The organism is Actinomyces radicidentis (assembly GCF_001553565.1).
Taxonomy (GTDB): domain Bacteria; phylum Actinomycetota; class Actinomycetes; order Actinomycetales; family Actinomycetaceae; genus Actinomyces; species Actinomyces radicidentis.
The window spans coordinates 1,493,497-1,551,167 of sequence record NZ_CP014228.1; the positions used below are offsets into that span (position 1 = coordinate 1,493,497).

45 protein-coding genes, 4 tRNA genes and 1 pseudogene (1 of these 50 running past the window's edge) are annotated in these 57,671 nt (G+C 73.1%); 36 read left to right on the forward strand and 14 right to left on the reverse strand.

Annotation, left to right across the window (positions count from 1 at the left end):
* The 15 genes from AXF14_RS06260 to purM all read left to right on the forward strand — a co-directional run.
* A protein-coding gene (locus tag AXF14_RS06260; RefSeq protein WP_084355403.1) for an NAD(P)-binding domain-containing protein crosses the window boundary here: on the forward strand, nucleotides 1–1,002 show its 3' portion. It extends 357 nt beyond the left edge of the window; only the last 1,002 of its 1,359 coding nucleotides appear in the window; its start codon lies beyond the left edge, outside the window; it ends in the stop codon at nucleotides 1,000–1,002.
* Nucleotides 1,003–1,246: 244 nt separating this feature from the next.
* Nucleotides 1,247–1,684, forward strand: a complete 438-nt coding sequence (locus tag AXF14_RS06265; protein ID WP_067941751.1) for a cupin domain-containing protein — start codon at nucleotides 1,247–1,249, stop codon at nucleotides 1,682–1,684.
* Nucleotides 1,685–2,013: 329 nt separating this feature from the next.
* Entirely contained in the window at nucleotides 2,014–3,351 is a 1,338-nt protein-coding gene (gdhA, locus tag AXF14_RS06270) for an NADP-specific glutamate dehydrogenase (RefSeq protein WP_067941754.1), read from the forward strand.
* A gap of 248 nt (nucleotides 3,352–3,599) precedes the next feature.
* The gene (locus AXF14_RS06275; RefSeq protein ID WP_067941756.1) at nucleotides 3,600–5,927 is read left to right on the forward strand and encodes a 5'-nucleotidase C-terminal domain-containing protein; all 2,328 of its coding nucleotides are present in this window, start codon (nucleotides 3,600–3,602) and stop codon (nucleotides 5,925–5,927) included.
* 147 nt (nucleotides 5,928–6,074) lie between these two features.
* Nucleotides 6,075–6,512 carry a sterol carrier family protein gene (locus AXF14_RS06280; RefSeq protein ID WP_067944136.1) on the forward strand — a complete coding sequence of 146 codons (438 nt, stop codon included), beginning with the start codon at nucleotides 6,075–6,077 and terminating at the stop codon, nucleotides 6,510–6,512.
* 189 nt (nucleotides 6,513–6,701) lie between these two features.
* The gene (locus tag AXF14_RS06285) at nucleotides 6,702–7,472 is read left to right on the forward strand and encodes a DeoR/GlpR family DNA-binding transcription regulator (protein ID WP_067941758.1); all 771 of its coding nucleotides are present in this window, start codon (nucleotides 6,702–6,704) and stop codon (nucleotides 7,470–7,472) included.
* A complete protein-coding gene (locus tag AXF14_RS06290; protein ID WP_067941760.1) occupies nucleotides 7,469–8,482 on the forward strand; it encodes a 1-phosphofructokinase family hexose kinase in 1,014 nt (337 codons plus the stop codon). Before AXF14_RS06285 ends, AXF14_RS06290 begins: the two co-directional genes overlap by 4 nt.
* 75 nt (nucleotides 8,483–8,557) lie before the next feature.
* Nucleotides 8,558–10,687, forward strand: a complete 2,130-nt coding sequence (locus AXF14_RS06295) for a PTS fructose transporter subunit IIABC (RefSeq protein WP_067941762.1) — start codon at nucleotides 8,558–8,560, stop codon at nucleotides 10,685–10,687.
* Nucleotides 10,688–10,839: 152 nt separating this feature from the next.
* The gene (locus tag AXF14_RS06300) at nucleotides 10,840–12,543 is read left to right on the forward strand and encodes an RNB domain-containing ribonuclease (RefSeq protein ID WP_067941764.1); all 1,704 of its coding nucleotides are present in this window, start codon (nucleotides 10,840–10,842) and stop codon (nucleotides 12,541–12,543) included.
* Between the two features lie 137 nt (nucleotides 12,544–12,680).
* Entirely contained in the window at nucleotides 12,681–13,364 is a 684-nt protein-coding gene (locus AXF14_RS06305) for a FadR/GntR family transcriptional regulator (protein ID WP_236756086.1), read from the forward strand.
* A 62-nt stretch (nucleotides 13,365–13,426) separates the two neighbouring features.
* Nucleotides 13,427–14,851, forward strand: coding sequence for a four-carbon acid sugar kinase family protein (locus AXF14_RS06310; RefSeq protein ID WP_067941768.1), 1,425 nt, complete (start codon nucleotides 13,427–13,429; stop codon nucleotides 14,849–14,851).
* Between the two features lie 76 nt (nucleotides 14,852–14,927).
* Nucleotides 14,928–15,815: an NAD(P)-dependent oxidoreductase gene (locus AXF14_RS06315; RefSeq protein WP_067941770.1), complete on the forward strand. Its 888-nt coding sequence runs from the start codon at nucleotides 14,928–14,930 to the stop codon at nucleotides 15,813–15,815.
* Between the two features lie 5 nt (nucleotides 15,816–15,820).
* Nucleotides 15,821–17,191 (forward strand): GntP family transporter, encoded by a 1,371-nt coding sequence (locus AXF14_RS06320; RefSeq protein ID WP_067941772.1) that lies wholly within the window; start codon nucleotides 15,821–15,823, stop codon nucleotides 17,189–17,191.
* A gap of 132 nt (nucleotides 17,192–17,323) precedes the next feature.
* Nucleotides 17,324–19,144 (forward strand): amidophosphoribosyltransferase, encoded by a 1,821-nt coding sequence (gene purF / locus AXF14_RS06325; protein WP_084355405.1) that lies wholly within the window; start codon nucleotides 17,324–17,326, stop codon nucleotides 19,142–19,144.
* Nucleotides 19,141–20,280: a phosphoribosylformylglycinamidine cyclo-ligase gene (purM, locus tag AXF14_RS06330; protein ID WP_067941774.1), complete on the forward strand. Its 1,140-nt coding sequence runs from the start codon at nucleotides 19,141–19,143 to the stop codon at nucleotides 20,278–20,280. Before purF ends, purM begins: the two co-directional genes overlap by 4 nt.
* Nucleotides 20,281–20,355: 75 nt before the next feature.
* On the opposite strand, the gene AXF14_RS06335 is transcribed toward purM, so the two are convergent.
* From AXF14_RS06335 to AXF14_RS06350, 4 genes are all read right to left on the reverse strand, one after another.
* A complete protein-coding gene (locus AXF14_RS06335; protein ID WP_067941776.1) occupies nucleotides 20,356–20,577 on the reverse strand; it encodes a DUF3073 domain-containing protein in 222 nt (73 codons plus the stop codon).
* A 225-nt stretch (nucleotides 20,578–20,802) separates the two neighbouring features.
* Nucleotides 20,803–21,207, reverse strand: coding sequence for a DUF3618 domain-containing protein (locus AXF14_RS06340; protein ID WP_067941778.1), 405 nt, complete (start codon nucleotides 21,205–21,207; stop codon nucleotides 20,803–20,805).
* A complete protein-coding gene (locus AXF14_RS06345) occupies nucleotides 21,204–21,932 on the reverse strand; it encodes a DUF3618 domain-containing protein (RefSeq protein ID WP_067941780.1) in 729 nt (242 codons plus the stop codon). Before AXF14_RS06345 ends, AXF14_RS06340 begins: the two co-directional genes overlap by 4 nt.
* Entirely contained in the window at nucleotides 21,929–22,462 is a 534-nt protein-coding gene (locus tag AXF14_RS06350) for a phage holin family protein (protein ID WP_067941782.1), read from the reverse strand. The genes AXF14_RS06345 and AXF14_RS06350 overlap by 4 nt, the downstream gene beginning before the upstream one ends.
* A gap of 537 nt (nucleotides 22,463–22,999) precedes the next feature.
* Here AXF14_RS06350 and AXF14_RS13225 point away from each other — a divergent pair.
* Nucleotides 23,000–24,216 (forward strand): annotated as a pseudogene (locus AXF14_RS13225) (IS110 family RNA-guided transposase).
* A 602-nt stretch (nucleotides 24,217–24,818) separates the two neighbouring features.
* On the opposite strand, the gene AXF14_RS14135 reads toward AXF14_RS13225, so the two are convergent.
* Complete coding sequence (locus AXF14_RS14135; protein WP_211260145.1) at nucleotides 24,819–25,118, reverse strand: hypothetical protein; 300 nt, start codon at nucleotides 25,116–25,118, stop codon at nucleotides 24,819–24,821.
* A 261-nt stretch (nucleotides 25,119–25,379) separates the two neighbouring features.
* On the opposite strand from AXF14_RS14135, the gene AXF14_RS14140 reads away from it, so the two are divergent.
* Nucleotides 25,380–27,209, forward strand: coding sequence for an ExeM/NucH family extracellular endonuclease (locus AXF14_RS14140; protein ID WP_211260146.1), 1,830 nt, complete (start codon nucleotides 25,380–25,382; stop codon nucleotides 27,207–27,209).
* On the opposite strand, the gene AXF14_RS06380 is transcribed toward AXF14_RS14140, so the two are convergent.
* The 3 genes from AXF14_RS06380 to AXF14_RS06390 form a co-directional block, all read right to left on the reverse strand.
* The gene (locus AXF14_RS06380) at nucleotides 27,155–28,240 is read right to left on the reverse strand and encodes a hypothetical protein (RefSeq protein ID WP_067941795.1); all 1,086 of its coding nucleotides are present in this window, start codon (nucleotides 28,238–28,240) and stop codon (nucleotides 27,155–27,157) included. The two genes, AXF14_RS14140 and AXF14_RS06380, sit on opposite strands and share 55 nt — an antisense overlap.
* Before the next feature lie 197 nt (nucleotides 28,241–28,437).
* Complete coding sequence (locus tag AXF14_RS06385) at nucleotides 28,438–30,174, reverse strand: ABC transporter ATP-binding protein (protein ID WP_067941798.1); 1,737 nt, start codon at nucleotides 30,172–30,174, stop codon at nucleotides 28,438–28,440.
* Entirely contained in the window at nucleotides 30,174–32,174 is a 2,001-nt protein-coding gene (locus tag AXF14_RS06390) for an ABC transporter transmembrane domain-containing protein (RefSeq protein ID WP_084355406.1), read from the reverse strand. Before AXF14_RS06390 ends, AXF14_RS06385 begins: the two co-directional genes overlap by 1 nt.
* Nucleotides 32,175–32,347: 173 nt before the next feature.
* Between AXF14_RS06390 and AXF14_RS06395 the strand changes: the two genes are divergently transcribed.
* Nucleotides 32,348–33,769, forward strand: a complete 1,422-nt coding sequence (locus AXF14_RS06395) for a variant leucine-rich repeat-containing protein (protein ID WP_067941800.1) — start codon at nucleotides 32,348–32,350, stop codon at nucleotides 33,767–33,769.
* 165 nt (nucleotides 33,770–33,934) lie between these two features.
* Here AXF14_RS06395 and AXF14_RS06400 read toward each other — a convergent pair whose 3' ends face one another.
* Complete coding sequence (locus AXF14_RS06400; RefSeq protein WP_084355407.1) at nucleotides 33,935–35,206, reverse strand: glycoside hydrolase family 3 N-terminal domain-containing protein; 1,272 nt, start codon at nucleotides 35,204–35,206, stop codon at nucleotides 33,935–33,937.
* Nucleotides 35,207–35,301: 95 nt separating this feature from the next.
* Nucleotides 35,302–35,691 carry a metallopeptidase family protein gene (locus AXF14_RS06405; RefSeq protein WP_067941802.1) on the reverse strand — a complete coding sequence of 130 codons (390 nt, stop codon included), beginning with the start codon at nucleotides 35,689–35,691 and terminating at the stop codon, nucleotides 35,302–35,304.
* 138 nt (nucleotides 35,692–35,829) lie between these two features.
* Here AXF14_RS06405 and AXF14_RS06410 point away from each other — a divergent pair.
* From AXF14_RS06410 to AXF14_RS06445, 8 genes are all read left to right on the forward strand, one after another.
* Nucleotides 35,830–35,902, forward strand: a tRNA-Glu gene (locus AXF14_RS06410).
* A 54-nt stretch (nucleotides 35,903–35,956) separates the two neighbouring features.
* Nucleotides 35,957–36,030, forward strand: a tRNA-Asp gene (locus AXF14_RS06415).
* 49 nt (nucleotides 36,031–36,079) lie between these two features.
* Nucleotides 36,080–36,152: transfer RNA gene (locus tag AXF14_RS06420), tRNA-Phe, on the forward strand.
* 326 nt (nucleotides 36,153–36,478) lie between these two features.
* Nucleotides 36,479–38,320 carry a mechanosensitive ion channel family protein gene (locus AXF14_RS06425; RefSeq protein ID WP_084355408.1) on the forward strand — a complete coding sequence of 614 codons (1,842 nt, stop codon included), beginning with the start codon at nucleotides 36,479–36,481 and terminating at the stop codon, nucleotides 38,318–38,320.
* 63 nt (nucleotides 38,321–38,383) lie between these two features.
* Complete coding sequence (msrB, locus tag AXF14_RS06430; RefSeq protein ID WP_084355409.1) at nucleotides 38,384–38,842, forward strand: peptide-methionine (R)-S-oxide reductase MsrB; 459 nt, start codon at nucleotides 38,384–38,386, stop codon at nucleotides 38,840–38,842.
* Between the two features lies 1 nt (nucleotide 38,843).
* Nucleotides 38,844–39,854 (forward strand): endonuclease/exonuclease/phosphatase family protein, encoded by a 1,011-nt coding sequence (locus AXF14_RS06435; protein WP_067941806.1) that lies wholly within the window; start codon nucleotides 38,844–38,846, stop codon nucleotides 39,852–39,854.
* 33 nt (nucleotides 39,855–39,887) lie between these two features.
* Complete coding sequence (locus AXF14_RS06440; protein WP_067941809.1) at nucleotides 39,888–40,976, forward strand: AEC family transporter; 1,089 nt, start codon at nucleotides 39,888–39,890, stop codon at nucleotides 40,974–40,976.
* Between the two features lie 62 nt (nucleotides 40,977–41,038).
* Nucleotides 41,039–41,905 carry an EamA family transporter gene (locus AXF14_RS06445; protein ID WP_067941811.1) on the forward strand — a complete coding sequence of 289 codons (867 nt, stop codon included), beginning with the start codon at nucleotides 41,039–41,041 and terminating at the stop codon, nucleotides 41,903–41,905.
* 78 nt (nucleotides 41,906–41,983) lie between these two features.
* Here AXF14_RS06445 and AXF14_RS06450 read toward each other — a convergent pair whose 3' ends face one another.
* Together AXF14_RS06450 and AXF14_RS06455 are read right to left on the reverse strand one after the other, a co-directional pair.
* Complete coding sequence (locus AXF14_RS06450) at nucleotides 41,984–43,381, reverse strand: GntP family permease (protein WP_067941813.1); 1,398 nt, start codon at nucleotides 43,379–43,381, stop codon at nucleotides 41,984–41,986.
* A gap of 32 nt (nucleotides 43,382–43,413) precedes the next feature.
* Entirely contained in the window at nucleotides 43,414–43,947 is a 534-nt protein-coding gene (locus tag AXF14_RS06455) for a gluconokinase (RefSeq protein ID WP_067941815.1), read from the reverse strand.
* 225 nt (nucleotides 43,948–44,172) lie between these two features.
* On the opposite strand from AXF14_RS06455, the gene AXF14_RS06460 reads away from it, so the two are divergent.
* The gene (locus AXF14_RS06460) at nucleotides 44,173–44,886 is read left to right on the forward strand and encodes a FadR/GntR family transcriptional regulator (protein ID WP_067941816.1); all 714 of its coding nucleotides are present in this window, start codon (nucleotides 44,173–44,175) and stop codon (nucleotides 44,884–44,886) included.
* 260 nt (nucleotides 44,887–45,146) lie between these two features.
* Nucleotides 45,147–46,592 carry a DEAD/DEAH box helicase gene (locus AXF14_RS06465; RefSeq protein ID WP_236755300.1) on the forward strand — a complete coding sequence of 482 codons (1,446 nt, stop codon included), beginning with the start codon at nucleotides 45,147–45,149 and terminating at the stop codon, nucleotides 46,590–46,592.
* A 190-nt stretch (nucleotides 46,593–46,782) separates the two neighbouring features.
* Here the strand turns inward: AXF14_RS06465 and AXF14_RS06470 are convergent, their stop codons facing one another.
* On the reverse strand, nucleotides 46,783–48,039 hold the full coding sequence (locus AXF14_RS06470) for an IS256 family transposase (RefSeq protein ID WP_067941821.1): 1,257 nt from the start codon (nucleotides 48,037–48,039) through the stop codon (nucleotides 46,783–46,785).
* Nucleotides 48,040–48,273: 234 nt separating this feature from the next.
* Here AXF14_RS06470 and AXF14_RS06475 point away from each other — a divergent pair, with 234 nt between their 5' ends.
* Entirely contained in the window at nucleotides 48,274–48,534 is a 261-nt protein-coding gene (locus tag AXF14_RS06475) for a GlsB/YeaQ/YmgE family stress response membrane protein (protein WP_211260064.1), read from the forward strand.
* Nucleotides 48,535–48,624: 90 nt separating this feature from the next.
* Here AXF14_RS06475 and AXF14_RS06480 read toward each other — a convergent pair.
* Nucleotides 48,625–48,698 (reverse strand) — tRNA-Lys (locus AXF14_RS06480).
* An 89-nt stretch (nucleotides 48,699–48,787) separates the two neighbouring features.
* On the opposite strand from AXF14_RS06480, the gene AXF14_RS06485 reads away from it, so the two are divergent.
* From AXF14_RS06485 to pstA, 7 genes are all read left to right on the forward strand, one after another.
* Entirely contained in the window at nucleotides 48,788–49,363 is a 576-nt protein-coding gene (locus tag AXF14_RS06485) for a P-loop NTPase family protein (protein ID WP_067941823.1), read from the forward strand.
* A 172-nt stretch (nucleotides 49,364–49,535) separates the two neighbouring features.
* Entirely contained in the window at nucleotides 49,536–50,213 is a 678-nt protein-coding gene (locus tag AXF14_RS06490) for a hypothetical protein (protein ID WP_067941825.1), read from the forward strand.
* A 150-nt stretch (nucleotides 50,214–50,363) separates the two neighbouring features.
* On the forward strand, nucleotides 50,364–52,904 hold the full coding sequence (locus tag AXF14_RS06495) for an RNA degradosome polyphosphate kinase (RefSeq protein ID WP_084355410.1): 2,541 nt from the start codon (nucleotides 50,364–50,366) through the stop codon (nucleotides 52,902–52,904).
* A 12-nt stretch (nucleotides 52,905–52,916) separates the two neighbouring features.
* Nucleotides 52,917–53,975, forward strand: a complete 1,059-nt coding sequence (locus AXF14_RS06500; protein WP_067941827.1) for an NUDIX hydrolase — start codon at nucleotides 52,917–52,919, stop codon at nucleotides 53,973–53,975.
* A gap of 323 nt (nucleotides 53,976–54,298) precedes the next feature.
* Entirely contained in the window at nucleotides 54,299–55,387 is a 1,089-nt protein-coding gene (gene pstS, locus AXF14_RS06505) for a phosphate ABC transporter substrate-binding protein PstS (protein WP_067941830.1), read from the forward strand.
* 198 nt (nucleotides 55,388–55,585) lie between these two features.
* A complete protein-coding gene (pstC, locus tag AXF14_RS06510; protein WP_084355411.1) occupies nucleotides 55,586–56,569 on the forward strand; it encodes a phosphate ABC transporter permease subunit PstC in 984 nt (327 codons plus the stop codon).
* 1 nt (nucleotide 56,570) lies between these two features.
* The gene (pstA, locus tag AXF14_RS06515) at nucleotides 56,571–57,671 is read left to right on the forward strand and encodes a phosphate ABC transporter permease PstA (protein ID WP_084355412.1); all 1,101 of its coding nucleotides are present in this window, start codon (nucleotides 56,571–56,573) and stop codon (nucleotides 57,669–57,671) included.

The window sequence follows — 57,671 nt, forward strand, 5'->3', positions numbered from 1 at the left end:
ACCGCCGTCCGCTCCACCGGCGTCCCCGCCGAGCGGCTGAGACTGGACGACGCCTCCCGCCGTCGGGACGCGACGGAGGAGGGAACCGGCGCCCCGGGCGTCCCCCGCGACACGCTCCTCCTCGTCGAGGCCGAGACCCCCGAGGGCCGCTGCGCCTGGTGGACCCGGATGGTCGTCTCCGCCGCCGGCACCTGGCGCCACCCCTACGTGCCGCACGTGCCGGGCATCGAGACCTTCGCCGGCCGGCAGCTCCACACCGCGACCTACCGCGACCCCGAGGACCTCGCCGGGCAACGCCTCCTCGTCGTCGGCGGCGGTCTCTCCGCGGTTCAGATGATCCTCGAGATCACCCCCGTCACCGCCTCCGTCGTCTGGGCCACCCGTCGGCCGCCGAACTTCACCTTCACCGCCTTCGACGAGATCTGGGGCGCCGAGGTCGAGGCCGCCGTCAACGCGCGAACCGCCGCCGGCGCCCGCCCGGTCAGCGTCGTGCGCACGACCGGCATTCCGATGCTCCCGGCCTACCTCGACGGCGTCGAGCGCGGTCTCCTCGTCAGCCGCGGCATGTTCGACCGGGTCCGGCCCGACGGCGTCCGCTTCTCCCCGTCCGTCACCAGCCAGGACCCCGCCGGCCTCGGCCCCTCCGCGCAGCGGGGGAGCGGACTCGTCGTCCCCGCCTCCTGGCGTCCCTACGAGCGGGAGACCTGGGTGGAGGCGGAGACGATCTTCTGGAACACGGGCTTCCGCGCCGCCCTCGAGCACCTCGCCCCGCTGCGACTGCGCGAGCGGGCCGACGACGCCGTTCCGGGCGGCGCGGCGCGCGACGGCCGGGGTGGCCGCGACTCGGGCATCCGCACGGACGGGCGCACCGGCGTCGTCAAGGACCCCCGCGTCCTCCTCGTCGGCTACGGCTCCTCCGCCTCGACCCTCGGGGCGACCCGCGCCGGAGCGGAGGCCGCGCGCCGCGCCGCCAAGCGCCTCGGGATCCTCAGGCGGCGCTGACCGGCTGCGCCGTGGTCGGTTCTCGCACTTTTCGGGCGCCCGCCGAGTGGCGGAGGCCCTCGACTGCCCGTCATCCCGCCGATCCCGGCCCGGCGTCGGGTGGTTCGCGCTCTGAGGGTGCGGGGACGGACCCCTCGCGGCGCGCCCGCACCTCGAGGGGAGCCCTCGCGGTGCCTGGCTGCCGCATCGCCGCCGCGCCTACGCTCGGTCCATCACCGGTTCGCCACCACGTGAGGAGCCACGCATGACCGCCACCACCGACGAGTCCGTCTTCGCCGCCGAGAACGTCTTCGGCAAGGGCGATCCGAACACCGCCTTCGCCCAGTACTTCATCGGCAACAGCTTCCTCAAGAACCTCGTCGAGGACGACCAGTGCGTCGTCGGCGTCCACAACGTCACCTTCGAGCCCGGCTGCCGCAACAACTGGCACATCCACCACGCCACCTCGGGCGGCGGACAGGTCCTCATCTGCACCGCCGGCTCGGGCTGGTACCAGGAGGACGGCAAGGAGGCCGTGAGTCTTGAGCCCGGAACCGTCGTCTACACCCGCGCCGGCGTCAAGCACTGGCACGGCGCCAAGGCCGACTCCTGGTTCAGCCACGTCGCGCTCGCGGTCCCCGGTGAGGACATCTCGAACGAGTGGCTCGAGCCCGTCGACGACGAGCACCACTCGGCGCTCTGACGCCGGAGGACGCAGGGCTCTGACGTCGGAGGACGCAGGGCTCTGACGTCGGAGGACGCAGGGCTCTGACGTCGGAGGACGCAGGGCTCTGACGCCGGAGGACGCAGGGCTCTGACGCCGGAGGACGCAGGGCTCTGAGCGTCCTCGGGCGCCGACGCCATCCAAGCGACCTCCGACGGCCGTCTCCCCGCACAGGGGAGGCGGCCGTCGGCATGCGCACGCCTCCCAAGGTCCGATCCTCGACCGCGAATCGTCCGAACCCTGGGATGACTGGCATGATGGTCCGTGCGGCGGGGCGCCCGGCTCCGCGCGGACCACGAAGGAGCCCCATGCAGGACGTCATCGAGAAGGTCTACGGGCAGGTCGTCGCCCGCAACCGCGGCGAGGAGGAGTTCCACCAGGCCGTGCGCGAGGTCCTCGACTCGCTGCGCCCCGTCCTCGACAAGCACCCCCACTATGCCGATGACGCCCTCCTCGAGCGGATCGTCGAGCCCGAGCGTCAGATCATGTTCCGCGTCCCGTGGATGGACGACGCCGGCGAGGTCCACGTCAACCGCGGCTTCCGCATCGAGTTCAACTCCGCCCTCGGCCCCTACAAGGGCGGTCTGCGCTTCCACCCCAGCGTCAACGCCGGCATCATCAAGTTCCTCGGCTTCGAGCAGATCTTCAAGAACGCCCTGACCAACCAGGCGATCGGCGGCGGCAAGGGCGGCTCCGACTTCGACCCCCACGGCCGCTCCGACGCCGAGGTCATGCGCTTCTGCCAGTCCTTCATGACCGAGCTCTCCCGCCACATCGGCCCGGACACGGACGTCCCCGCCGGTGACATCGGCGTCGGCGGCCGCGAGATCGGCTACATGTTCGGCCAGTACAAGCGCCTCACCAACCGTTACGACGCCGGCGTACTCACCGGGAAGGGCCTGGGATGGGGCGGCTCCCTCATCCGCACCGAAGCCACCGGCTACGGCACCGTCCTCTTCGCCCAGTCCATGCTCGCCACCAAGGGGAAGGACCTCGACGGCAAGCGCGTCGCCGTCTCCGGCTCCGGCAACGTCGCGATCTACGCGATCGAGAAGCTCCAGCAGCTCGGCGCCACGCCGATCACCGTCTCGGACTCCTCCGGCTGGGTCCTCGACGAGGACGGCATCGACCTCGAGCTCCTCAAGCAGGTCAAGGAGGTCGAGCGCGGACGCGTCTCCGACTACGTCTCGCGCAAGAAGGGCGCCGAGCTCCGCACGGAGGGGCGGCCCTGGTCCGTGCCCGTCGACGTCGCCCTGCCCTGCGCCACCCAGAACGAGCTCGGGGCCGACGACGCCCGCGACCTCCTGCGGAACGGTGCGAGCGTCGTCGCCGAGGGCGCCAACATGCCCTCGACCCCGGAGGCCATCGAGGCCTTCCAGGAGGCGAGCATCCTCTACGCGCCCGGCAAGGCCTCCAACGCGGGCGGCGTCGCCACCTCCGCCCTGGAGATGGAGCAGAACGCCGGCCGCACCCGCTGGGACGCCGAGACCGCCGAGGCCCGCCTCACCGAGATCATGGCGGACATCCACGACTCCTGCATCGAGGCCGCCGAGACCTACGGGCGCCCGGGCGACTACGTGCTCGGCGCGAACGCCGCCGGGTTCACGCGTGTCGCCGACGCGATGATCGCGCACGGCGTCGTCTGACAGCTCCCGGCTCCTCACGTCGTCGGCCGTCTCCCCGCGGGAGACGGCCGACGACGTCTCCGGACGGGGCGAGGCAGTGGCCCCGGGCTCAGGCGAGCGGCGTCGAGCGCGGCCGTGGAGGGGGCGGGCGGCGCCGTCGGACGACTCCGCAACGACGGTGCGGTGAACAGTTCGGAAAAGGTGTCGATCGTGTCACGGCCCGGGCCTACCCTGACGTCGTCCCACCCCAGACCCCCATGAGGATCCCCATGACCCCCTCCCGCCCCGGCAGGACCGTCGCCGCGCCCGCCGTCGCCGCCACCGGCGACACCACGACGATCAACCTCCTCGGCATCACCGACCTGCACGGCCACATCGACCGCGTCGAGTCGAACGGAAAGGTCTCCGAGCCCGGCGCCGTCACCCTCGCCTGCGAGGTCGCAGCGGCCCGCAACGCCGACGCCTCCACCCTCCTCGTGTCCAACGGGGACAACGTCGGCGGCTCCGCCTACACCTCCTCGATCCTCGACGACGAGCCCACAATCAGCATTCTCAACGCCATCGGCCTCGACGTCACGAGCACCGGCAACCACGAGTTCGACCAGGGCATCACCGACCTCGCCGGCCGCATCATCCCCGAGCTCGACGCCCCGGTCCTCTCCGCCAACGTCACCGGCAGCTCCGTCCTCGACTCCGAGGGCGACGGCAACGGCACGTGGGTCAAGACCGTCAACGGCGTCAAGGTCGGCTTCGTCGGCGTCGTCACCGACGAGCTCCCCAGCCTCGTGTCCAAGTCGGCTCTGTCCGGCCTCACCGTCTCCCCGTCGATCGCCACCGCGAACGCCCGCGCCACCGAGCTCAAGGAGTCCGGGAAGGCCGACGTCGTCGTCGTCCTCGCCCACGAGGACGCCGACATCTACGGCAAGGAGCTCAACGGGGACGTCGACGCCGTGTTCGGCGGTCACACCCACGTCCCCTACGCCCAGACGATCACGGGTGACGACGGCAACGAGATCGCCGTCGTCCAGGCCGACCACTACGGCCTCAAGCTCGGCGAGATCTCGCTGACCCTCACGGAGAACGCGGACGGCACGAAGGACGTCACGGCGCGTACCGCGGAGAACAAGGACCTCACCACCTCCGACTGCACCACCGACGCCTACGGCGTGGCCGCCCTCGTCTCCCAGGCCGACGCCGACGCCGCCACCGAGGGCTCCAAGACGATCGCCACCCTCGCCACCGACTTCAACCGCGGCACGAACACCGGCTCCACGGACTCCTCCGACGCCGGCTCGAACCGCTCCACCGAGTCCACCGCCTCCAACCTCATCGCCGACTCCTTCCAGTCCTGGCTCGCCGGCGACATCAAGCCGACGGCCGACCACTACGTCGGCCTCATGAACCCGGGCGGCGTCCGCGCCGACTACGCGGCCGGTGAGCTCACCTCCGGCGAGGCCTACCAGGTCCAGCCCTTCGGCAACGAGATGGCCTACGCCACCTACACCGGCGCCCGGCTCAAGACCGTCCTCGCCGAGCAGTGGCAGCCGACGACGACGCGCGCCGCCCTCATGCTCGGCGTGTCCGGCAACGTCAAGGTCGTCGTCGACCAGACGGCCGCCGACGAGCTCGAGGGCTACTTCACGCAGATCTCGAGCGGCGCCGCCACCGCGGGCTCCCTCGCCGACGCGATCGCGGCCGCCCGCGCGAAGGTCATCTCCTCCGTCACCATCGACGGCGCGACCCTCGCGGACACCGATTCCGTCGCCATCGCCTCCAACACCTTCCTGCTTGCCGGCGGCGACAGCTTCACCGCCCTCGGCGACTCGTCGATGACCGACACCGGCCAGCTCGACCGCGACGTCACCTCCGCCTACCTCAAGGCCGAGCAGCCCCTCTCCGCGTCCTACGCGAAGCGCCAGACCGGCCTCACCTCCTCCACGGCCGACGGCACGACGACGGTCCGCCTCACCGGGCTCTCCTTCACGCCGACCGCCGAGCAGACCGCCGACGGCGCCGCCAGGTCCGTGACCGCCACGGTCCCGACGACGGGCGGCTCCACGACGACGCTCGCCACCGTCGACATCGACCGCACCGTCACCTCCGGCCGTCCGGAGACCGGCCAGGCCTCGCTCTCCTTCGCCGTCCCCGCGGACGCGGCCACTCACGCCTGCCCGGGCAGCTCCTCGAGCTCGTCCAACATCGAGCCCTGCGCCACTGTGACTCTCACGGTGATGAGCAACGCGGGCGAGGCGACCGGCACGTACACGGTCGAGGTCCCGGCCTACGACGCGGCCACCACCGACCCGACGCCCGCTCCGACGGCGGAGCCGAGCGCGGAGCCCACGGCCGAGCCCACGACGGAGCCCAGCGCGGAGCCCACCGCCCAGCCGACCACGACGGCTTCCGCCTCCCCGAGCGCGGCCCCGACCGCGACGCCCAGGCACCCGTCCACGGGTCACCACAAGGCACCGCACAAGGGGCACGGCAGCACCCGACCGGGTCACGGGCACAAGACCCCGAGGAGCCACGGCCCCTCCAGCCGCCGCAGCCCCTGGTTCGGCCCCGTGTGGCCGGGTCTCGGCCTCGGCCGCCACTGAGCGGCGCTGCGCGCTGGCCCCAGCCTCGCTGAGGCGGCGCATCTCGGAGCCCCGGCCCGTCGCACGACGGACCGGGGCTCCGGCGCACCCCGTGCGGCGCGCCCGGTTCCAGCGCCCGGCCCCAGGGCTGGGCGTACCGTGTCCGGCATGCCAGCACGCCGACGCATCGAGACCGCCGCGGGCGTCCACGCCCTGCGCCAGTGGGCCGAGACCCAGGACGTCGGCGCCCCCTCCGACGCCTCCGGTGAGGCGGGCGAGGGCGCGGTCGAGCGCGGGAGCGCGCCGACCTCCCTGGACCGTCGCACACTCGCGACCGCCGTCCGCTTCACCCTCGAGGAGCTCACCGCCTGCGCGCCCGGCCGTGCCGTCGAGGTCCGGGTCCCGCCGCACGGCGTCACCCAGGCCGTCTCGGGCACCGTCCACCGCCGCGGGACCCCGCCGAGCGTCGTCGAGACCGACGCCGCCACCTGGCTGGCCCTCGCCACCGGCCGCCTCGGCTGGGCCGAGGCGCTCGGCTCCGGCGCCCTCCACGCCTCCGGTGAGCGCTGCGACCTCTCGCCCTACCTCCCGCTCGTGCGCGCCTGAGCCCCGGTTCCGGACGTCCTCGGGTCGCCATCACGCACTGCATGTCCGTTCGGGCATCTATGACGCCCGAACGGCATCTGAATTGCCCCAACCTCTTCCGTCCGGGCGAGATCGGGCCTACTCTGGTGACCGAACGGACATGAGGGTGGTGTGACGGACGCACCACCGCAGCACCGGTGAGGAGGCCGCGTGAACGCCCAGCAACGCCAACGAGCCATCGTCGCCGCCGTCGAGCGCGACGGCCGCGCCGCCGTCACCGAGCTCGCCCGCCACCACGGCGTCACCGTCGAGACCATCCGCCGCGACCTCGCCGCCCTCGACCGCGCCGGCGCCCTGCGCAAGGTCCACGGCGGCGCCGTCCCCGCCCCCGCCCTCGCCACCCCGGAGACCGGCGTCATCGAGCGCGAGGCCTCCCGCTCCGCCGCCAAGGACCGCATCGCCGCCCGCGCCGTCGCCGCCCTCGACCTGCGACCCGGCGCCACGCTCCTCCTCGACGCCGGCACCACCACCGGCGCCCTCGCCCGCCGCCTCCCCGAGGGCCTCGGCCTCACCGTCATCACCGACTCCGTCCTCATCGCCGCCGGCCTCGCCGCCCGCACGGACCTCACCGTCCGCGTCCTGGGCGGCGTCGTCCGCGGCATCACCCAGGCAGCCGTCGGCCCCGAGGCCCTCAGCCTCCTCACCCTTCTGCGCGTGGACCTCGCCGTCCTGGGCACCAACGGCCTCACCGCCGAGCACGGCCTGTCGACACCCGACCCGGAGGAGGCGGCCGTCAAGACCGCCATGGTCCGCGCCGCCCGCCGCGTCCTCCTCCTCGCCGACGCCACCAAGATCGGTCAGGAGCACCTCGTCTCCTTCGCCGACACCGACGACGTCGACCTGCTCGTCACCGACGCCGCCCTCCCAGTCCCCCTCGCCAACCACCTGACCGACACCGGAACCGAGGTCCTCGTCGCATGATCCTCACGCTCACCCCCAACCCCTCGCTCGACCGCACCGTCACGCTGCCGGGCGCCCTCGTCCGCGGCGGCGTCAACCGCCTCAGCGGCGTCACCGTCGAGCCCGGCGGCAAGGGCGTCAACGTCGCACGCGTCCTCACCTCCGCGGGCGAGGCCGCCACCGCCGTCCTCCCCGCCGCCGAGCACGACCCCCTCGTCCGAGCCCTCGAGGCGGTCAACGCCGAGCGGCTCACCGTCCTGCCCGTCGCCGTGGCCGGGGCCGCCCGCATCAACACGGCCGTCACCGAGCCCGATGGCACCACCACCAAGCTCAACGAGCCGGGCGCCGGGCTCAGCGAGGCCGAGGTCGCCGCCGTCGAGGACGCCCTCGTCGAGGCGGCCGCGGCGGCCATCGCCGGCAGCACCGACCCCGCCCACCACGACTGGGCCGTCCTGTCCGGCTCCCTCCCGCCGGGCGCCCCCGCCGACTGGTACGTCCGCCTCGTCACCCGCCTGCGCGCCGCCGTCCCCGGCCTGCGCCTCGCCGTCGACACCTCCGACGCGCCCCTCGCGTCCCTCGCCGCCCACCTGCCCGACGCCGCCCCCGACCTCATCAAGCCCAACGGCGAGGAGCTCGGCCAGCTCGCCGGCCTGCCCGCTGAGCGCGCCATGGCCCTCGAGGACGGCGCGGTGCGAGGCGAGCTCGGGCCCGTCGTCGAGGCGGCCCGCGTCCTCGTCGACCTCGGCATCGGCGCTGTCATGGCGACCCTCGGCCCCGCCGGAGCCGTCCTCGTCACCCGCGACGGCGCCTGGCACGCCACCGCGCCCGACGTCCCCGTCATCTCGACCGTCGGCGCGGGGGACTCCTCCGTCGCCGGCTACGTCCTCGCCGACGTCCGCGGCGGCGACGAGGAGAACCGCCTCGCCACCGCCATGGCCTACGGCTCCGCCGCCGCCGGCCTGCCCGGCACCACCCTGCCCACCACGGAGGACCTGCCCGCGCAGGCCTCCGTCGTCACCCGGCTCGCCTGAGCCCCCGCCGCCCCAGCGGCGGTCCTCCCCGAACCAGCAACGACGCACACCCCCACCGGACCGCAAGGAAGCACCATGTCCACACCAGCTGCGGCGAGCACGCCGCTCATCATCCCCGAGCTCGTCCGCCTCGACGCCGAGCCCGGCGTCGACAAGAAGGACGTCATCGAGTACCTCGCGCAGGTCGTCGCCGACGCCGGACGCGCCGACACCCCCGAGGGCCTCGCCAGCGACGCCCTCGCCCGCGAGGAGACCTCCCCGACCGGCATCCCCGGCGGCATCGCCATCCCGCACTGCCGCAGCCCCCACGTCCTGGAGGCCTCCCTCGGCTTCGCCCGACTCTCCCGGCCCGTCAGCTTCGGGGCGGCCGACGAGCGGGACGCCGACCTCGTCTTCATGATCGCCGCGCCCTCGGGCGCCGACGACCTCCACCTCCAGCTCCTCGCCAAGCTCGCTCGCGGCCTCATGCGCAGCGACTTCACCGACGCCCTGCGCCAGGCGGACAGCGCCGAGGAGGTGGTCCGCCTCGTCACGAGCCAGGTCCAGCCCGAGCTCCTCGACGACGGCGACACCGCCGACACCGCACCCGCCGCCGCGGCCGGCTCCGTTGCCGCCCCTGCCGCCGCGGCGACCACCGCCGCTCCGAGCGGCTCGGCCGGCAGTGACCGCCTCATCGTCGCCGTCACCTCCTGCCCCACTGGCATCGCCCACACCTTCATGGCCGCCGAGGCCCTCGAGCAGGCCGGCAAGGAGCGCGGCGTCGAGGTCCACGCCGAGGGCCAGGGCTCCGGGCGGATCGACTGGCTCGACCCCGCCCTCATCGAGCGCGCCGACGCCGTCATCTTCGCCCACGACCTTCCCGTCAAGGACCGCTACCGCTTCGCCGGGAAGAAGATCGTCGACGTCGGCGTCAAGGCCGCCGTCAACGACGCCGGCTCCCTCGTCGACCGCGCCCTCGCCCTCGTCGACGACCCGAGCGCCCCCACCGTCCAGGCCGCCGCGGGCGCCTCCGAGGACGAGTCGGAGAAGAAGGACGAGCACTGGGCCCGCAGGCTCCAGCGCGCCGTCATGACCGGTGTCTCCTACATGATCCCCTTCGTCGCCGCGGGCGGCCTCCTCATCGCCCTCGGCTTCCTCTTCGGCGGCTACGACATCACCAAGACCGCCTCCACGATGGTCGTCGGGGACAGCGCCAACGGCGTCGCCGCCGCCTCCCTCTGGCACCTGCCGGACCTGTCCGACGCCGCCTACGCCGCGCCCAACGCCCTGCTGCACTCCTCCTTCTGCGCCTACCTCGGCGCCGTCCTCTACCTGCTCGGCTCCACCGGCATGGGCCTGCTCGTCCCGGCGCTCGCCGGCTACGTCGCCTTCGGGCTCGCCGGCCGGCCCGGCATCGCCCCCGGATTCATCATGGGCCTCGTGAGCGTCGCCGTCGGCGCCGGCTTCATCGGCGGCCTCATCGGCGGCATCCTCGCCGGCTACCTCGCCGCCTGGCTCGCCGGGCTCAACGCCCCCAGGTGGCTGCGCGGCCTCATGCCCGTCGTCATCATCCCGCTCGTCACGACCCTCGTCGTCGGCGCCCTCATGTACATGTTCCTCGGCAAGCCGCTCGCCGCCCTCATGGACGGCCTCAACAACGGCCTGACCTCTATGGCGGACAACGGTGCCGGGGTCCTCCTCGGCATCGTCCTCGGCCTCATGATGTGCTTCGACCTCGGCGGCCCCGTCAACAAGGCGGCCTACCTCTTCGCCACCGCCGGCCTCGCCTCCGCGACCACCGCCTCCTACGAGATCATGGCCGCCGGCATGGTCCCGCCGCTCGCCCTCGCGCTCGCCACGACGCTGCGCCCGGAGCTCTTCACCGCGGCGGAGAAGGAGAACGGGCGCGCCTCCTGGCTGCTCGGCGCCTCCTTCATCTCCGAGGGCGCCATCCCCTTCGCGGCCGCGGACCCGGCCCGCATCATCCCGCCCGCCATGGTCGGCGGCGCCGTCACCGGTGCCCTCACGATGGCGATGCACGTGGGCTCCCGCGCCCCGCACGGCGGCATCTTCGTCCTCTTCGCGATCGACGGGAAGCTCTGGTTCGTCCTCGCGATCGTCATCGGCGCGCTCATCTCCTGCGCCCTCACCCTGCTCCTCAAGCGGATCGGCGCGAGCAGGAAGGCGGCCTCCGCCGCCGAGGCGCCCGCCGTCGCCGCCGCCTGAGCGGGAGCGCTCCGCCCACCCACTCTCGTGGCCTGAGCGCCGTCACCGCCGTCGGGCGGGTCCCGGACCACCGGGGCCCGCCCGACGGCGCGCTCCAGCGGGCCCGTACCCTCCTGCCCGCGGGCGCGGGACCACCCGGGTAGGTTCGTGGCATGGCACGCACGCGTCTCACCACGTACACCGCCCCGCCCGCTGACGTCCTCGCCGCCCTCGACGCGCTGCGCGCCGACGCGGACGTCCCCGCCGAGTTCCCGCCCGAGGCCCTCGCCGAGGCGGAGGACGCCGCGCGCGCCTGGGAGGCCGGCGGACCCGAGCGCTACCTCGCGAGCGGCCACGGCGACGGGATCCCGGTGCGCGACGCCCGCGACCTCGCCCTCGTCACGATCGACCCGCCGGGCTCCATGGACCTCGACCAGGCGGTCCTCCTCGAGCGCCTCGCCCCGACCGACGGCGCCGCCGCCGCGCAGCCCGAGGGGGCCGGGACCGGTGCGACCGGCGCGGAGGGCGCGGTCGTCCCCACGGCCGTCGCGTGCGGCAGCGCCTCCGGGCCCGCCGCCTACCGCGTCACCTACGCCATCGCCGACCTCGCCGCCTTCGTCACCCCGGGCGGCGCCCTCGACGTCGAGCTCTCCCGCCGAGGCGAGACCGTCTACGCCCCCGACCGCGCCACTCCTCTCCACCCCGAGGTCCTCTCCCACGGCGCCGCCTCCCTCCTGCCCGACCAGGACCGCCCCAGCTGCCTGTGGACGATCGAGCTCGACGCCACGGGGCGCGTCCTGGCCGCCGGGGTCGAGCGCGCCCTCGTCCGCTCCCGCGCCCGCCTCACCTACGCCCAGGTCCAGGAGGCCCTCGACGCCGGCGCGGGCGCTCAGGAGGGAGCCGCCGGCCCTCTTCCCGGGGCAGTTCCCGTCGTCCTGCCCGAGCTCCTCCGCGAGATCGGGACGCTGCGGGAGGAGCGCGAGGTCGCCCGCGGAGGCGTCTCCCTCGAGAGCCCCGAGCAGGAGATCGAGCCGACCGGCGAGACCGGGCCCGACGGCGCCCCCGCCGGCTACCGCCTCGTCTTCCGCGCCGCCCTGCCGGTCGAGCAGTGGAACGCCCAGGTCTCCCTGCTCACCGGGATCTGCGCCGCCCGGACCATGGTCGCCGCCGGTATCGGGATCCTGCGCACCATGCCGCCCGCCGGAGCCAAGGACTACGCCCGCCTGCGCAGGGTCGCCCGGGCCCTGCACGTCGAGTGGCCCGACGCGATGGGCTACCCCGAGCTCGTCCGCACCCTCGACCCGGCGCTGCCCACCCACGCGGCCTTCATCGACCAGGCCCTCAGCCTCTTCCGCGGCGCCGGCTACCTCGCCTTCGGCGTCGGCGGCGTCCCCGTCCCCGTCGACGACGACGAGGCCGATACATCCGAGGCCGTGCACTCGGCCATCGCCTCCCGCTACGCGCACGTGACCGCGCCGCTGCGCCGCCTCGTCGACCGCTACGGCGAGGAGGTGTGCGTCGCCGCCTGCGCCGGTGCGCCGGTCCCGGAGTGGGCGCGCGCCGCCCTGCCGGGGCTGCCCGGGGTCATGGCGAGCACCGGGCAGCGGGCCCGCGCGGTCGGCCGTGGCGCCGTCGCCGCCCTGGAGGCGCTCGTCCTGCGCGGCCACGAGGGCGAGGACTTCGAGGGCGTCATCACCTCCGCCAAGGAGGGCAGGGACGGGGCGCCCCGGCGCGGCGAGGTCATGATCGCGGAGCCCGCCGTCGTCGGCACCGTCACGGCGCGGGCCGACGAGTTGCGCGTGGGGGAGCGGGTCCGGGTGCGTCTCGAGGCCGTCGACGTCGCCGAGGGCCGCATCGACTTCGTCCTGCCCGCCTGAGCCACGGGGTCGGCGGGGCCCTCAGGCCACCGGGCGCGCCGGGCTCCCCGGCAACCGCCTCGCAGCACCCCCTTGCCTCGTGTGAGGCGGAGCACTACCCTGACACAAGTCATCAGAGGACTTCTCAAGGGGGAGTGGTGAGCCGGGTCGAGGAGGTCGTCCAGTCCGTCCTGGACCGCGTCGTCGCGGGGGAGTACCCCGCCGGCGCCGCGCTGCCGCCCGAGGCCGTCCTTGCCGAGGACCTCGACGTCTCCCGCCTCACCGTCCGCGAGGCCGTCAAGGTCCTCGAGGCCCGCGGCATCCTCCGCGCGCGGCAGGGCTCGGGCACCTACGTCGTGCCCTCCGGGAGCTGGACCGACCTCGCCGGCCTCGTCGGCCTCGCCCGCGTCGACGGCGACGAGCGCGAGCTGGTCCTCAGCCTCCTCGAGGTGCGTCGCATGCTCGAGGTCGGCTCCTCCGGGCTCGCCGCCGCGCGCCGCACCGACGCGGACCTCGCCGCGCTCGAGGACTCCGTCGAGCGGCTGCGCCGCGCCGACGCGGATGACGACGTCGAGGCGGCGGCCGAGGCCGACATGACCTTCCACGAGGTCATCATCCGGGCCGCGGGCAACCCCTTCATCGTGGCCACCTACGCCCCGCTGCGCGACGAGCTCGTCCGCGCCCGTCGCCGCACCAGCGCCTTCCGCGAGGTGCGCGAGCACGCCCTCGTCCAGCACGGGCGGATCCTCTTCGCCCTGCGAACCGGCTCCCCCGACGCCACGAAGGCGGCCATGCGCGCCCACATGGAGCAGACGAGCAACGACGTCCTCGCCTACTGGTAGAGCGCACGCCGCTCCCAAGACATCAGAGCAATAGTCCGTCGAAATCGCAAAGGAGCGGCATCATGATCACCCTCGCCGAGCTCACGCACGGGATCCCCGACGGGCCCCGGGTCCCCACGCAGGAGGTGGCGGCGGGCCTCGACCGCGCCCTCATCGTCCTCGACGACGACCCCACCGGCACCCAGTCCGTCGCCGACCTCCCCGTCGTCACCGGCTGGACGGTAGAGGACCTCGAGTGGGCCCTCGGCACCGGCGCCCCCGCCGTCTACGTCATGACCAACTCGCGCTCCCTCGAGCCCGACGACGCCCGCCGCGTCAACACCGAGGTCGTCACCAACGCCCTCGAGGCCTCCCGGCGCACCGGCCGGACCGTCGCCTTCGTCTCCCGCTCCGACTCCACGCTGCGCGGCCACTACCCGCTCGAGCCCGACACCATCTCCGACCTCATGGAGACCCAGGGACGGGCCGTCGACGGCTACGTCCTCTCACCCGCCTTCGCCGACGCCGGCCGCGTCACCGTCCACGGCGTCCACTACGCCGGCAACGACACCACCGGCTACGTCCCCGTCGGGGAGACCGAGTTCGCGCGCGACGAGACCTTCGGATACCGGGCCTCCGCCCTCGCCGAGTGGGTCGAGGAGAAGACCGCCGGCGCCGTGCCCGCCTCCTCCGTCATCACCATCGACCTCACGACCCTGCGCACCGACGAGGACGCCGTCGTCGGGCTCCTCCGCTCTGCCCACGACCGCACCCCCGTCGCCGTCGACTGCGTCGAGGAGAACGACCTGCTCCTCCTCGCCCGCGCGCTCCAGCGGGCCGAGGCCCTCGGCTCCACCTTCGTCTACCGCGTCGGCCCGCCCTTCGTCCGCGCCCGCATCGGTCAGGCCCCCCACGCTCCGCTCACCGCCGCCGAGTCCCAGCCCGGCGCCGCCGCACCGGACTCCGACGCCGTCGGCGGCCTCGTCGTCGTCGGCTCGCACGTCGGCCTCACCGGCCGGCAGGTGGACGCCCTGCGCGGGGCCACCGCCACCCCCGAGATCGAGCTCGACGTGCCCACCGTGCTCGACCCCGAGCGCCGCGACGCCCACGTCGCCGACGTCGCCACCCGCGCCGCCGACGCCCTCCTCACGGGCAACGTCGTCATCCGCCGCGGCGGCGCCTTCGTCGCAGGCAAGGACGCCGACGAGTCCCTCGACTTCGCCCGCCGCGTCTCGGCCGCCGTCGTCGAGACCGTCCAGCGCGTCGTCGCCGCCCGCTGCCCCCGCTTCGTCATCGCCAAGGGCGGCATCACCTCCTCCGACGTCGCCAGCCGCGGCCTCGGCATGAGCCGCGCCGCCGTCCGCGGTCCCATGCTGCCCGGCATCGTGTCGCTGTGGGAGCCGCAGGACGGCCCCGCCGCCGGGGTCCCCTACATCGTCTTCGCCGGCAACGTCGGCGGCGACTCCTCGCTCGCCGAGGTGGTCCTCAAGCTCAACGAGACCGCCTGACCCCTCCGGCGACGACGCCGGGTGTCGCCGCCGGCCCCTCCTCGTCCCCCGCTCCCACCGATCAAAGGAGATCACCATGACACAGTCAGTCGCCGTCCTCGGTCTGGGCGCCATGGGCCTGCCCATGGCCACCCACCTCGCCGACACCTTCACCGTCACCGGCTTCGACATCGCCGAGGAGCGCCTCGCCCTCGCCCGCGACGCCGGCGTCCTCACCGCCTCCGGCGCGTCCGAGGCGGCCTCCGGCGCCGACGTCGTCCTCGTCGCCGTCCGCAACCTGCCCCAGCTCGACAGCCTCCTCTTCGGGGACGAGGGGATCGCCGCCGCCATGAGGGCCGGCTCGATCGTCCTGCTCACCTCGACCGTGGGCGGCCACGGCGTCAAGGAGGTCGCCGCCCGCCTCGCCGAGTCCGGCCTCGGTCTCGTCGACGCCCCCGTCTCCGGCGGTCCCGTCCGCGCCGGCAAGGGCGACCTGCTCGTCGTCGTCGGCGCCGACGACGACGCCTGGGACGCCGCCCACGACGTCCTCGACGCCATGGCCTCCACCCTCGTCCGCGTGGGCTCCGAGCCCGGCTACGGGCAGGCGATGAAGACCGTCAACCAGCTCCTGTGCGGCGTCCACATCGCCGCCGCCGGTGAGGCACTCGCCCTCGCCCGAGCCCTCGGCCTCGACCCCGAGGCCGCGCTCGAGGCCCTCATGGCCGGCGCGGCCGAGTCCTTCATGCTCGGCGACCGCGGCCCCCGCATGCTCCAGGCCTACGGCGCCGACGGCGCCGAGGTCCGCTCCCGCCTCGACATCTTCGTCAAGGACATGGGCATCGTGACCGCCGCCGCCAAGGGCGTGGGCCTGTCCACCCCGGTGGCCGCCGCCGCCGAGCAGCTGTACCTCCAGGGCGCCCGCCGCGGCCTCGGCGCCGCGGACGACTCGACCGTCATCACGGTCGTCGCCCCGGACGGGGAGTGAGCGCGATGTCGACCACGGCCCTGCTGCTCCTCGCGCTCGCCGCGATCCTCGTCCTGCTCCTCCTCGTCATCAAGGCGAGGATGAGCGCCTTCGTCGCCATGCTGCTCGTCTCCATGGTGCTCGGCCTCGCCGCCCGGATCCCCGTCGGCGACGTCGTCCAGACCATGATCGACGGCATGGGCAAGACCCTCGGCTCCGTCGCCATGATCGTGGGCCTGGGCGCCATCCTCGGCCGCGTCATCGAGTCCGCCGGCGGCGCCGAGACGCTCGCCGACCGCTTCACCCGGATCCTCGGACGCCACCGGGTCGTCGCCGCGGTCACGGCCGCGTCCTTCGTCCTCGGCATCCCGATCTTCTTCGACGTCGGCTTCATCATCCTGGCCCCGATCGTCTTCGGCTTCGCCTACATCGCGAGGATCAACCCGCTCAAGATCGGGCTGCCCGTCGCCGCCACCCTCATGGCGCTCCACGTCGTCGTCCCGCCGCACCCGGGGCCGGTCGCCTCCGCCGCGACGGTCGGCGCCGACGTCGGCGTCCTCACCATGGTCGGTCTCCCCGTGTGCGCCGTCGTCGCCGTCGTCGCGTACGTCACGGCCAAGCGATTCAAGGTCGACTCGATCGTCCTGTCAGGCAGCCCGCTCGGGAACCCCCAGGAGAGCGCCGAGTCCTCCTACCAGCCCGGCGGCGTCATCGCCCGCCCGCACGCCACCGGCCCCGGCACCGTCATCTTCCTCATCGTCGAGCCGATCGCCCAGATCATGCTCGGCACCGTCGGGCAGATGATGACGACGGAGGGGACGACGGCCTACTCCGTCCTCTCCTTCCTCGGCTCCTCGACCACCGCGCTGCTCACGGCGGTCCTGCTCGCCTACTTCATCGTCGGACACCAGCAGCGATGGACCCTGGCCGAGCGCGGCCAGGTCCTCGACTCCGCGCTCCCCGACGTCGCCACGGTCGTCTTCGTCACCGGCGCAGGCGGCGTCTTCGCCGGGGTCCTCGTGGCCAGCGGCATCGGCGACGCCCTGTCCGGCGTGCTCGTCGAGCTCCACATGCCGATCATCGTCTCGGCCTTCGTCATCTCCCTGGCCCTGCGCGCGGCCCAGGGGTCGGCGACGGTCGCGATCCTCACGACCGGTGGCCTCCTCGTGGACTCCATCGCCTCGGGCGGGTACTCCTCCCTCCAGATCGTCCTCATCCAGATGGCGATCGGCTTCGGGGCGCTCGGCCTCTCCCACATCACCGACTCCGGCTTCTGGATCGTCACGAAGTACATGGGCCTGTCCGTCAAGGACGGCCTCAAGACCTGGACGGTCCTGTCCACGGTCGCCGGCCTCGTCGGCTTCGTCCTCACCCTCGGCCTCTGGGCCCTCGCCTGAGGCCCCTCCGGTGGCCGTCCGGACGACCGGCCACCGGTCGACCTCGATCCGGCTCCACCACCCGCGGCGTCCCGGCAACCGCCCTCCGGTTGCCGGGGCGCCGCGCTCGGCGCCCTGTGGGATGATGCGAGCGTGAGATCAGGAGACGCCTCCCAGACCACCGCTCCCACCCCCGCCGACCGCCGGTCCCTGCCCGGCGACGTCGAGCCCCCCGTCCAGGAGGAGTGCGGCGTCTTCGGCGTCTGGGCCCCCGGCGAGGAGGTCTCCCGCCTCGTCTACTTCGGCCTGACGGCGCTCCAGCACCGCGGCCAGGAGGCCGCCGGCATCGCGACGACGGACGGCTCCAACATCCTCGTCTACAAGGACCTCGGCCTCGTCTCCCAGGTCTTCGACGACCGCAGCCTCTCCGCACTCACCGGGCACATGGCCGTCGGGCACGTCCGCTACGCGACCACCGGCGCCACCACGTGGGAGAACGCCCAGCCGATGCTCGGCCCCGTCGCCGGCTCGACCCTCGCACTCACCCACAACGGCAACCTCACCAACACCCGCCAGCTCATGGAGGCCGTCCGCGCCACCAGCGGCGAGGACCTCACCGGGGAGCTCGGCCGAGGCTCCTCCACGGACACAGCCGTCATCGCCGCCGTCATGAACCTCGTCTCCGAGCGCGGCGGCCTCGACGGCGAGCCCCCGGTCGCCGAGGACGACGCCGACACCGAGCTCTACGAGCCCCTCGACGAGGACGAGGCCGCCGCCACCGCGCCCTTCACGATCGCCCAGGCCGCCCGCCGCGTCCTGCCGCTCCTGCGCGGCGCCTACTCGCTCGTCTTCATGAACGAGCAGACCCTCTACGCCGCCCGCGACCCGCACGGCATGCACCCGCTCGTCCTGGGTCGCCTCGAGCGCGGCTGGGTCGTCGCCTCCGAGACCGCCGCCCTCGACATCGTCGGCGCCACCCACGTCCGCGACATCGAGCCCGGCGAGCTCATCGAGATCGACGCCGACGGCGTCCGCTCCACCCGCTTCGCACGGCCGCGCCGTTCCGGCTGCGTCTTCGAGTACGTCTACTTCGCCCGGCCGGACTCCAAGATCGCCGGCCGCTCCGTCATCGCCGCCCGCAACGCCATGGGAGCCGCCCTGGCCCGCGAGCACCCCGTCGACGCCGACCTCGTCATCGCGACCCCCGAGTCGGGCACCCCGGCCGCCATCGGCTACGCCCAGGAGTCCGGCATCCCCTACGGGCAGGGCCTGTTCAAGAACGCCTACGTGGGCCGCACCTTCATCCAGCCCACCCAGACCCTGCGCCAGCTCGGCATCCGCCTCAAGCTCAACCCGGTCCGCGAGGTCATCGAGGGCAAGCGCCTCATCGTCGTCGACGACTCCATCGTCCGAGGGAACACGCAGCGCGCCCTGGTCAAGATGCTCCGCGAGGCCGGCGTCGCCGAGGTCCACATCCGCATCTCCTCCCCGCCCGTCATGTGGCCCTGCTACTACGGCATCGACTTCGCCACCCGCGCCGAGCTCATCGCCACGGGCATGAGCATCGACGAGATCCGCGAGTCCGTCGGCGCTGACACCCTCGGCTACCTCTCCGTGGACGGCATGGTCGAGGCCTCCGGTCAGAGCACCGACTCCCTGTGCATGGCCTGCTTCACCGGTGCCTACCCGATGAAGCCCCCCGTGGAGGGCGTCCCGATCGGCACCCTGCCGATCTCCCGCGTCCCCAGCGTCTACCGCCGCCGCCACGACTCCGCCGGCGCGCCCGTGGCCGTCGCCGCGACGGGCGAGCCGCTCCGGGCGCCCGCCGTCGTCAGCTCCCTGCCAGCCAGCGCCACGACGCCCGACGGCGCGCCCCGCTTCACCATCCCGCCCTTCGGCGGGCGCCGCGCCGCCGCCCCGGCGGCCCCGGCCGACCAGCAGCCCCAGACCCCTGACGAAGGAACCGCCCGATGAGCCAGACCCCCGCCCCCGAGGGCATCACCTACGCCTCCGCCGGCGTCGACACCGCCGCCGGTGACCGCGCCGTCGAGCTCATGAAGGCCTCCGTCGCCGCGACGATGACCCCCGCGGTCGTGGGCGGCGTGGGCGGCTTCGCCGGCCTCGTCGACGTCTCCGACCTGCGCTCCTACCGCCGTCCCCTGCTCGCCACCTCTACCGACGGCGTCGGCACGAAGGTCGCCGTCGCGCAGGCCCTCGACGTCCACGACACGATCGGCCAGGACCTCGTCGGCATGGTCGTCGACGACATCGTCGTCGTGGGCGCACGCCCGCTCCTCATGACGGACTACATCGCCTGCGGGCACGTCGTCCCCGAGCGCGTCGCCGACATCGTGCGCGGCGTCGCCAACGCCTGCGCCGCCGTCGGCACTCCCCTCCTCGGCGGCGAGACCGCCGAGCACCCCGGCCTCATGGGCCCGGACGACTACGATGTCGCGGGCGCCGCCACCGGCGTCGTCGAGGCCGACCGCGTCCTCGGCGCGGAGAAGGTCCGCGACGGCGACGTCCTCATCGCCATGGGCTCCTCCGGCCTCCACTCCAACGGCTACTCCCTCGTCCGCCGCGTCATCGAGCACGCCGGCTGGGGCCTGGAGCGCCACGTCGACGAGCTCGGCCGCACCGTGGGGGAGGAGCTCCTCGAGCCCACGCGCCTCTACACCCGCGTCTGCCTCGCCATGCTCGACGCCCTGTCCACCGACGCCGCGCCCTCCCCGATCCACGCCCTCTCGCACGTCACCGGAGGGGGACTGGCCGCGAACCTCGCGCGCGTCCTTCCCGCCGGGCTCGTCGCCGACGTCGACCGCTCCAGCTGGCTGGTCCCGCCCGTCTTCGACATGGTCCGCCGTCTCGGCGAGGTCCCGTGGGACGACCTCGAGGGCACCCTCAACCTCGGCGTCGGCATGATCGCCGTCGTCGACCCCGAGGTCGCCGACGCCGTCCTCCACCTCGCCGGCGGATCGGGCATGCCCGCCTGGGTCCTGGGCGCCGTCCACGACGCCGCCTCGTACCAGAGCGTCGGCCGCGTCGTCTCCGGGACCAAGGGCGTCGACGGCGGCAGCGTCGACGTCTACGGCGAGTACCGCACCGCCTGAGCTCGCGCCCTCCCGACGCACGGCGAGGGGCCGGCAGCCGCGTGGCTGCCAGCCCCTCGCTCGTTGCGATCGGTGTCAGGCTCGGGAGGCGGAGTCGCCGTCCTCCCAGTCATCGTCCTCGTCGTCGACGTTGTACTTGGAGGCCAGCTCCTCGTAGTCGATCTCGTCGTCAGCCTCGGCGCTGGACGACGCGCTGACGAGCTCGCGCTCGAGCGCCGCGTAGTCGGTCTCCGGGCTGAAGTACTTGAGCTTACGGGCGACCTTGGTCGCCTTGGCCTTCTGACGGCCGCGCCCCATAGGCTCGACCCCCTCCAACAATCTCTGGGCGCGCACGTGGGCGCGCATCACTTGGGCAAATGTGTCGTGGGGCAACCGTACATCGCTGCCGTGCGCTCGCACCATTCGGTGCGCTCCCGCGCCGCGTGCGTCTCGCCACGCCGCGCCGTCCCGGTCCGGGGCGGCACGAGAACGGCGGCGGCGCACCCGCTGGGGGAGCGCCGCCGCCGTCGACGTGCGGTCCGGTCAGTCCCGGCCGCGCGAGGAGATGAGACCGCCCAGGACGAGGGCCGCGACCGCGGCGCCCGCCGTCACGGCGACGGCGCGCATCGACTCCGGGTCGCCCTCCTGGGCGTCCCGCACCGTGCGGCGCGCCCGCTCCGAGAGCCCGCGGGCGCGCTCCCGCAGCGCGTCGTAGGTGCTCGGGTCCTGGGCCCGGGAGCTCAGGTCCGCGGCTCGACGCCGCAGGTCCTCCGCCGTCGAGCCGAGGCGGTCCGCGACCTGCGCCCCGGCCTCACGGGCCTGGGTGCGCGGGTCGACGCGGGCGGCGAGCTCGTCGACGCTGTTGGCGAGCTCCTCGCGCTGACGCACGAGGCGCTCCTCGAGCTCGGCGGCGGTCAGGCGCTCGCCGTCGGCGGCCGAGGCGCTCACGAGCGCAGGGCCTTGACGAGGGCCGTGACCGACAGGCCGGCGAGGCCGAGGGCTGCGCCGGTGACGATCGCGAGGGACTGCGGGTCGCCGTCGCGGGCGTCGTCGAAGAGGCGGGACGCGCGGTCTCCGGCGGCCTGGAGGGCCTCGGCGGGAGCGGAGGAGCCCTTGACCTCGGGGTCCTTGAGGGCGCCGTAGCCGACCGGCTCAGCCTCGCCGTCGACGAGACGCGTGGTGGCGGTCAGCGAGCCGTCGGCGACGGGCTCGTCCTTGGACAGGCGGGCGCGCGCGGCGTCGGCCGTCTCGGAGGCCTTCGCCTTGGCCTCATCCGCCTTGGTGCGGGCCTGGGCGGAGAGCTCCTCCGCCTTGAGACGCGCGTCCATGGAGACCGAGTCCGCCTTCGTGCGGGCCTGGTTGCTCAGCTCCTCGGCCTTGTCACGGGCGTCGGAGGCGAGCTCGGAGGCGCGGCCCGTCAGCTCGGCGAAGCGGGTCCGGGCCTTGTCCTGGGCGTCGGCGACGGCCGAGCGCACCTGGGACTTCGCGGCGGAGACGACCTCGTTGGCGGCCGTGCGCGTCGCGTCCTTGGCCTGCACCTTGAGGGCGTCGGGAGCGAGACGCTCGCCGAGCTGCTCGAGGTCGCCGGCGAGGCGACGACGGCGGGCTAGGAGATCCGCCTCGATGGCGGCCGGGGTACCGGAGGGGGCCACGCCCTTCTTCTCGTCGCTCACTTCTCGCTCCCCTTCTCGATACCGGACTTGATGGCGACCTTGGCGGTCTGGATGTCGTGCTTGAGACCCTCCTGCGGGGCGGGCACGTCCTTGAGCCCCGCCTGCAGACGGGACTTGCCGATGAGGGCGAGGATCCCGCACACGACGAGGATGACGAGCGCGACGATGAGCTTGGCGAGCCACGGGGCGACGACGTTCGCGAGCCCGGAGGCCGCGGAGCCGAAGAGGAAGCCCAGCGCGTACAGGGCGAGGACGCCTGCGGCGGCGAGGAGGCCGGCGCCGAGGCCCGCCTTCTTGCCCATCTCCTGGGCCTTGGCCTTCGCCAGGGCGATCTCGCCCGAGACGAGGCCGGAGACGTTCTCCGAGATGCGGGCGACGAGCTCGCCCAGGGTCGGCTGCGTGCCTCGGGCACGAGCCGCGCGGGCGGCGGCGGGGACGTCCTCGCCGCGTGCGGGGTAGGGGCCCTCGGCGCCGGGCAGACCGGAGGGCTGCTCGGGGTCGAACGAGGGAGTGCTCGGTTGCTGGGTCATGGGGACCGACCTTCTAGAGACGATGCGCGGGACGAAGGTCCGTGCGCTTCTTTTCAGGACCCAGAATCTCATAACTCACGTCACAGTGCGTCCTCTGAGCAGCGGCTTCGCCCGCCGCGCACGGGCTTGCGGCTCCTCCTGCGGTCCCTGTGCATCCGTGCGACGGCGGGGATCGCCCGCCGTCGCACGGACCGTGATCGAATAGTGATCATCTGGCCGTCGCCCGCCGTTCATCCTCCGGCGCCACCCTCGACCCGACACCCCGCCCCCCTGCGCGTCCCCGTTACCTTGTTGGTGGTCGCCGGCGAAGAGATACCGGTGGCTGGGCCAGCGGTGGTCGGCATGATGTCTTGCCCCTGTCTACTCAATGATCCGGGGGGTGTTGTCACCGACCATCCGCTCGGCTGATCGGTGACCGCTGATCAGGGGAACGACCCGAAGACTCTTCGAGGTCTAACGCACACGTGGGTGCGGGGCCGACCAGCCCAACGGGCGCTGGCCCCGCACCGCTGCGAGACGAAGGACGGGACCCCAGGGATGGAGACCTCCAGCATCGACGTGTTCATCGGCATCGACGTGGGCAAGTCCGACCACTGGGCCACCGCCCTGACCCGGGACGGTGAGCGCCTGTTCGACAAGGCCCTGCCTAACGACGAGACCCGCCTACGCGACCTCTACGAGCGCCTTGGCGAGCGCGGTCGGGTGCTGGTGGTCGTGGACCAGGTGCGCCACCATCGGAGCCCTGGCCGTCGCCGTGGCCCAGGACATGTCCCTGGCGGTGGGCTACCTGCCGGGTCTGTCGATGCGCAGGATCGCGGACCTGACGCCCGGCAACGCCAAGACCGACGCGAGAGACGCCGCGGTCATCGCCGAGGCGGCCCGCACCATGCCCCACACCCTGCGAGCCCTGGACGCATCTGATGAGGAGGCGGCGGCCCTGTCGATGCTCACCGGCTCCAGGCCTGGACCTGGCCCGTCAGGTAAACCAGACCTCCAACCGCATCCGAGGCCCGTGTGCACCCAGACCTCGCCCCGCCCTGGAGAAGATCCTGGGCCCATGGCTCGAGCACGACGCCGTCCTTGAGGTCATCGCCACCTGGCCCACCCCCACCGCCCTGCGCAAGGCCGGGCGGGCGCGCGTGGACGCCAAGCTCAAGGCCCACGGCGCCCGCCGCCACACCACCTGGGCCAGCGCCATCATCGACGCACTAGACGCACAGTCCGTGGTGGTGGTCGGCACCGACGCCGCCGGCGTCGTACTGCCTCACCTGGCGCGTCAGCTCATCGCCCTGCACGCCCAGCGCCGCGACGTCGCAGCGAAGGTTGAGGCCCTGGTGGAGGCCCACCCTCATGTGCCAGGTCCTGACCACCCGTGCCCGGTATCGGGGTCCCGGCCGCCGCTGTGCTGCGTCGCCGAGACCCTCGGACGTTCCTTCGACTCCGGGGCGCACCTGGCCTCCTATGCGGGCCTGACCCCGGTGACGCGGCGTTCGGGGTCCTCGATCCGCGGCGAGTACACCTCCCACGCGGGCAACAAGAGACTCAAGCGAGCCATGTTCCGCTCCGCCTTCGCCTCACTGCGCTCCGACCCGGTCAGCCGCGCCTACTACGACCGCAAAATCGCCCAAGGCAAGCGCCACAACCAGGCCCTCATCGCCCTGGCCCACCGACGCATCCTCACCCTGCACGCCATGATCCGAGACGGCGCCCTCTACGACCCCCAACCAGCCCACCAGCTCCCCACCGCCGCTTGACACACCACATAGGGGCACCCCCCCGCCGTCGTCCGGCCGCCCGGCTGCCGACTCCACCACGCGGTCCGCGCCCGTCCCACCAGGAGAGACATGTCCCGCCACGTCCCAGGCGGTCGCGCGACCGCCGCCCTCGCCCTCACTGGGGGCCTCGCGCTGGCCCTGACCGGGCTCGCAGCCCCCGCGCCCGCCCACGCCGCCACCGACGGCTCCGGCCTCGTCATCTCCGAGGCCTACACGCGCGGAGGTTCCTCCGGCGCCGCCTACCAGCAGAAGTTCGTCGAGATCCTCAACCCCACGGGCTCCGACCTCAGCCTCGACGGCCTCTCCCTCCAGTACGTGCCCGCCCGTGGCGGCGCCGCCTCGGCCACCTGCGCCCTCACCGGCACCGTCGAGGCCGGCGGCACCCTCCTCGTCACCGGCGGCTCCAACGGCGGCAACGGAGCCGCCCTCACCGGGGACGAGGCCTGCGCCGCCCTCAACCCGGCCGCCGCCTCCGGCACCCTCGCCATCGTCCGCGGCACCACCGCCCACACCTTCCCCGCCGGGACCTCCACCGCGGACGCCGACGTGGTCGACCTCCTCGGGTGGGGAAGCGCCGGCTCCTACGAGGGCGCGGCCGCCACCGCCGCGACGAGCGCCGCGGAGTCGCTCCAGCGCGCCGCCGGCACCGACACGGACGACAACGCCGCCGACTTCACGGCGGGCGCCCCGACGCCCGTCGCCTCCGGCACCACCCCGGCCCCCGAGCCGACGTCGGAGCCCACCGCACAGCCGACCGCCCAGCCCACCACGGAGCCCACGGCCGCCCCGACGGCGAGCACCGTCAGCATCGCCGAGATCCAGGGAACCGGCGACACGACCCCGCTCTCCGGCCGGACCGTCACCACCCGCGGCGTCGTCACCGCCGTCTACGCCACCGGCGGGTTTTCGGGCTACTACATCCAGACCCCCGGCCGCGGCACCGCCAAGCACGCCGGGGAGGCCTCCGACGGCCTCTTCGTCTACGACGGCGACGGCGCCGCTGCCCTCGCCGTCGGCGACTGCCTCGACGTCACCGGCACCGCCACCGAGTACAACGGCCTCACCCAGCTCTCCAAGGTGAGCGCTCGCACCGCCGTCGCCGACTGCGCCCCCGTCACCCCCGTCGAGATCTCCGAGAGCTCGTGGATCCCCACCGACGCGGACAAGGAGCCCTACGAGGGCATGCTCCTGCGCCCGACCGGCAGCTGGACGGTCACGGACAACTACTCGACGAACCAGTACGGCCAGCTCGGCCTCGCCGTCGGCGACGAGCCCCTCTACAACGCCACCGACGTCGTCGCCCCGGCGCCGAGGCCACCGCCTACGAGGCCGCCAACGCCGCCAAGGAGATCCTCCTCGACGACGGCTCCTCCTGGAACTACAGCACCAACAAGACCGCCCAGGCCCAGCCGCTGCCCTACCTCGTCGCCGACGACCCGGTGCGCGCCGGCGCCGCCGTCACCTTCACGGGCGACGTCGTCCTCGATTACCGCCTCGGGTGGAACCTGCAGCCCCAGGCCCAGGTGGGCGGCACCACGAACTCCCCGATCACCTGGGAGAGCACGCGCACGGCCGCCCCGCAGGTCGGCGGCACCGCCTCCGTCGCCTCCTTCAACGTCCTCAACTACTTCACCGACCTCGGCCAGGACGAGACCGGCTGCTCCGCCTACAAGGACAAGGACGGCAACCCCGTCACCGCCAGGTCCTGCGACGTCCGCGGCGCCTACACGACGACCGCCTTCGAGCACCAGCAGGCCAAGATCGTCGCCGCCATCAACGAGCTCGACGCGAGCGTCGTCGGCCTCGAGGAGATCGAGAACTCCGCGAAGTTCGGCCACGACCGCGACGCCTCACTCGCCCAGCTCGTCGACGCGCTCAACGCCGCCGCCGGCGAGACCCGCTGGGCCTACGTCCCCTCGCCGTCGACGCGTCCCGCGCTCGCCGACGAGGACGTCATCCGCACCGCCTTCATCTACCAGCGCGCCCTCGTGACCACCGTCGGGGAGTCCACCATCCTCGACGACGCCGTCTTCACCGGCACCGCCCGCCAGCCGCTCGCCCAGGCCTTCAAGGCCGTCGGCGCCGACGACTCCCAGAGCTTCGTCGTCATCACGAACCACTTCAAGTCGAAGGGCTCCGTGCTCTCCGGCGACGGCAACGCCGACTCCGGCGACGGGCAGGGCGCCAACAACGCCCAGCGCGTCCTCCAGGCCCAGGCGCTCACCGCCTTCGCCGCGCAGTACGCCGACCTGCCGACCGTCATCCTCGGCGACTTCAACTCCTACTCCAAGGAGGACCCGATCACGACGATCGAGTCCGCCGGGTACCGCCTCATCGACGACGTCGTCGCCGAGCAGGGCGGCAGCGTCGGCAAGTCCTACCAGTACGGCGGGCGCATCGGCTCCCTCGACCACGTCCTCCTCAACGCCAAGGCCGCGGCCCTCGTGACCGGCGGCCAGGTCTGGGACGTCAACGCCGACGAGTCCATCGCCTTCGAGTACTCCCGAGAGAACGACAACGTCACGCAGCTGTGGGCCGCGAACCCGTACCGCGCCAGCGACCACGACCCGGTCAAGGTGGGGCTGAGCCTCGCGACCGAGCCCGTCATGCCGGCGGCCGTCGCCGAGGCCGCCGCCTCCGGGCGCGGCCAGGTGCTCCAGGGCGACTGGGACGGCGACGGCGTCGTCACCTACGCGCTGCGACAGGGCCCGACCGTGACCTTCTACGCCGAGAACACCGAGGACTCGGCCGTGTGGGCACGGGTGACGCTCGGGAAGGTCAACCACGAGGTCTTCGTGGGAGACTGGGACGGCGACGGCGACGACGAGCTCGCGCTGCGCAAGGGCGCGAACGTCTTCTACCAGCGCTCCGCCGACTCCGCGGCGACGACGAAGGGGCGGGTCAACGCCTCCCTCGCCTACGAGGTGGAGCGCCAGTCCGACGGCCACGACGCCCTCGTGCCGCTCTCCTGATCCCCTGGTCGACCGTCTATGCATTGCTCGACCGTCTGATTTCTAGAAATTCGACGGTCGATAGATGCATAGACGGTCGACCTCGTTCGGGGCCGGGCGACGACGCCGTAGCGCGCGAGCTCGGTGAGCATGCCTGTGCCCCGCCCCATGGCATCGGCCCAGGTCCACCGAGCGACACGCACGTGCCCGCGCGACTCCAGGGCGTGCTCTCGACGACGCTCGGCGACGACGACCTCCTGCGGGTACGCACCCGTGAGCCCGCGCGTGTACTTCATCGCGCCGTCGAACTCCCCGACGACGCCGTGCTCCTCCCAGAGCATGTCCACTCTCCCCAGGAATTCGCCGTCGTCATCGAGGAGCTCCCGCTGGAGGTCTGGGACGGCGAGCCCGTTCTCGATGATCACGGCACGGGAGAGGCTCTCTCCTGGCGACTCGGCGCGGGAGTCCGACCACTCGATGGCCCGTCGCGCGAGGCCGTTCCCGGGGCGGTGCTGCTGCGTCGCGAGGAGACCGAGCAGCTGCTCCTTCGACACCGCCGTCGTATGCAGGCAGTGATCCATGGACGCGAGGGTCGAGGCGAAGGATCGACGACGTCCCAGGTCGATGAGAGTCTGGGCCGCGCTGGTGATCGGGACGCCGGCAAGGTCCGTCAGGTCGACGCTCGGCGGGGCCGTCAGAGTCCGCGTCGTCGCCGTGAGCCTACCGCCCAGACGTGCGGGGCGGACGAGCTGGACCCTCTCAGGAACAGGGCCGATGAGTGGTATGCCCATCATGATCGCCGCTGACTCGCGTGCGAGCGCGGCCCCGTCCTGCAGGTCGTCGCAGCGGTGGGCGGCGATGATCCTGACCCGGTGCTGCTCGGATGGGCGCAGTCGGGCGAAGGCCCGACGGTCGACGTAGGCGCCGGCACGGAGCCTGAGGAGCGTGCCCTCAGTTCGGGCCTGTCGGGTCAGCTCATTCCGGTTGCCCGTGCGGGCCAGGGCATCGCGCGTGAGGAGGATCGGCGTCGGCGAGGTCCAGGGGGCGTCCATGGCACCAGGGTGGGGGGAGAGGCGGAGACGGCGCCGAGGTGGACTGTTCGCCTGTGAGCGGGCTCCTCACGGGGCCGCCTGTGCAGCCCCGCCCCACCCACATGCTGGTCGACCGCCTATGCACTGCTCGACCGTCAGATTTCTGGAAATCAGACGGTCGACGGGTGCATAGACGGTCGACCAGGGAGAAGAAGCACCTACTCCTGGCTCCAGGCCTCCCAGAGGCTGGCGTACTCGCCGCCGAGGACGACGAGCTCGTCGTGCGTCCCCAGCTCCACGATCCGCCCGTCCATGACGACGGCGACGCGGTCCGCGTCCTGCGCCGTGTACAGCCGGTGCGCGACCTCGATGACCGTCCGCCCGGCCAGCGCCGTCGAGAGCGTCTGCTCCAGCGTGCGCGCCGCGTGCGGGTCCAGCAGCGAGGTCGCCTCGTCCAGGATGAGCGTGTGCGGGTCCAGCAGCACGAGGCGCGCGAGCGCCACCTCCTGCGCCTGCGCGGGCGAGAGCGTGAGGTGCCCGGAGCCGACCATCGTGTCCATGCCGTCGGGCAGCTCGTCGACCCACGCGCTCCCGCCGATCGCCTCGATCGCGCCGCGGATCGTCTCCTCCTCCGCCTCCGGGCGGGCCAACCTCACGTTGTCGGCGATCGTGCCGACGAAGACGTGGTGCTCCTGCGTCACGAGCGCGACGTGGCGGCGCAGCTCCTCCTCGGTGAGGTCCGTGAGCGGCACGCCGCCCACCGTCACCGATCCCGACGTCGGAGGGTTGATGCCCGCGAGCATGCGGCCCAGCGTCGACTTCCCCGAGCCCGAGGGCCCGACGACCGCGAGCCGCTCGCCGGGCGTGAGCTCGAGGTCGATGCCGTGGAGCACCTCGACGCCCTCGCGGTACGAGAAGCGCACGTCGGACAGGACGATCCGCTTCCCGTCCGGCACCGCGCCGGTCGGCGTGCGGTCCGAGGGGACCTCCTCGACGCCGAGGATGCGGGACAGAGAGGCTTGCGCGACCTGCACCTGGTCGATCCAGAACATGAGCTGGCCGATCGGCTTGCGCAGCTCCATCGCGTAGAGGGTGACGGTCGTGATCGCACCGAGCGTCGCCCAGCCGTGCGAGGCGAGGAAGCCGCCCCACAGGAGGATGACGACGACGGGCGCGCGCCAGGCGACGTCGAGCACCATGAACAGGCGCACGCGCAGGCGCGCCGTGTACTGCTCGAGGCTCCACGCCTCCTTGACCGAGGCGTGGATGGAGTCCTCGCGGTGACCGCCGATGCCGAGGGCGTCGACCGTCTCCGCGTGCTCGACCGTCTCGGAGACGACGCCGTTGAGGCGCGCGTAGGCGGCGGAGTTCGCGCGGTACGCCGGCACCGAGACCGGCAGGTACCAGCTCATCATCGCCCACACCGGCGGCAGCACGACGAGCAGCCCGAGCGCCAGTATCCAGTCGGAGAAGGCGGCGGCGACGATGGTGAAGACGATCGTCACCGTGCACACCATGATCTGCGGGATGCCGACGCGCACGAGGAACTCGATGCGGGAGACGTCGTTGGTCGTGCGGCCCACGAGGTCGCCCGTCCCGGCGGTCTCGACGGCGGACAGCGGCAGGTGCACGACTCGGTTCATCATCCGCTCGCGCAGGTCCGCGAAGACGGACTCGCCGAGCGTGCGTGCGTACATCTGTGCGAAGCGGTTGATCGTCGCGCCGATGATGGTGACGACGACGATGATGAGGACGACGCGGTCCACGTAGCCGGCGGTGGCGTGCCCGGCCGAGACGCGCGTGACGAGCTGGCCGAGCAGCTGCGGCGCGACGAGCGGGGCGAGGACGGCGAGGATCTGGAGAACCAGGACCCACACGAAGCGCATCCGGTAGGAGGCCATGATCCCGAAGGTCTTGCGCATCGCGACCTTGCCGGGAGCGAGGGGGAGTGCCATCAGCGGGTCTCCTTCCCGGAGTCGGCGACGACGTCAGTGGACGTGGCACCTGCCGGCGCAGCCTCGCTGTTCACTACCGCCGTGCCCGGCCCCGGCTGCGCCTCCGGCGCAGCCTCGCCAAGAGCCCGGGCGACGACGGCGCGGTACGCGACCGCCGCCTCCTCGCCCGCACGGGCCCTCGCCAGCAGGTCGCGGTGCGTGGAGCGCACGCGCTCGCGGCCCTCGGCGTCGAGCAGGACGACCTCGTCGGCCACCTCGAGCACGAGCGGCGACTCGGTGACGAGCACCGTCGTCCGGCCGCGACGGGCGTCGCGCACCCGGTGAGCCACCCGCGACTCCGTGTGGGAGTCCAGCGCGCTCGTCGGCTCGACGAGGACGAGCGTTGGGGCCTCGGTGAGCAGCGCGCGGGCCAGGGACACGCGCTGACGCTGCCCGCCGGAGAGCGACCGACCCTTCTCCGTGATCATCCCGGCGAGCCCGAGGTCCAGGGACGACAGCACGTCGTGGGCGTCGGCCACCTCGATGGCGGCGAGCAGGCGGTCGTCGCCGGGCAGGTGCTCGGCGGCCCCGCGCACGTCCTGGTCGACGGCGGCCACGCCGGAGCGCTCCTCCTCGGCCTCGACGAGCTCGTGCACCCCGACGGGCGCCGGTGCCGGGGCTCGCAGCGGGTCCAGAGCCTCGCGCAGCGTCCCCGTGAAGAGCTGGGCGGCGGCCCCGGAGACGACGACGCTGGCGCGCACGTCCTCCAGCGGCATCCCGGTGAGCGGCCGGTTCGCGAGCGTGACGACGGGACCGGCGTCGTCGAAGCGGCCCAGGCGGGTGGCCAGGGCTGCGGAGACGTCGGGGTCGGCGGCCACGACGGCGGTGAGGCGCCCGGGGGCCACGCGCAGCCCGGAGGCCGCGTCGACGAGCTCGCCCTCGAGGCGCGCTCCGTGCAGCGGGTTGAGGACGCGCCGCTCCTCGGACGTGCCCGACCTCGGCGTCACGGTGAGCAGGCGGCGCAGGCGGCGCACGCCGACGGTGGCGCGCGTGTAGTCCTGCACCGAGTTGGAGAAGACCATGAGCGGCCAGGACAGGTAGGCGGTGTAGCCGTAGAAGGTGACGAGGTCGCCCGGCGTGATCGCGCCCGTGATCGCCATGCGCGCCGCGGCCCACACGACGACGGCGACGAAGAGGCCCGGCAGCAGCACCTGGAGGCTCATGAGGACGGACTGGGTGCCGGCGACGACGACGCCGCGGCGCCGCAGCTCCTGCGAGGCGTCCCGGTAGCGCTGGGCGAAGACGTCCTCGCCGCCGATGCCGCGCAGGATGCGCAGGCCGGCGACGGTGTCCGTCGTGATGGTGGTGACCTCGGACTGGGCCTCGCGCTGGTGGGCCTGGCGCTTCTGCAGGGGCTTGATGACGAGGGTGATGATCCAGGAGACGATCGGCATGCCGATGAGGACGATCGCGCCGAGCGTCACCGAGGTCCGCAGCATGAGGAAGGCGACGATGATGAAGGAGATGATCGCGCCGGCCAGCGAGGAGAGGCGCTCGACGAAGTTGCCGACGTACTGGGCGTCGGAGGCGACGATGGAGGCGACCTCGCCGGTGGAGACCTGGCGGCCGAGGTCCGAGCCGGTCGACGAGACCTGGCGGCCCACGAGTCGGTCGATGTCGAAGTTGACGCGCATCCAGGACATGACGCCGAAGTAGGAGCTCATCGTGTCGCCGACGGCGTAGACGACGAACAGGGCGAGCAGCCCGAGACCGAGTCCCCAGACGCGCGCGTTGAGGCCGTTCTCGATGCCCGCGTCGAGGGCGGCGCCGAGGAAGGCGGGGACGATCGCCTGGATCGTCTGGGAGACGACCGCCGCGAGGGAGGCGATGGTGAGCGGCACGGCGGCGCGCCGCAGGATCCACCGCATGAGCGCCGCGCCCGAGCTCGTGGGCGGCTGCGGGACGGGGGAGTCGGCAGTGGGCAGGAAGGTCCCTGAGGACCGACGGGAGGAGGTGGGCATCGTGCGTCGAGGCTACCGATCGGTCGACGCCGGCGGCAGGGGCGTGAGCGGTGAGATGAGACGCTTCCGTGACAGCGTCCTGCGGCGCTCTGACGAGCCTGTCGCTAGGGTCCTGGGAGGGGCCGTTCCCCGCGGTCCCGTACGACTCACCCCCTCTCCCGGAAGGGCTCCGGATGGATCCCGCACAGTTCGAGGCGGCGGCCCGACACGCGGACGCCGCCCTCGCCTCCCAGACGACCGACACGCAGCTCCAGGCCGCCATAGCCGCGAGCCGGAAGGACCTCTGGCCGGCGCTGGCCGCGAATCCCGCGAGCTACCCCGACCTGCTGACGTGGCTCGGGGACATGGGTGTGCCCGAGGTCGACGCCGCCCTCGCCGCCCGTGCCGGGCAGGTGGCCGGCACGCCCGCCGCCCCGACCGCGGCGTCCGGCGCCGCCCCGACCTCGGCTCCGAGCGCCTGGAGCGCCGCGGTCGCACCAGCCGTCATTCCCGCAGCCGCCTCGGCTCCCGCGCCGGGCGCGTGGAGCGCCGCGCCCGCCCCGGCTCCAGCACCGGCCCCGGTACCCGCCGCAGCCTCCCCGGCACCGAGCGCAGGCCCCGGGCGGGGGCGTCGCGGCCTCATCGCCGGAGCGCTGGCCGTCGTCCTCGTGCTCGTTGCCGCGGGAGGCTGGATGATCGGGCGCGGCCACTCCGGCGACGCGGCCGGCGGAACGAGCGCCGCCGGCGACTCCGCGGCCGCGGGCGCTTCCCCCGCATCCCAGGGGCGGGCGGCGCAGGACGCCCCCGCGACGATCACCGCCTGCGCCACCGACCCCACCGTCGAGGTCACGAGCGTCACCGCCGACAACAGCACCATGACCGCCGAGCTCCACGTCACGCCGTCGTGCAGCGAGGGGGACGTCCTCACCGGCTCCCGCAACCACGTCCTGCTCACCTCGCCGCAGGACTGGGACAGCCCGGGCAGCACCGTCGCCATCGGCGAGCTGGACCTCTCGACCTCGCCCGCCGTCATGAGCGGCGGCGGAGCCGACGTCACCGTCACCTTCCCCGCCGGCCAGTACTACCGGATCGGGGACGTCACGCCGGGCGAGGAGATCGCCGCGACGCTGACCGCGGACCGCTCCGACTCGTCCGCGTCCGGTGACTCCGCCGACGCCACGAGCAGCGTCACGGTCACCGCCTCGGAGAGCAGCGGCGGCGCCGACGAGGAGGAGACCGCGGCTGAGGTGGCGCTCGGGCGCCTCGCTGATGACACGGCGCGCCACGCCCAGTACGCCGAGGGCCACTGGTACGCCCAGCTCTCCTCGAAGAAGGTCGGGCTCCAGGTCGAGGGCCCCACCTGGGACAACCGGACGATCCTCCAGCAGTACTTCGACTACACGACCACCTACGGCACCATCATCCTCACCCGCGCCCACGACTGGTCGGTCTTCACCGCCGACGGCGACTGGTACGTCCTCCTCGCCGATGTCGGGGCGACGAGCGACACCGACGCGAACGCGTGGTGCGACTCCCGCAGCATCGGGGAGGACGACTGCTTCGCGAAGATGCTCTCGACGACCAGGTCGGCCGAGGGCACAACGACGTACCGCTGAGACGCGCCGTCCGGCGCCCTCGGTGGTGCCGCCGGCCGCAGCAGGGACCGCGTCATGAGGGGCGCCGTACGGATTGACGTGCGGCGCCCCTCATGCCTCCGGCGTCGTGCCCCGCTCGACGGACGAGCCCGTTGCCCTCGGCCCGCTGCCCGGGCCCGGGCCCGGTCAGCCGAGCGTCGCCTTGAGCGCGAGGACCCGGCGCACCGAGGCGTCGACCCGGGCGGCGAAGGCCTCGTCCGCCTGGGCCGCCTCGACGAGCGCGGACGCCATCGCGTCGGCCACGGAGGCGTCCGCGGCGGCGAGGACGATGTCGCAGCCCGCCTTGACGGCGCTCACGGCGCGGTCGCCGGGCGTCCAGTCGCTCACCTGGACCGCGGCGGCGACGTCGTCGGTGATGACGACGCCCTCGAAGCCGAGGTCGCCCCGCAGGAGGTCGGTGATGACGGCGGAGGAGAAGCAGGCCGGGGTGCCGGCGTCGATGAGGGAGTAGTCGGCCGAGGAGGCCATGACGGCGCAGGTCCCCTCGCCGATGAGGGTGCGGAAGATCCCGACGGCGGCGTCCTCGCGGGTGGTGACCGCGTCGGTGACGCCGGAGGCGATGTCCGTGTTCTGGGTGACGCGTCCGAGCCCGGGGAAGTGCTTGAAGGTCGGGATGACGCCCGAGCCCCGCATGCCGGCGGCGAAGGCGCCCGCGCAGGCGGTGACGGTCGCGGCGTCGTGCCCGTACTCGCGCTTCCACTGGCCGATGGGTGCGTTCGACGTCGGGTCGGCGATGTCGACGAGGTCGGCGTCGGGGGCGAGGTTCATCGTGACGCCGGCGGAGGCGAGCTCGGCGCCCCAGGTCGTCGCGGAGGCCTTGAGCGCCTCGGCGCCGGAGGTCGCCTGGGTGAGGGCGGTCGGCATCGTGGAGAAGCCGGGGCCGGAGAGGACCTGGACGTCGCCGCCCTCCTGGTCGGTGCTGATGAGGAGGCGGGAGCCGTGGGCCGAGTCCTCGGTGACGAGGGCCTGGAGCGAGTCGACGAGAGCCTTGGTCGCGGAGGCGCCGCGGCTGGAGCGGCCGGAGAGGAAGACGCCGCCCACGTGGAGCTCGGTGACGTAGCGCCCCGGTGGCGTCGTCGAGCCGGCATCGACGCCGACCACGAGGAGCTGTCCGACCTTCTGCTCGAGCGTCCAGCCGTCGAGGGAGATCCCGTCCGTGGTCCCGGCCGCGGTTGAGGCTGCCGTCGCGCTCGCGGAGGCGGACGGCGTCGGGCCCGCGTCGGCGGAGGGGGAGGTCGAGGGGGTGGCCGATCCGGGTGCCGACGACGCGGCGCTCGCGGAGCCGCCGCCGGAGGACGCCGTGTCCGTGGAGGTGCAGCCGGCGAGGGCCGCGGCGGTGGCGGCGCCCAGGAGGAGGGAGCGGCGGCGCACAGGACGAGCGGGGAGGGGAGGGGCCATGGTCGCGACCCTACCGACGGCGTGCGGCGGGGCCGTGGGCGGGCGCGGGCTTGCTGCCCGTTCGTGACCCGGCCGGTGCTCCGACGCCGTCGGACTCACTCCCAGCCGAGCTCGTGGAGGCGCTCGTCGGGGATGCCGAAGTGGTGGCCGACCTCGTGCAGGACCGTTACGGTGATCTCGTCGACGAGTTCCTCTCGGGTGCGGCACCAGCGCTCGAGCGGTCCCTTGAAGATGAGGATGCGGTCCGGCAGGACGAGGGTCCAGCCCTCGTCGCGCTCGGTGAGGGGGACGCCGTCGTAGAGGCCGAGGAGGGTGGGGAGGCCGTCCTCGTCGTAGTCCTCCTCCGTGAGCAGCTCGGCGTCGGGCTCCTCCTCGACGAGGACGACGACGTTGTCCATGCGCGAGGCGAGGTCCTCCGGGATGGCGTCGAGGGCGTCGTCGACGGCGGTCTCGAAGTCCTCGGGGCTCAGGTGCACGGGGCTCATGGCAGCAGCCTCCCACAGCGGTGCGATTCCGGGGCGAGGTCGCGGTGAGGAGGGTCACGCTCAGGCGATTTGCGTCCGGCGAGAATCGCCCCTTAGTGTTCTACCCGGTTCGAGGCGCGACGACGCCAAGGGCAACAGGCCCCCATCGTCTAGCGGCCTAGGACCCCGCCCTTTCACGGCGGTAGCACGGGTTCGAATCCCGTTGGGGGTACGGATTCGTGTGAGTGGAAACGACTCGTTTAGAGTCTGGCTTCGTGCCGAACGAGGCCTCGTGGCGCAGTTGGTTAGCGCGCCGCCCTGTCACGGCGGAGGTCGCGGGTTCAAGTCCCGTCGAGGTCGCGGAAGCGGTTCGGCCCGGTCAGCAATGATCGGGCCGAACCCATCCCAAGGCTCTGTAGCTCAGTTGGTAGAGCGTTCGACTGAAAATCGAAAGGTCACCGGATCGACGCCGGTCGGAGCCACTGCGAAAGGCCCGGGTCCCACAAGGATCCGGGCCTTCGCTTCGTCCTGAGGCCCTCCCCTCCCGTCTCATCCTCCGCCTCACGCGCCGCGGGACTGACGCGCGGGCCCGAGCCGCGCCGAGCCTCGCTCGCACTCCGTACGTTCCTCGCCGAGCGCGTACCTTTCGCGCCGAACGCGTACCCCTAGGTGCCGCGTTCGGCGCGAACGGTACGCGCTCGGCGCCTTGGCAGGCTGCTCTGGTCGTACGCCGAGCGGGGGCGCGGGCACAGCGCGCGCCCAGCCGGCCTCGGCACCGCGCCCAGGCCCGTGCCCTAGCCTGGGGGCCATGTCCTTCGCCTCGCTGCCTCTCACCGCGCTCACCCAGGTCATGACGACGAGCGGGACCGCGGCGGGGATCCTCGCCGCCGACGGCGCCACGCCCACCCCGAGCGACTCCTCCACGAGCGACGTCCAGCAGACCGTCGACCAGGTCGCCGAGACGACCGTCGACGTCCTCTCCGTCGCCTGGAAGACCGGCCTCGGCGTCCTCATCGGCGTCGTCGTCGCCTTCATCGTCGTCGTCATCCTGCGCGGCATGGGGCGCCGTCGGGCGCTCTACACGGAGATCACCCGTTACTGCCGCAGCGCCCTCTACGTCCTGTCCGGTCTCACCGGCGCCTACCTCGCCGCGCAGATCGCCGTCGTCGACATAGAGACCCCCACCTGGGCGCAGATCGGCATCCACGGCCTCCTCGTCGCCATCATCCTGGCGCTCACCTGGCTCGCGGTCGGCCTCCTCAAGGCGGTCGAGGCCTCCGTGGACGGCTCGGTCCGCGCCGCCGGGGACCAGGGCCGCGCCAACCGCGTCACGACGCAGATGCAGATCCTGCGCCGCGTCGCCTCCGCGATCGTCGTCATCTGCGGCGTCGTCGGCGTCATCGCGACCTTCCCCGCGGCGCGCTTCGCGATGGGCTCCCTGTTCGCCTCCGCCGGCGTCGTCTCCGTCATCGCCGGTCTCGCCGCCCAGTCGACCCTCGGCAACGTCTTCGCCGGGATCCAGCTCGCCACCACGGACGCGATCCGCGTGGACGACGTCGTCGAGGCGAACGACCTCTACGGCAACATCGAGGAGATCACCCTCACCTACGTCGTCGTCAAGGTCTGGGACGAGCGCCGCCTCATCCTCCCGTCCACGTACTTCACGCAGAACCCCTTCACGAACTGGTCGCGCCGCACCCACCAGATGATCGGCGTCGTCAAGCTCCAGTGCGACTGGCGCGTGCCGATCGCCATGATGCGCGCCGAGCTCGCCCGCGTCGTCGCCGCCTCCTCCGTGTGGGACGGGCGCGTCGCCGGCCTCGTCATCACCGAGACGAGCGCCCAGGACGTCACCGTGCGCATCACGGTCTCCGCCTCCAACGCCGACGACCTGTGGGCCCTCCAGTGCCACGTGCGCGAGTCCCTCATCACCTGGCTCCAGAAGTCCGCGCCCTACGCCCTGCCGCGCACCCGCGTCGAGGTCGAGCACGTCGACGTCTCCCACGACCCCACCGACGAGGAGGTCGCCCGCCTCGCCGAGGAGCTCGTCTCCCTCCAGCACCCGACCAACGACCCGGCGACGACGACGGCGATCACCGCCACCGCCTCCTCGACCGCCGACGACCCCATTGGGGCCGCCCGCGTGCGCGCCGCGACCAAGGGCCGCTCCGGCCTGCGCCGCTCGCGCCGGGAGAAGGTCCGCCGCCGCGCGATCCTCCCGCAGGACCTCCACGGCGCCGGCGAGCAGGAGTCCTCCGACGACGTCGTCGCCGGCGGCCCCGCCGGGAGGGGTCACACCCATGGCGCCGCCGGGAGGGTCGAGAAGCACGAGAAGGGGCGCGCCCGCCGCCAGCCGCGCCGCGGCTCCGGGCGCCGGGACCACGTGCCGCCGCAGCGCGGCAGCCAGGCCGAGACCACCGTCCTCGGCGCCGTCGAGCGCCGCGCCTACCTCGGCGAGGACGACGCCGTGCAGGACGCCCAGGCGCCGCAGGGCCCGGGCTCCGCGCGCTCCCGGGCCCACGACGCCGACACCGCCGGGCAGCAGCCGATCCGCCCGGCCGAGCCCCCGTCCACCGGCGCGGCCGCGCCCGACGACCCGAACGCCGACACCGTCGAGCGCCGCAACGCCGGCCCCGCCGACCTGGGCTGATCGCCGTCGCTCCCGTTCCCGCAGCGTGAACTGCCCTCGCCAGCGGGACCCGCGCGCGCGACGATGGACGGCGTGACCGAGCAGAACCCCAGCACCCCCAGCCTCGACCCCGCCGCCATCGCCCGCAGTGACGCCGAGTGGCGCCAGCGGCTCAGGCCCCTCGAGTACCACGTCCTGCGCGAGGCCGGCACCGAGCGCCCCGGCACAGGGGCCCTCCTCGACGAGCACCGCGAGGGCGTCTACCGCTGCCGCGGCTGCGGCGCCGAGCTCTTCCGCTCCACCACCAAGTTCGAGTCCCACTGCGGCTGGCCGTCCTTCTACGACCCCAAGGACTCCGACGCCGTCACCCTGTCCACGGACACCTCCCACGGCATGGTCCGCACCGAGGTCCGCTGCGCCACCTGCGGCGGGCACCTCGGCCACGTCTTCGAGGACGCCCCGCAGACCCCCACCGGTCAGCGCTACTGCATGAACTCCGTCAGCCTCACCTTCGACCCCGAGCCCGCCGGAGAAGGGGCCTGACGTGATCCGCCTCCTGAGTCTCAACCTCCAGCACGGCGCCCCCGGCGCCGGCGGGGAGGGAACGCCCCTCGCGTCCGCCGACATCACCGACCCCGGCACGGCCCGGGAGGTCCTCGCCGCCCTCGCCGACCAGGTCCGCGAGATCTCCCCCGACGTCATCGCCCTCCAGGAGGTCGACCTCGGCCAGCGCCGCTCCGGCCGCCTCGACCAGGCCGCCGAGCTCGCCCGCCTCCTCGGGTGGAACGAGCACCGCTTCGCCGCCACCTACGCCGGCTCCGTCACCGGCCTGCGCCGCCGCCCGCTCCGCTCCGAGCTCGCCGCGCCCGCCGACGACGTCCTCGGCCCGGTCCGGGCCCTGCTCGGCCGGCCGCCGGCCGGCTTCGGCAACGCGCTCCTCACCCGCCTGCCCGTGACCACCTGGCGCGTCCAGCGGCTCGGCCGCGGCCCCGCCCAGGTCACCCGCCGCGGCGGCAGCGCGTGGGACCCGCGCAGCTACCGCGTCGCCACGTCGACCATGCGCAACCTCATCAGCGCGGAGGTCGTCGTCTCGGGCGACCCCACCGTCCCCGCGGGCCGCCACGCCGCCGGGCCCGCCGTCACCCCGGTCGACGGGCTCACCGTCGCCGCCACCCACCTCGCCACCCGGGTCGACACGGCCGGAGAGCAGCTCGCCGCCGCCTGGGGGGCGCTCGCCTCCCTGCCCGGCCCGCACGTCCTGGCAGGCGACCTCAACCTGCGCACCCACCAGGTCGCCGCCCTCGGCGTCGCCCGCGAGGTCGGCACGGGGAACACCTACCCGGCGCGCGAGCCCGACCACCGCATCGACCACGTCCTCACCGACCCCTGGCCGGTCGACGCCGACGGCCGCCCCCTCGCCGGTGACGCGGCCGTGTCCGCCCCGCGCTGGGCGGGGGAGGGGCGACCCCTCCTGCGCGCCGTCGCGTCGGGCACCCGCACCTTCGTCGTCTCCGACCACGCCGGGACCTGGGTAGACCTCGACGCCGTAGGCTGAGCCGGCACCAGCAGGCTCGGGGAAGGACGGCTCGTGGGCGGAGTCATCAGCGGACTCGCGGTCTTCGCCGTCGTCATCGCCGTCGGCTGGCTGCTCGTGCGCACCGGCGGCGTCCCCGCCGGCTCGGACACGATCCTCACCCGCACCTGCTTCTACGCCGCCACTCCCGCGCTCCTCGTCACCACCGTCGGAAACGCGGACCTCGCGACCGTCGCCTCGCCGCAGACGGTGGCCGGGCTCGCCGCCGAGACCCTCGGCGTCCTCACCGCCTGGTGCGTCCACCGCTACCTGCTGCGCCGCGACGTCGCCGAGTCCGTGATCGGGGCGCTCGCCGGCGGCTACGTCAACGCCGCCAACCTCGGCATCCCCGTCCTCATCCTCCTGCTCGGGGACGCCACCGCGATCGCGCCGATCGTGCTCCTCCAGATGCTCGTGCTGGCGCCGGTGGCCTTCGCGATCCTCGACAAGGTCACCTACCAGGGGCAGCACTCGCGCCTGGTGACCTTCACGGCGCCGCTGCGCAACCCGCTGCTCATCGGCGTCGCCGTCGGCCTCCTCGTCAACGTCCTCGGCATCGACCTCGCCGCCCCGCTCGGCGGGCTCGTCGCGGACAGCCTCGACGCCCTCGGCGCGCTCGCCGTCACCGTCATGATGCTGTCCCTCGGGATGAGCCTTGCGGCCTCCTCGCCCAAGGTGACGCGGTGCCTCACGATCACCGAGCCGCGCCGCCTGCCCACGGCGCCGGGCGGCGCGGGCGGGGCCGACGACGCGACGGATCCCGCTGCGGCCGGGGCGGGGACTGAGGCCGGTGCGGCGTCTCCTGACGCCGCCACCGCGGGCGCCCTCGAGGACCGCTCGGAGCGCGGCGTCGTCCTGTGGGCGTCGGTCGCCTGGAAGCTCGTCGTGGTCCCGCTCATGGCGCTCGGGATCGGGGCGGCCCTGGGGCTGCGCGGCGGCGACCTCCTCGTCCCCGTGACGACGGCGTCCCTGCCCTGCGCCCAGAACGTCTTCATGTACGCCACCCGCTACGGCGCCGCGAAGCCGCTGGCCCGGGACTGCGTCCTCATCACGACCGCCGGCTTCGTGCCGGTCGTCCTCCTCGCGAGCGCCCTGCTGGGCTGAGCGGTCGGCCCGCGCCGCGAGCGGTCTTCCCGCGCCGCCCGCGCGTCTGAGAGGGTGCGGGCATGCCCCCGTCCCTCCGCGTACCGCGTTCCGGCGCCGTTCCGGCGCCGCTCATCTTCATGGGCTCGGCACTGTCCCAGTACGTCGGCGCCGGGCTCGCCGTCTCCCTCTTCGCCCTCATGCCGTCGACGACGGTGGCGTGGTGGCGCGTCCTCGTCGGGGCGATCGTCCTCCTCGCCTGGCGGCGGCCGTGGCGGCGTCCGTGGACCCGCGCGGCGCTGACCTCGGCGGCGCTCTTCGGGATCGCGACGGCGACGATGAACGTCATCTTCTACGGCGCCATCGCCCGGCTGCCGCTCGGGACCTCGGTGTCCCTCGAGTTCCTCGGCCCCGTCATCGTCGCCCTCGTGACCGGGCGCGGGTGGCGGCCCCGCGTCGCCGCGCTGCTCGCGCTCGCGGGCGTCATCTCCATCTCCGGGCTCGGCATCGACGTCGGGGACGCGACCCAGTGCGTCGGACTGTTCTTCGCCCTCGGCGCGGGAGCCGCGTGGGCGGCCTACATCCTCCTGGGGAGCCGCGTCGCCTCGGCGGGCTCCGGCCTGGACTCGCTCGCCGTCGGCATGGCCTGCGGCGCCCTCGTCTACGCGCCCCTCGGCATCCCGACGGCGGGCGGCGCCTTCTCCTCGTTCTCCGCGCTCGCGATGGTGGTCGGCGTCGGCGTCCTCTCCACGGCGGTCCCGTACGGCCTGGAGCAGGTGGCGCTCAAGCGCCTCAGCGCGGACGCCTTCGCGCTCCTGTCCTCCCTGCTACCGGCCACCTCGCTCCTCATCGGCGTCGTCATGCTCCATCAGATGCCCAACGCCGGCGAGCTCGTGGGCCTCGTCCTCATCTCGGCCGCGGTGGCCCTGGCGAGCCTGCGGGGTCGCTGAGAAGCACTGCAGCACGGACGCGACGACGCCCGGCCGGGAGCGATCCCGGCCGGGCGTTTGCGTGCGGCGCCGTCGTGGTCAGAGCACGCCGAGTACGAGCGCGATGAGGCAGATGACGACCATCGCGGTCACGGACAGGACCGTCTCCATGAGCGACCAGGTCCTGAAGGTCTGCCCGACCGTCATGCCGAAGTACTCCTTGACGAGCCAGAAGCCGGCGTCGTTGACGTGGGAGAGGAAGACCGAGCCTGCGCCGATCGCGAGGACGAGGAGCGCGGCCTCGGTGGTCGGCATCTGTGAGGCGAGCGGGGCCATGATCCCGGCCGCGGTGATCGTCGCGACCGTGGCCGAGCCGGTGGCGAGGCGGACGGCGACGGCGACGAGCCAGCCGGCGATGAGCGCGGGCACGGCCGCCTGCTGGATCCAGGTGGCGATGATGGTCGCGATGCCGGAGTCGACGAGGGTCTGCTTGAAGCCGCCGCCGGCGCCCACGATGAGGAGGATCCCGGCGATGGGCCCGAGGGAGGCGCCGACGCGCGAGGAGACCTCGGTGCGGGACAGACCCAGGTTGGAGCCGAAGACGACCATCGAGACGAGGACCGTCAGGAGCAGCGCGACGATCGGCTGGCCGAGGAAGAGGGCGACGTGCGCGACGGGGCTGCTCGAGTCCTCGCCGACCGAGGTCTCCACGACCGTGCGCAGGAGCATGAGGACGACCGGGAGGACGACCACGGAGAGCGCGGCGCCGAAGGAGGGTCGCGGGCCCTCGTGCTCGTCGTCGGAGGCGCCGAGGGGCTCGGGGGCCTCGATCGGCACCCAGCGGGCCATGTAGCGGGCGGCCACGGGGCCGGCGACGACGACGGTCGGGATCGCGACGAGCAGGCCGAGGCCCAGGGTGACGCCGAGGTCGGCGCCCAGCGCGTCGATGGCGATGAGCGGCCCGGGGTGCGGCGGCACGAGGCCGTGGAGGGCGGACAGGCCGGCGAGGGCCGGGACGCCGAGGCGGATGAGCGGCTGGTGGGCGCGGCGGGCCACGATCATGACGACGGGGATGAGGAGGACGATGCCGACCTCGAAGAAGAGCGGGATGCCGACGACGAAGGCGATGAGGGCCATCGCCCACGGCAGGCGGCGCTCAGTCGTGTGCGCCAGCACCGTGTCGACGATCTGGTCGGCGCCGCCGGAGTCGATGAGGAGGCGGCCGATGATCGCGCCCAGCGCGATGAGCGTGCCGACGCTGCCGATCGTCGAGCCGAGCCCGTTGGTGAAGGAGGTGAAGGCGTCGGTGAGGGGGATACCCGCGACGAGCGCGAGGACCGCCGAGCCGAGCGTGAGGGCGAGGAAGGGGTGGGTCTTCCTCCACACGATGAGCACGATGATCGTCGCGATGCCGATGAGGGCGGCGGCGAGGAGCTGCGCGTGGTTGGAGGAGTGGGCGACCGCGTCCGAGGACGCGAGGGGCAGGAGCAACGTCATTGTCTTCTCCGGGGGTGGGGCAGGGGCTGGTGTCAGGAACGGGAGGGCTCGAGGCCGACGGCCTCGAGGATCGCGGCGAGGGTCTCCTCGGGGGTCGGGCGGGAGACGACGGTGACGCCGTCCTCGTCGGGCTCGAGGGGCTCGAGGGTGGAGAGCTGGGAGGGCAGGAGCGTCGTCGGCATGAAGTGCCCGGCCCGGTGCGCCATGCGGTTCTCAAGGGTGGACTGCTCGGCGACGAGGTGGACGAAGACGACCCGGCCCCTGGCCTCGGCGAGCAGGTCGCGGTAGGAGCGCTTGAGGGCGGAGCAGGTGACGATGGCCGACTCGCCGGCCTTGGCGCGCTCGGACATCCAGTCGCGCAGGGAGCGGAGCCACGGCCAGCGGTCCTCGTCCGTGAGCGGGGTGCCGGCGCTCATCTTGTCGATGTTGGCCCGGGGGTGGAAGTCGTCGGCCTCGGCGACGGGCCAGCCGAGGACGTCGTGGAGGCGCTCGGCGGCGGTGGTCTTGCCGCAGCCGGCGACGCCCATGAGGACGAGGTGCTCGGCGGGGGGAAGGGATGCGCTCATGGTCGGCGGCTCCTCCGGTGACGACGTTGTCGAATTGGTATGACCATAACACCGCTGACGTGCGATGTAACCGGGGGGCGGCGCGTGGTGGAGGGCGCCGCCGCCCGCCTCGAGCCTGGGGCTCAGACGAGGCTCCGCCCCGTCACGGACGTGCCCGTCGGACCCGGTCGGAGGACGTCGGCGGCTAGGATCCAGCCGACCCCGTCCCCGTCCCGGAGCACCGCGATGCCAGCCACCGACCGCAGCGCCGAGGTCCTCGACGCCCTCGGTCGCGCCGTCGTCGGCGGAGCGCTCGCGGAGGGCGCCGCCATCACCCTGGAGTCCATCCAGGCCGAGCACGGCGTCTCGCGCTCCGTCGCCCGAGACTGCGTCAAGACCCTCGAGTCCCTCGGGCTCGTCGTGCCCCGGCGCCGGGTCGGCGTCGTCGTCCGCCCCCGCGACCAGTGGCAGGCGCTCGCCCCGCAGGTCATCCGCTGGCAGCTCGACGTCGACCCACGCGGCCCCAAGCTCGGGGCGCTCACCGAGCTGCGCGCCGCCGTCGAGCCGGTCGCCGCCGCCTCCGCCGCCCGCCGCGCCACCGAGGATCAGCGCTCGCGCCTCCTCGCCCTCGCCGCCGCGATCCACGAGCAGGGCTCGCACGGCGGCGTCTCCACCTACCTCGAGGCGGACACCGAGTTCCACCGCCTCATCCTGAGTGCCTCGCAGAACGACGCCTTCGCCGCCCTCACCGGCGTCATGACGGAGGTCCTGCGGGGCCGCGCCCGCCTCGGCGGCGACATCGACATCCCCAAGGCCGAGGCCCTCGAGCTCCACGAGCGGGTCGCCCGCGCCATCGCCGAGGGGGACGCCGAGGACGCCGAGGAGGCCATGCGCGCCCTCGTCTCCGAGGTGCGCCGCCTCCTCCTCGACCGCGGCCTGCGTGGCTACGCCCGCTCCTGAGCGGGCCGACGCCGCTAGACGCGCCTCACACAACCGCCCGCGGCGCGCGAGGGCTTCGTCATGGCGGGGGAGAGGCGCGCCTGGAAGACTCGGCCACCGGCCCGGCGACCCGCCGCGGCCCGGCTGGTGCCACGGCTCCGGCGCGCGCCCCTGACGGCGGCGGCGCCGTCGAGCCCTGAACGCCGGCACCCCGTCGCACCGTCGCGCGCCACCCGGCCTGCGCCGTCGTGCGCGCGGTGCCAACTCAGAACAGGACCCCCGTGCCCAACCGCACCCACACCGCGCCCCGCGCCCCCTTCGCCTCCTCGAACGTCCCCGCCGGCGGCGAGGCCACCTTCGCCTCCCTCGGCGTCGACGCCGACCTCGTCGCCGACCTCGACTCCCGCGGCTTCACCCGCCCCTTCCCCATCCAGACCGCGACGCTCCCGGACACCCTCTCCGGCCGCGACGTGCTCGGCCGCGGCCGGACCGGCTCCGGCAAGACCCTCGCCTTCGCCCTCCCGCTCGTCCAGCGCCTCGCGGCCGAGGACATGGCCGACCCGGGCCGCCCCATCGGCCTCGTCCTCGCCCCCACCCGCGAGCTCGCCATCCAGATCGCCGACACCATCAAGCCGCTCGCCGACGCCGCCGAGCTCACCGTCACCACCATCTTCGGCGGCGTCTCCCAGAAGCCCCAGGAGAAGGCCATGGCCAAGGGCGTCGACATCGTCGTCGCCTGCCCCGGCCGTCTCCTCGACCTCATGGGGCAGGGGATCGTCCACCTCGACGACGTCTCCATCACCGTCCTCGACGAGGCCGACCACATGGCCGACCTCGGCTTCCTCCCCAACGTCCGCCGCATCATGCGCGCCACCCCCGCCAAGGGACAGCGCATGCTCTTCAGCGCGACCCTGGACAACGGCGTCGACAAGATCGTCGACGAGTTCCTCCGCGACCCGCTCCACCACTCCGTCGACCCGGCCTCCTCCCCGGTGCGCGACATGGACCACCGCGTCTGGCTCCTCGCCGACAAGACCGCCAAGGACGGCGTCGTCCTCCGGCTGGCCTCCGGCACCGGCCAGCGCATCCTCTTCACGCGCACGAAGCACCTCGCCCGCCGCCTCGCCCGCAAGCTCGTCCAGCACGGCATCCCCGCCGTCGAGCTCCAGGGCAACATGAGCCAGAACGCGCGCGAGCGCGCCATGCACGCCTTCTCCTCGGGCGAGGCCCACGTCATGGTCGCCACCGACATCGCCGCCCGCGGCATCGACGTCTCCGGCGTCGAGCTCGTCGTCCACGTCGACCCGCCGGCCGAGCACAAGGCCTACCTGCACCGCTCCGGCCGCACCGCGCGCGCCGGTGCCGCCGGCACCGTCGTCACCCTGGTCCTGCCCGAGCAGAAGCACGACGTCCAGGTGCTGCTCAAGAAGGCGAGGATCAAGGCCGACATCGAGCGGATCCGTCCCGACGACGCCGCGGTGGCCGAGCTCGTCGGGGAGATCGCGCCCGTCGTGGCCGCCGAGGACATGCCCGAGGGCGTCGCCGTCAAGGGCGGCACCGCGGCGACCCGCGGCGGCTCCGGCAGTGGCTCGAAGGGCGGTTCGGGCCGCTCCGGGCGGGGACGCTCCGGCCGCTCCGGGCGCGGGCGCTCGGGAGGCGGCGGCCGTGGTGGTCACGGCGGACGCGACGGACGCTCCGGCTCGGGGCGTTCCGGCGCCGCCCGCTGAGCGGAGCTGTCTCCGCCTCGACCGCGAACCGGTGGCGCCGAGCCCGCACGGGCCGTCGAACCGGGGCCGACCCGCCCGAGTGTCTTAGACCTTTCGACCCACGGAAAACGGCGTTCTCGCCGTGCTTTCGTAGGTCAGAACTCATATCGATTCGGCCTACGAAGGTCAAGTCCCTTGTTGTGGTGTTCTTTCAGGCGGTCAGGGGCAGGGGTTGGGTGTCGTTGGTGAGGGTGTGGGTGAGTCGTTGCATGGAGGTCTGGGACAGGTAGCGGCGTTCGCCGTACTGCCACTGCTCGTGCTGCTCGAGCAGGACGGCGCCGATGAGGCGGGTCACGGAGTCTGGGTTGGGGAAGACCTGGACGACGTCGGCGCGGCGCTTGATCTCGGCGTTGACGCGTTCGATGGGGTTGTTGGACCAGATCTTCTTCCAGTGCTCGGTGGGGAAGGCGGCGAACGCGGTCAGGTCAGCCTCGGCGGCCTCGAGCATGTCGGCGATGTCCGGGAAGGTGCCTCTCAGGGAGTCGGTGACCTGGTGGTAGGTGGCGCGCACGGCCTGGGGGCTGGTCTGGGCGAACACCGTGGAGATGAGGGCGTTGACGGGCTTGGAGCGTGCTGATCCCAGGCGGGAGGTGATGTTGCGGGCGAAGTGCACGCGGCAGCGCTGCCAGGCCGCGCCGGGCAGGATCGCCTTGACGGCGGCCTTCAGGCCGGCGTGGGAGTCGGACACGACCAAGGCGACACCCTCGGGCCGGGAGGGCCCGCACACGGCCAGGCCCCGCTCGCGCAGGGAGCGCAGGAAGCTGGTCCAGAAGTCGGTGGACTCGCTGTCGCCCACGGCCATGCCCAGGATCTCGCGGCGCCCGGCGGCGGAGACCCCTACCGCGACGACGGTGGCCTGGGAGACGACGCGGTGTCCGACGCGCACGTCGAGGTAGGTGGCGTCCAGGTAGAGGTAGGGGAACCAGGTGTGGTCCAGAGGCCGGTTCAGGAAGGCACCGACCGTCTGGTCGATGTCGGCGCAGATCCGCGAGACCTGGGACTTGGAGATGCCGGACTCGCAGCCCAGGGCCTTGACCAGGTCATCGACCTTGCGGGTGGAGACCCCCTCGACCCAGGCGGTGGCGATCACCGCGTACAGGGCCTTGTCGACCCTCCTGCGCGGGGACAGCAGGGACGGGAAGAAGGAACCCCGGCGCAGCTTGGGGATGGCCAGGTCGACCTCCCCGGCAGTGGTCGCCACCGTCTTGGAGCGCGTCCCATTGCGGCGCGTGATGCGATCCGGGGTGCGCTCGTAGCGGGAGGCGCCGATCACCGCTTCGGCTTCGGCGTCGATGAGGTCCTGCAGTCCGGCGGCCAGCAGACGGCGGAACATCTCGTCGCGTGAGGCCTCAGGGTCGGCCAGGAGTTCCCCGATCAAGACGGACAAGGCAGACTGATGGTGGGTCATCGCGGGTCCCTTCAGATGGTTCTTGGCGGAATCACACCCGCGATGACCCCCAGCCACCTCGACCAGCGGCCCCCGCGGGAATTGCCACCACGCTAAGGGACACACCCCCTACGAATCGCGCTTGATCCATGCCTCTTGTAAAATAGGGGCCGGCGATCGGCTCCGCACCGGTCGCCGGCGCGATCGTCGGCACGCCCCGCCGACGGCGTTCCCTAGACTCAGCAAGGAGTTCCCATGATCGGTCAGATCATCGGCATGATCATCGTCGGCGCCATCATCGGCGCCCTGGCCCGCCTCTTCCTCAAGGGCGACCAGAACCTCTCGATCCTGTGGACCATCATCCTCGGCGCCCTCGGCGCCGCCGCCGGTGCCTGGATCGCAGGCCTCTTCGGCGTCGCGTCCACCAACGGCGTCGACTGGATCCGCTGGATCCTCTCGGTCATCTGCGCCATGGTCTTCATCTCGGTCTTCATCGGTGTCACTCGCCGTAAGTGACCGCATCCGGTCCCGGACGCACCGGGGCGGGAACGACGACGCGGGCCCCGTCCACGAGGACGGGGCCCGCGTCGTCGTTCCCGCCACCAGTACCCCCTGTGGGGCTCGAACCCACGACCATCGGATTAAAAGTCCGCTGCTCTGACCAGCTGAGCTAAGGAGGCCCGCGCGGCCCGACCGAGACGGTCCCCGCGCAGCCCGAAGCATATCCGCCCGACGTCCTCGTCCCCGCGTCTCGCGTAGCCTCGCCCCCATGCCCCGCGCCACCCGCAGCCAGCTCCTCACCGCCCGCAGGATCGCCGTCCTCGGAGTGACCGGCTCCGGGAAGTCCACCGCGGTGCGCGAGCTCGCCGAGGCGGTCGGAGGGCTCGCCGTGGACGCGGACAACGACATCCGCTGGGCCGACGCCGCCGTCCACGGCGCCTGGGCCATCCGCCCCGACGACGAGCAGCGCGCCATCGCCGCCGAGCTCGCCGCGGGGGAGACGTGGGTCGTCGCAGCCGTCCCCGAGATCGGCGAGGACGTGATCGTCCCGCGGCTCGACCTCACCGTCACCCTCGACTACCCGCCCGCGCTCACGCTCGCCCGCCTCCTGCGCCGCACCGCCCGCCGGATCGTCACCGGCGAGCGCATCTGCAACGGCAACCGGGAGACCCTCGCCGAGGCCCTCGGCCCCGACTCCATCCTGCGCTGGTGGGCCCGGACCGTGCGCGGGAAGCACGCCTCAGCGCTGGCCCGCGAGTCGGCGCGCGACGGCGTCCCCGAGCTCCGCCTCACCGACCCCCGCCAGCTCGACCGCGTCCTCGAGACGCTCCGCGGCGAACGCTGAGAGCCGGAGCTGATGGCTGACGGCGGACGCTCTCGACGCGGCCCCGGGTTGCTCCACGGGCTCGGTCCCCGGCCGCTGCACGGGGCTCGGCCACGAGTGAAGCGGCGTCCGCGCCCGTCCCGCCCCGGGGGACAATGACGCCAGCCAGCGCCCCGACGCCCCAGGAGGCACCATGACCCGTCAGTTCCACCGCCCCGCCCGGCTCGACCCCGAGGTCGCCGAGAACCTCGAGGGCGCCGCGGACACCGCCGTCTCCTCCGAGGTCGCCCACCGCGCCGCCCAGGCGCTCGTCGGCGGCTTCCCCGGCGTCGACGCCGACGTCGCCCCCGACGGCACCCCCGACCCCATCACCCGCGAGGGCGTCGTCCGCGCCGTCGCCGCCCAGGGTGTCGACGACGTCGCCGAGCTCTGGGCCGACTCCCCGGCCACCACCCTGCCCGGCACCCTGTGGCGCCTCTTCCTCGTGCGCGAGTGGATCCGCCGCGACCCCGCCCTCATCGAGCGCCGCTACGCCACCGTCGTCGAGCTCGGCGACGACGCCGCGGCCGCGGCCCGCCTCGAGTCGGCCCTCGCCGACGCCACCCCCGCGCCCGCCCCCGACCAGGTCCGCGCCGCCCTCGACGACGTCCTCGGCGGCCGGCTCGAGGGCTCCGTCACCGCCCTCGCCCCCGTCCTGCGCGTCTCGGCGGGCTTCCTGCGCGCACTGTCCGTCGGCTCCTCCGCCGTCTGGATCGAGGACGACGCCGACGAGCTCGCCGACCGCGTCACCCGTCGCGAACTCGCCCTCACCGCCACCGCCGAGGAGCTCGACGAGGCCGCCCGCCGCGCCGCCGCCGGTCTGCTCGACTGAGGTCGTCGCACCTGTAGCGCGGCCTCGCACCCGCTGCGCTGTGTTCCCCCGACGTGGGACCGCGCAGCGGGTGCGAGGCGACGCAGCGGGTCCAGGTCGGCCTCGGGCGTCAGCCGCCCTCTGTTCACCAACTCGTGGGACGATGCGACCATGACGACTCCTGACGCCGAGAACGCCCCCGCCCGCGACTCCCAATCCGGTCGCCACCAGGCCCCGCCCCTGTCCTCCTTCCTCGGCGGCTGGGCCCGCGCCCGCGCCACCCAGAGCGAGGAGCCGACCGCGCCCGAGGCCGACGACGACGTGGCCACCGGCACCGACCCCCTCGAGGACGAGGAGCACGTCATCGAGGCCGCGGACCCCCGCGACTTCACGGACGACGCCGGCCCCCAGTACGAGGACGAGGACTTCGACGAGGACGTCGCCGGAGCCGAGGCGGACGAGGACCGCGCTCTCGAGTCGGCCGGCGCGACCGGCGCCTCCGAGCGCGTCTCCTCCGAGCCGGAGCCCGACGAGGCCGAGCTCGCCCGCCGCGCCGAGGTCGAGGCCCGTGTCGAGGCCGAGCGGGAGCGCGAGGCCGGCCTGCCCGCCCTCGAGAGCTTCGAGGACCGCTTCACCGACCGCGAGCTCACCTGGATGGACTTCAACGAGCGCGTCCTCGAGCAGGCCGAGGACCCCGACCTCCCCCTCCTCGAGCGCGCCTGGTTCCTCGCGATCTTCTCCTCGAACCTCGACGAGTTCTACATGGTCCGCGTCGCCGGCCTCATGCGCCGCATCAAGGCGGGCATCACGCCGGTGCGCGCCTCCGGCCTCGACGCGCACCAGGTCGTCGCCGAGGTGACCCGACGCGCCAAGGAGCTCACCGCCCGCCAGGCGGCCCTCTTCCAGGACGACATCCGCCCCAAGCTCGCTGAGAAGAACATCGTCATCGCCTCCTGGGACGAGCTCGGCGGCGAGGAGCAGGAGCGGCTCTCGCGCTACTTCCGCCACCAGATCTACCCCGTCCTCACGCCGCTCGCGGTGGACCCCTCCCACCCCTTCCCCTACATCTCCGGCCTGTCCCTCAACCTGGCCGTGCTCCTGCGCAACCCCCGCTCCGGCAAGGAGCACTTCGCGCGCATCAAGCTCCCGCAGTCCCTCCCGCGCCTCGTCACGGTCCCCGGGCACGAGCTCGACTCCTCCAACAAGGAGCGCGGCACCGTCCTCATCCCCATCGAGGACGTCATCGCCCAGCACCTCGACCACCTCTTCCCGGGGATGGACATCCTCGAGCACCACGTCTTCCGCGTGACCCGCAACGAGAACCTCGAGGTCGAGGAGGACGACGCCGAGAACCTCCTCACCGCCATGGAGAAGGAGCTCGAGAAGCGCCGCTTCGGAGACTGCGTCCGCCTCGAGGTCGAGGACACCATCAGCCCCTTCGTGCGCCGTTACCTCGTGCGCGCCCTCGGCCTGCGTGACGAGGACGTCTTCGCCCTGCCCTCGCCGGTGGACCTCAAGTGCCTCAACCTGCTCCACGACCTGGACGTCCCAGCCCTCAAGTACCCGCGCTTCGTGCCCGTCACGGCCGCCGGCCTGGGCGAGCAGGAGTCCTCCTCCGCGCGCGACATCTTCGCCGCGATGCGCGAGCACGACGTCCTCCTCCACCACCCCTACGACTCCTTCTCGACGTCGGTGCAGGAGTTCGTCGCCCAGGCTGCCGCGGACCCCAAGGTCCTCGCCATCAAGATGACCCTCTACCGCACGAGCGGCGACTCCCCGCTCATCGACTCCCTCATCGAGGCGGCCGAGGCCGGCAAGCAGGTCGTCGCGATCGTCGAGATCAAGGCCCGCTTCGATGAGGAGAACAACATCGGCTGGGCCCGCAAGCTCGAGCGCGCCGGCGTCCACGTCGTCTACGGCATGGTCGGTCTCAAGACCCACTGCAAGCTGCTGCTCGTCGTCCGCCAGGGCTCCGACGGCCTGCGCCGCTACTGCCACGTCGGCACCGGCAACTACAACCCGAAGACCGCCCGCGGCTACGAGGACCTCGGCCTGCTCACGACCGACCGCGACGTCGCCCAGGACCTCACGACCCTGTTCAACATGCTCTCGGGCTACGCGCCGCGCGCCCGCTTCCGCCGCCTGCTCGTCGCCCCGCGCACCGTGCGCGACGGACTCCTCGAGCGCGTCGAGCGGGAGATCGAGAACAAGCGCGCCGGCAAGGACGCCTGGATCCGCATCAAGGTCAACTCCATCATCGACGAGCGCACCATCGACGCCCTCTACCGGGCCAGCCGCGCCGGGGTGCCGGTCGACCTCGTCGTCCGCGGCATCTGCGGCCTCCGCGCCGGGGTCCCCGGCCTGAGCGAGAGCATCCGGGTTCGCTCCATCCTGGGCCGCTACCTCGAGCACTCGCGCATCTACGCCTTCTGCAACGACGGCGACACCGACGTCCTCATCGGCTCCGCGGACCTCATGCACCGCAACCTCGACCGCCGAGTCGAGGCCCTCGTGTCCATCAAGGACCCGGCCATGGTCGAGGAGCTCACCTGGCTCGTCACGCACGCCGCCAGCGACGAGGTCACCTCCTGGTGGATGGAGCCCGACGGCACCTGGACCCGTCACGTCCACGACGACGAGGGCAACCGCCTCGAGGACATCCAGGAGACCCTCATGTCCTGGGCGCGCTCGCGCGTCAAGGACCGTCACTGAGGACGGCTCCGCATGGCCAAGTCCGTGAAGTCATCGAAGTCCTCCGCGCCCGAGGCTGAGAAGTCCGGCGGCAAGAAGGTCGTCCGGGCCGCCGGCGCCCTCGTGTGGCGCGAGGCCGGGAAGAACCTCGAGGTCCTCCTCGTGCACCGCCCCAAGTACGACGACTGGTCCTTCCCCAAGGGCAAGGTCGAGGAGGGCGAGTCCCTGCAGACCTGCGCCGTCCGGGAGGTCGGCGAGGAGACCGGTGCCGCCATCCGCCTCGAGCAGCCGCTGACGACCATCCGCTACAAGCTCTCCGACGGCGCCCGCAAGGAGGTCCACTACTGGGCCGCCCGCGAGCTGCGGGGCGACGACCCCGCCCTCGCGGCCCGCGCCGCCGTCGAGCCGGCTCCGGCCGCCGAGATCGACGGCGTCGAGTGGATGACCTCCAAGGAGGCCCGCAAGCGTCTCACCCACGGCGTCGACCGCGACCTCCTCGGCGAGCTCGTCGACCTGTGGGAGGACGGCAAGCTCGACACGTGGACCTTCGTGCTCGTCCGCCACGCCCGCGCCGTCAAGCGCTCCGTGTGGAACCGCCCCAAGGAGCGCAGCGCCGAGGAGGACGAGGCCACCCGCCCCCTCACCAAGGACCAGGGCGAGGTCCGCGCCACCGCCGTCGTCCCCGTGCTCGCCGCCTACGGCGTCGGGCGGGTCGTCACGAGCCCGTGGAAGCGCTGCGTCGACACCGTCGCACCCTTCGCCGCGGCCGCCGGCCTCGAGCTCGAGACGGACCCGGCCCTGACTGAGCACGCCCATGCCAAGAAGCCGAAGGACGTCCGCAAGGCCGTGTCCCGGGTGATCCGCGAGCGGTGCCGACCGGTTGCGCTGTGCACGCACCGCCCAGTCCTCCCGAGCGTCATGGACGAGATCGCCGAGTACGCCCCCGGCAAGCTCCTGCGCTCGGTCCCCGACCAGGACCCCTGGCTCAAGACGGGCGAGATCATGGTCGTCCACATGGCGCGGCGGCCCCGCGGCAAGGTCCGCGCCGTCGCCATCGAGAAGCAGCGCCCGGTCCTCTCCGAGGGCCGCTGAGTTCGGTCGGTCCGCGCGCTGAGCTAGGGTGCGGCCGTCGACTGCGCCGGAGTCCGAGGTCTCGCGCCGCCCCTGTGCCCCGGCCCGTCGACGTCGGCGCGAAAGGTGCGAACTCGGCGCAGGGGAGACCGGGGACGTCGTCGGGCGGGCCCTCGGGGCGCCGGAGCGTTCACGACGAGTTCACCGCCCCTGTGCGCAGCGGTCACCGACCGTGCACCGTCGCGTCACCGCGCCTCCCTACCGTCAGAGCCACCGGCCGGATCGGCCGGTTCTTCCGCGGGCCGCGCGCACCGGCCCATGAGACTCCACAAGGACGGTTTCCCGTGCACCTCTCCCGTCGCAGCGCCGTTTCCGCGCTCTCCGTCGCCGCTCTGGCCACTCTCGCCGCCTGCGGCTCCGACGCCGGCGGCTCCTCCGACTCCGCGAGCTCCGGCTCCTCCGGCAGCGACCTCGCCGGTGCCATCAAGGGCGCGGGCGCGACCTCGCAGGCGGACGCCCAGGAGGCGTGGATGAACGCCTTCATGGACGCCAACCCCGGCGCCTCGGTCGAGTACGGCGGCGGCGGCTCCGGCGCGGGCGTCACCAAGTTCCTCGAGGGCGCCGTGGACTTCGCCGGCTCCGACTCCGCCCTCAAGGACGACGACCTGTCCAAGGCGGGCGACATCGTCGAGGTCCCGCTCTACATCTCCCCGATCGCCGTCGCCTACAACCTCTCCGGCTTCACCGGGGACAAGCACCTCAACATGACGGGCGAGGTCATCGCCAAGATCTTCCACGGCGACATCACCACCTGGGACGACGACGCCATCAAGGCCCTCAACCCCGACGCCACCCTCCCGAGCACGACGATCGTCCCGGTCCACCGCTCCGACGAGTCCGGCACCACCGAGAACTTCACCGAGTACCTCGCCGACGTCGCCTCCTCCGTCTGGACCGACGAGCCCGCCAAGACCTGGCCGATCGACGGCGGTCAGTCCGGCGACGGCACCTCCGGCGTCGTCTCCACCATCGAGGCCGCCGAGGGCACCATCGGCTACGCCGACGCCTCGAAGGTCACCGACAAGCTCGGTACCGTCGCCGTCGGCAAGGAGGGCAGCTTCGTCGCCTACTCCGCTGAGGCCGCCGCCAAGACCCTCGACGCCTCCAAGCTGTCCGACACCGCCACGGACACCCAGATGACCTACGACATCGACCACGAGGCCGAGGGCTCCTACCCGATCATCCTCGTCTCGTACCTCATCGCCCACCAGAAGTACGACGACGCGGACATCGCCGCCACCGTCAAGGGCTACTTCGAGTACATGGCCTCCGAGGACGGCCAGAGCGCCGCGGCCGACGCCGCCGGCTCCGCCCCGATCTCGGACGACCTGCGCACCAGGATCGAGGCCGCCATCGCCAAGATCAGCGCCTGACGCACCGACGCCAGGACACGGGCCCCGTCCCCGCGTGCGGGGACGGGGCCCGCGTCCCGGTCCGCGACCGACGCTGAGGGCGCCCCCCGGGTCGGAGCCCCGACCCGACCCGGGGACGCCGTCGCCGCGACGCCGTCAGCCGCTGAGCACCGGACCACCGACGAGGCCCCGACGGGCCCGAACCCAGGAAGGCACCTCGTGGCCACCACCACCCAAGCACCCGACACGCCCGCCACGGGCGCGTCCATCACCGCCGGCAAGGCTCCCGGTCGCACCGGGAACCGGGTCTTCTCCGGCCTCTCCTTCGGCGCCGGCGTCCTCATCATGATCGTCCTCGCGCTCGTGACCGCCTTCCTCGTCAAGGAGGCCGTGCCCGCCCTGACGGCCCGCAGCGCCGACCTCGAGGACGTCTCCTTCATGAAGGGCAGGACGTTCTGGGGCTACGTCGCCCCGCTGGTCTTCGGCACGCTGCTCTCCTCGGTCATCGCCCTCGTCGTGGCCGTCCCGCTGAGCGTCGCCGTCGCCCTGTTCATCTCCCACTTCGCGCCTCGCCGCCTCGCCCAGGGCCTCGGCTACCTCGTCGACCTCCTCGCGGCGATCCCCTCGGTCGTGTTCGGCCTGTGGGGCTTCCTCTGGCTCGTGCCGCTGCTCAGCCCGCTGTACGCGTGGCTCACCACGAGCCTCGGCTTCATCCCGCTCTTCGCCGACTACACCGCCCCCGCGAAGAACATCCTCACCGCGAGCCTCGTCCTCGCGGTCATGATCCTGCCGATCATCACCGCGACCATCCGGGAGGTCTTCCTCCAGACGCCGACCCTCCACGAGGAGGCCTCCCTGGCGCTCGGCGCGACCCGCTACGAGATGGTCCGCCAGGCGGTCCTGCCCTTCGGGCGCTCCGGCATCATCTCCGCCTCGATGCTCGGCCTCGGCCGCGCCCTCGGCGAGACCATGGCCGTCCTCATGATCATGTCGAGCGGCCTCAGCATCAACTTCCACATCCTCCAGGCCGGCCAGCACCAGACGATCGCCGCGAACATCGCGAGCCAGTTCCGCGAGGCCTTCGGCATGAGCGTCAACGTCCTCATCGCCACCGGCCTGGTCCTCTTCGTCATCACCTTCGCCGTCAACTCCGTGGCGCGCTGGATCATCGCCCGTCGTTCCGAGTTCTCGGGAGCCAACTGACATGAGCACTGCTACCACCGCCACGCGCACCCCCGACGAGGACCCCCTGGCCTCGCCGTCGGAGGCCGCCATCGAGGGCATCCCGCTGACCTCCTACCGGCTGCCCAGCTGGTTCATCTGGGGCGCGCTCGCCGCCGCCTTCGTCCTCATGGGCGGCTTGGGCCTGGCCCTCGGCTGGTCCGTCGCCGGCGTCGTCGTCGCCACCGCCCTCGTCTGGGTCGTCCTCGCGACGGCACTGTCCTGGGTCAAGGAGGGGGAGCGCTGGGGCCGCAACACCCTCCTCACCGTCCTCGTCTACCTGTCCTTCGGGCTCGTCATGGTCCCGCTCGTCTCGCTCGTGTGGATGGTCCTCAGCCAGGGCGCCGTGCGCTTCGGCCCGGACTTCCTCATGACGAACATGCGCGGCGCCTCCGACGACAACGGCGGCTTCTACCACGGCATCATCGGCACCCTCGAGATCACCGGTATCGCCTCCCTCATCTCGATCCCGCTGGGCGTCTTCACCGCCGTCTTCCTCGTCGAGTACGACGGCGGGTGGATCGCCAGGGTCGTCACCTTCCTCGTCGACGTCATGACCGGCATCCCCTCGATCGTCGCGGGCCTGTTCGCCTACTCGGTCTTCCTGCTCATCGCCGGCCCGCGCTACCAGTCGGGCATCATCGGCGCCGTCGCCCTGAGCGTCCTCATGACGCCGGTCGTCATCCGCGGCGTCGAGGAGATGCTCAAGCTCGTCCCCAACGAGCTGCGCGAGGCCTCCTACGCGCTCGGCGTCCCGAAGTGGCTCACCGTCGTCAAGGTCGTCCTGCGCACCGCCATCGCCGGCATCACGACCTCCGTCATGATCGCCATCGCCCGCGTCATCGGCGAGACGGCCCCGCTACTCATCACCGTGGGCCTGACGATGTCGACGAACTTCAACCCGGCCAAGGGGTCCATGTCGACCCTGCCGGTCCTCGTCTACGACCAGTACTCGCGCGGTACGACCGCGAGCATGGAGCGCGCCTGGGCCGGCGCCCTCACGCTCATCATCATCGTCATGCTCCTCAACCTCCTGGCCCGCCTCATCTCCAAGTACTTCAGCCCCAAGGGCGGCCGAAGGTGA

Bases quoted from the DNA above. Each gene is read 5' to 3' on its own strand.
- AXF14_RS06450 (WP_067941813.1), bottom strand. From the start codon at position 43,381: ATGACGTTGCTCCTGCCCCTCGCGTCCTCGGACGCGGTCGCCCACTCC.
- gdhA (WP_067941754.1), top strand. From the start codon at position 2,014: ATGCAGGACGTCATCGAGAAGGTCTACGGGCAGGTCGTCGCCCGCAAC.
- AXF14_RS06500 (WP_067941827.1), top strand. From the start codon at position 52,917: ATGGCCAAGTCCGTGAAGTCATCGAAGTCCTCCGCGCCCGAGGCTGAG.
- AXF14_RS06390 (WP_084355406.1), bottom strand. From the start codon at position 32,174: ATGCCCACCTCCTCCCGTCGGTCCTCAGGGACCTTCCTGCCCACTGCC.
- AXF14_RS06280 (WP_067944136.1), top strand. From the start codon at position 6,075: ATGCCAGCACGCCGACGCATCGAGACCGCCGCGGGCGTCCACGCCCTG.
- AXF14_RS06385 (WP_067941798.1), bottom strand. From the start codon at position 30,174: ATGGCACTCCCCCTCGCTCCCGGCAAGGTCGCGATGCGCAAGACCTTC.
- AXF14_RS06425 (WP_084355408.1), top strand. From the start codon at position 36,479: ATGTCCTTCGCCTCGCTGCCTCTCACCGCGCTCACCCAGGTCATGACG.
- AXF14_RS06485 (WP_067941823.1), top strand. From the start codon at position 48,788: ATGCCCCGCGCCACCCGCAGCCAGCTCCTCACCGCCCGCAGGATCGCC.
- AXF14_RS06310 (WP_067941768.1), top strand. From the start codon at position 13,427: ATGATCACCCTCGCCGAGCTCACGCACGGGATCCCCGACGGGCCCCGG.
- AXF14_RS06290 (WP_067941760.1), top strand. From the start codon at position 7,469: ATGATCCTCACGCTCACCCCCAACCCCTCGCTCGACCGCACCGTCACG.
- AXF14_RS06320 (WP_067941772.1), top strand. From the start codon at position 15,821: ATGTCGACCACGGCCCTGCTGCTCCTCGCGCTCGCCGCGATCCTCGTC.
- purM (WP_067941774.1), top strand. From the start codon at position 19,141: ATGAGCCAGACCCCCGCCCCCGAGGGCATCACCTACGCCTCCGCCGGC.
- AXF14_RS06495 (WP_084355410.1), top strand. From the start codon at position 50,364: ATGACGACTCCTGACGCCGAGAACGCCCCCGCCCGCGACTCCCAATCC.
- AXF14_RS06275 (WP_067941756.1), top strand. From the start codon at position 3,600: ATGACCCCCTCCCGCCCCGGCAGGACCGTCGCCGCGCCCGCCGTCGCC.
- AXF14_RS06315 (WP_067941770.1), top strand. From the start codon at position 14,928: ATGACACAGTCAGTCGCCGTCCTCGGTCTGGGCGCCATGGGCCTGCCC.
- AXF14_RS06455 (WP_067941815.1), bottom strand. From the start codon at position 43,947: ATGAGCGCATCCCTTCCCCCCGCCGAGCACCTCGTCCTCATGGGCGTC.
- msrB (WP_084355409.1), top strand. From the start codon at position 38,384: ATGGACGGCGTGACCGAGCAGAACCCCAGCACCCCCAGCCTCGACCCC.
- AXF14_RS06460 (WP_067941816.1), top strand. From the start codon at position 44,173: ATGCCAGCCACCGACCGCAGCGCCGAGGTCCTCGACGCCCTCGGTCGC.
- AXF14_RS06470 (WP_067941821.1), bottom strand. From the start codon at position 48,039: ATGACCCACCATCAGTCTGCCTTGTCCGTCTTGATCGGGGAACTCCTG.
- AXF14_RS06380 (WP_067941795.1), bottom strand. From the start codon at position 28,240: ATGGACGCCCCCTGGACCTCGCCGACGCCGATCCTCCTCACGCGCGAT.
- AXF14_RS06445 (WP_067941811.1), top strand. From the start codon at position 41,039: ATGCCCCCGTCCCTCCGCGTACCGCGTTCCGGCGCCGTTCCGGCGCCG.
- AXF14_RS06400 (WP_084355407.1), bottom strand. From the start codon at position 35,206: ATGGCCCCTCCCCTCCCCGCTCGTCCTGTGCGCCGCCGCTCCCTCCTC.
- AXF14_RS06265 (WP_067941751.1), top strand. From the start codon at position 1,247: ATGACCGCCACCACCGACGAGTCCGTCTTCGCCGCCGAGAACGTCTTC.
- AXF14_RS06475 (WP_211260064.1), top strand. From the start codon at position 48,274: ATGATCGGTCAGATCATCGGCATGATCATCGTCGGCGCCATCATCGGC.
- AXF14_RS06395 (WP_067941800.1), top strand. From the start codon at position 32,348: ATGGATCCCGCACAGTTCGAGGCGGCGGCCCGACACGCGGACGCCGCC.
- AXF14_RS06295 (WP_067941762.1), top strand. From the start codon at position 8,558: ATGTCCACACCAGCTGCGGCGAGCACGCCGCTCATCATCCCCGAGCTC.
- AXF14_RS06405 (WP_067941802.1), bottom strand. From the start codon at position 35,691: ATGAGCCCCGTGCACCTGAGCCCCGAGGACTTCGAGACCGCCGTCGAC.
- AXF14_RS06350 (WP_067941782.1), bottom strand. From the start codon at position 22,462: ATGACCCAGCAACCGAGCACTCCCTCGTTCGACCCCGAGCAGCCCTCC.
- AXF14_RS06300 (WP_067941764.1), top strand. From the start codon at position 10,840: ATGGCACGCACGCGTCTCACCACGTACACCGCCCCGCCCGCTGACGTC.
- AXF14_RS06490 (WP_067941825.1), top strand. From the start codon at position 49,536: ATGACCCGTCAGTTCCACCGCCCCGCCCGGCTCGACCCCGAGGTCGCC.
- AXF14_RS06335 (WP_067941776.1), bottom strand. From the start codon at position 20,577: ATGGGGCGCGGCCGTCAGAAGGCCAAGGCGACCAAGGTCGCCCGTAAG.
- pstA (WP_084355412.1), top strand. From the start codon at position 56,571: ATGAGCACTGCTACCACCGCCACGCGCACCCCCGACGAGGACCCCCTG.